The sequence below is a fragment of the Oscillibacter sp. GMB15532 genome, from assembly GCF_041020825.1.
Taxonomy (GTDB): Bacteria; Bacillota; Clostridia; order Oscillospirales; family Oscillospiraceae; genus Oscillibacter.
The window spans coordinates 115,344-173,014 of the sequence record NZ_JBEVTO010000004.1; the positions used below are offsets into that span (position 1 = coordinate 115,344).

51 protein-coding genes and 2 pseudogenes (2 of these 53 cut by a window edge) are annotated in these 57,671 nt (G+C 57.5%); 35 read left to right on the plus strand and 18 right to left on the minus strand.

Going from position 1 to position 57,671, the window contains the following annotated elements:
- Positions 1 to 1,910, minus strand: the 5' portion of a protein-coding gene (locus ABVS15_RS06260) for a stage V sporulation T C-terminal domain-containing protein (protein ID WP_369282885.1). 289 nt of this gene lie to the left of the window's left edge; only the first 1,910 of its 2,199 coding nucleotides appear in the window; the start codon lies at positions 1,908 to 1,910; its stop codon lies off the left edge, out of view.
- Between the two features lie 334 nt (positions 1,911 to 2,244).
- On the opposite strand from ABVS15_RS06260, the gene ABVS15_RS06265 reads away from it, so the two are divergent.
- From ABVS15_RS06265 to ABVS15_RS06275, 3 genes are all read left to right on the plus strand, one after another.
- Entirely contained in the window at positions 2,245 to 2,508 is a 264-nt protein-coding gene (locus ABVS15_RS06265) for a hypothetical protein (protein ID WP_369282886.1), read from the plus strand.
- Positions 2,509 to 2,755: 247 nt separating this feature from the next.
- On the plus strand, positions 2,756 to 3,502 hold the full coding sequence (locus ABVS15_RS06270; RefSeq protein WP_369282887.1) for a hypothetical protein: 747 nt from the start codon (positions 2,756 to 2,758) through the stop codon (positions 3,500 to 3,502).
- Positions 3,499 to 3,621 carry a hypothetical protein gene (locus ABVS15_RS06275; protein ID WP_369282888.1) on the plus strand — a complete coding sequence of 41 codons (123 nt, stop codon included), beginning with the start codon at positions 3,499 to 3,501 and terminating at the stop codon, positions 3,619 to 3,621. The genes ABVS15_RS06270 and ABVS15_RS06275 overlap by 4 nt, the downstream gene beginning before the upstream one ends.
- Before the next feature lie 146 nt (positions 3,622 to 3,767).
- Here ABVS15_RS06275 and ABVS15_RS06280 read toward each other — a convergent pair whose 3' ends face one another.
- The 3 genes from ABVS15_RS06280 to ABVS15_RS06290 all read right to left on the minus strand — a co-directional run bounded on the left by ABVS15_RS06280 (position 3,768) and on the right by ABVS15_RS06290 (position 8,974).
- Entirely contained in the window at positions 3,768 to 5,147 is a 1,380-nt protein-coding gene (locus ABVS15_RS06280) for an undecaprenyl-phosphate glucose phosphotransferase (protein WP_369282889.1), read from the minus strand.
- 166 nt (positions 5,148 to 5,313) lie between these two features.
- Positions 5,314 to 7,761 carry an O-antigen ligase family protein gene (locus ABVS15_RS06285; protein ID WP_369282890.1) on the minus strand — a complete coding sequence of 816 codons (2,448 nt, stop codon included), beginning with the start codon at positions 7,759 to 7,761 and terminating at the stop codon, positions 5,314 to 5,316.
- A gap of 49 nt (positions 7,762 to 7,810) precedes the next feature.
- Positions 7,811 to 8,974, minus strand: coding sequence for a glycosyltransferase (locus ABVS15_RS06290; RefSeq protein ID WP_369282891.1), 1,164 nt, complete (start codon positions 8,972 to 8,974; stop codon positions 7,811 to 7,813).
- Between the two features lie 433 nt (positions 8,975 to 9,407).
- Here ABVS15_RS06290 and ABVS15_RS06295 point away from each other — a divergent pair, with 433 nt between their 5' ends.
- A complete protein-coding gene (locus ABVS15_RS06295) occupies positions 9,408 to 12,122 on the plus strand; it encodes an S-layer homology domain-containing protein (RefSeq protein ID WP_369282892.1) in 2,715 nt (904 codons plus the stop codon).
- Between the two features lie 414 nt (positions 12,123 to 12,536).
- Positions 12,537 to 13,526, plus strand: a complete 990-nt coding sequence (galE, locus tag ABVS15_RS06300) for a UDP-glucose 4-epimerase GalE (RefSeq protein WP_369282893.1) — start codon at positions 12,537 to 12,539, stop codon at positions 13,524 to 13,526.
- A gap of 183 nt (positions 13,527 to 13,709) precedes the next feature.
- Here the strand turns inward: galE and ABVS15_RS06305 are convergent.
- Both ABVS15_RS06305 and htpG read right to left on the minus strand, forming a co-directional pair.
- Positions 13,710 to 13,817, minus strand: a pseudogene (locus tag ABVS15_RS06305) (AbrB/MazE/SpoVT family DNA-binding domain-containing protein); the annotation flags it as partial.
- 314 nt (positions 13,818 to 14,131) lie between these two features.
- On the minus strand, positions 14,132 to 16,024 hold the full coding sequence (htpG, locus tag ABVS15_RS06310) for a molecular chaperone HtpG (RefSeq protein WP_369282894.1): 1,893 nt from the start codon (positions 16,022 to 16,024) through the stop codon (positions 14,132 to 14,134).
- 258 nt (positions 16,025 to 16,282) lie between these two features.
- Between htpG and ABVS15_RS06315 the strand changes: the two genes are divergently transcribed.
- The 10 genes from ABVS15_RS06315 (at position 16,283) to ABVS15_RS06360 (ending at position 30,351) form a co-directional block, all read left to right on the plus strand.
- The gene (locus tag ABVS15_RS06315) at positions 16,283 to 16,711 is read left to right on the plus strand and encodes a hypothetical protein (RefSeq protein ID WP_369282895.1); all 429 of its coding nucleotides are present in this window, start codon (positions 16,283 to 16,285) and stop codon (positions 16,709 to 16,711) included.
- Between the two features lie 287 nt (positions 16,712 to 16,998).
- On the plus strand, positions 16,999 to 19,035 hold the full coding sequence (gene glgB / locus ABVS15_RS06320) for a 1,4-alpha-glucan branching protein GlgB (protein ID WP_369282896.1): 2,037 nt from the start codon (positions 16,999 to 17,001) through the stop codon (positions 19,033 to 19,035).
- Positions 19,032 to 20,240, plus strand: a complete 1,209-nt coding sequence (locus ABVS15_RS06325) for a glucose-1-phosphate adenylyltransferase (RefSeq protein ID WP_369282897.1) — start codon at positions 19,032 to 19,034, stop codon at positions 20,238 to 20,240. The genes glgB and ABVS15_RS06325 overlap by 4 nt, the downstream gene beginning before the upstream one ends.
- The gene (gene glgD, locus ABVS15_RS06330) at positions 20,237 to 21,352 is read left to right on the plus strand and encodes a glucose-1-phosphate adenylyltransferase subunit GlgD (protein ID WP_369282898.1); all 1,116 of its coding nucleotides are present in this window, start codon (positions 20,237 to 20,239) and stop codon (positions 21,350 to 21,352) included. The genes ABVS15_RS06325 and glgD overlap by 4 nt, the downstream gene beginning before the upstream one ends.
- 36 nt (positions 21,353 to 21,388) lie before the next feature.
- Positions 21,389 to 23,161 (plus strand): glycogen synthase GlgA, encoded by a 1,773-nt coding sequence (gene glgA / locus ABVS15_RS06335; protein WP_369282899.1) that lies wholly within the window; start codon positions 21,389 to 21,391, stop codon positions 23,159 to 23,161.
- Complete coding sequence (locus ABVS15_RS06340; protein WP_369282900.1) at positions 23,158 to 25,593, plus strand: glycogen/starch/alpha-glucan phosphorylase; 2,436 nt, start codon at positions 23,158 to 23,160, stop codon at positions 25,591 to 25,593. Before glgA ends, ABVS15_RS06340 begins: the two co-directional genes overlap by 4 nt.
- Before the next feature lie 378 nt (positions 25,594 to 25,971).
- On the plus strand, positions 25,972 to 27,276 hold the full coding sequence (locus ABVS15_RS06345; RefSeq protein WP_369282901.1) for an SPFH domain-containing protein: 1,305 nt from the start codon (positions 25,972 to 25,974) through the stop codon (positions 27,274 to 27,276).
- A 21-nt stretch (positions 27,277 to 27,297) separates the two neighbouring features.
- Positions 27,298 to 28,374 (plus strand): Trm112 family protein, encoded by a 1,077-nt coding sequence (locus ABVS15_RS06350; RefSeq protein WP_369282902.1) that lies wholly within the window; start codon positions 27,298 to 27,300, stop codon positions 28,372 to 28,374.
- Between the two features lie 13 nt (positions 28,375 to 28,387).
- Entirely contained in the window at positions 28,388 to 29,296 is a 909-nt protein-coding gene (locus tag ABVS15_RS06355; protein WP_369282903.1) for a TPM domain-containing protein, read from the plus strand.
- Between the two features lie 185 nt (positions 29,297 to 29,481).
- A complete protein-coding gene (locus tag ABVS15_RS06360; RefSeq protein WP_369282904.1) occupies positions 29,482 to 30,351 on the plus strand; it encodes a DNA/RNA non-specific endonuclease in 870 nt (289 codons plus the stop codon).
- A 52-nt stretch (positions 30,352 to 30,403) separates the two neighbouring features.
- Here the strand turns inward: ABVS15_RS06360 and ABVS15_RS06365 are convergent, their stop codons facing one another.
- On the minus strand, positions 30,404 to 31,507 hold the full coding sequence (locus ABVS15_RS06365) for a PhnD/SsuA/transferrin family substrate-binding protein (RefSeq protein ID WP_369282905.1): 1,104 nt from the start codon (positions 31,505 to 31,507) through the stop codon (positions 30,404 to 30,406).
- A gap of 53 nt (positions 31,508 to 31,560) precedes the next feature.
- On the opposite strand from ABVS15_RS06365, the gene ABVS15_RS06370 reads away from it, so the two are divergent.
- The 3 genes from ABVS15_RS06370 (at position 31,561) to ABVS15_RS06380 (ending at position 33,987) form a co-directional block, all read left to right on the plus strand.
- The gene (locus tag ABVS15_RS06370; protein ID WP_369283021.1) at positions 31,561 to 31,959 is read left to right on the plus strand and encodes a cupin domain-containing protein; all 399 of its coding nucleotides are present in this window, start codon (positions 31,561 to 31,563) and stop codon (positions 31,957 to 31,959) included.
- A gap of 11 nt (positions 31,960 to 31,970) precedes the next feature.
- Entirely contained in the window at positions 31,971 to 32,324 is a 354-nt protein-coding gene (locus ABVS15_RS06375) for an Hpt domain-containing protein (protein WP_369282906.1), read from the plus strand.
- A gap of 373 nt (positions 32,325 to 32,697) precedes the next feature.
- Entirely contained in the window at positions 32,698 to 33,987 is a 1,290-nt protein-coding gene (locus tag ABVS15_RS06380) for an ATP-binding protein (RefSeq protein ID WP_369282907.1), read from the plus strand.
- Between the two features lie 249 nt (positions 33,988 to 34,236).
- On the opposite strand, the gene ABVS15_RS06385 is transcribed toward ABVS15_RS06380, so the two are convergent.
- The 3 genes from ABVS15_RS06385 to ABVS15_RS06395 are packed head-to-tail and all read right to left on the minus strand — an operon-like array spanning position 34,237 to position 35,575.
- Positions 34,237 to 34,947, minus strand: coding sequence for an MBL fold metallo-hydrolase (locus tag ABVS15_RS06385; RefSeq protein ID WP_369282908.1), 711 nt, complete (start codon positions 34,945 to 34,947; stop codon positions 34,237 to 34,239).
- Entirely contained in the window at positions 34,947 to 35,258 is a 312-nt protein-coding gene (locus ABVS15_RS06390; protein ID WP_369282909.1) for a YbjQ family protein, read from the minus strand. The genes ABVS15_RS06385 and ABVS15_RS06390 overlap by 1 nt, the downstream gene beginning before the upstream one ends.
- A 56-nt stretch (positions 35,259 to 35,314) precedes the next feature.
- On the minus strand, positions 35,315 to 35,575 hold the full coding sequence (locus tag ABVS15_RS06395) for a hypothetical protein (protein WP_369282910.1): 261 nt from the start codon (positions 35,573 to 35,575) through the stop codon (positions 35,315 to 35,317).
- A gap of 151 nt (positions 35,576 to 35,726) precedes the next feature.
- Here ABVS15_RS06395 and mutY point away from each other — a divergent pair, with 151 nt between their 5' ends.
- The 6 genes from mutY to ABVS15_RS06425 are packed head-to-tail and all read left to right on the plus strand — an operon-like array spanning position 35,727 to position 39,948.
- Entirely contained in the window at positions 35,727 to 36,863 is a 1,137-nt protein-coding gene (gene mutY, locus ABVS15_RS06400) for an A/G-specific adenine glycosylase (protein ID WP_369282911.1), read from the plus strand.
- On the plus strand, positions 36,835 to 37,317 hold the full coding sequence (locus ABVS15_RS06405; RefSeq protein ID WP_369282912.1) for a GNAT family N-acetyltransferase: 483 nt from the start codon (positions 36,835 to 36,837) through the stop codon (positions 37,315 to 37,317). The genes mutY and ABVS15_RS06405 overlap by 29 nt, the downstream gene beginning before the upstream one ends.
- Positions 37,318 to 37,368: 51 nt before the next feature.
- Positions 37,369 to 37,851 (plus strand): GNAT family N-acetyltransferase, encoded by a 483-nt coding sequence (locus tag ABVS15_RS06410; protein WP_369282913.1) that lies wholly within the window; start codon positions 37,369 to 37,371, stop codon positions 37,849 to 37,851.
- Between the two features lie 22 nt (positions 37,852 to 37,873).
- A complete protein-coding gene (locus ABVS15_RS06415) occupies positions 37,874 to 38,458 on the plus strand; it encodes a PF20097 family protein (protein WP_369282914.1) in 585 nt (194 codons plus the stop codon).
- Between the two features lie 36 nt (positions 38,459 to 38,494).
- The gene (locus ABVS15_RS06420; RefSeq protein WP_369282915.1) at positions 38,495 to 39,082 is read left to right on the plus strand and encodes a thymidine kinase; all 588 of its coding nucleotides are present in this window, start codon (positions 38,495 to 38,497) and stop codon (positions 39,080 to 39,082) included.
- On the plus strand, positions 39,079 to 39,948 hold the full coding sequence (locus tag ABVS15_RS06425) for a 4Fe-4S cluster-binding domain-containing protein (protein WP_369282916.1): 870 nt from the start codon (positions 39,079 to 39,081) through the stop codon (positions 39,946 to 39,948). Before ABVS15_RS06420 ends, ABVS15_RS06425 begins: the two co-directional genes overlap by 4 nt.
- 214 nt (positions 39,949 to 40,162) lie before the next feature.
- Here ABVS15_RS06425 and ABVS15_RS06430 read toward each other — a convergent pair whose 3' ends face one another.
- Positions 40,163 to 40,936 (minus strand): IclR family transcriptional regulator, encoded by a 774-nt coding sequence (locus ABVS15_RS06430; protein WP_369282917.1) that lies wholly within the window; start codon positions 40,934 to 40,936, stop codon positions 40,163 to 40,165.
- A 343-nt stretch (positions 40,937 to 41,279) separates the two neighbouring features.
- Between ABVS15_RS06430 and ABVS15_RS06435 the strand changes: the two are divergent.
- Positions 41,280 to 41,438: pseudogene (locus ABVS15_RS06435) on the plus strand (hypothetical protein); the annotation flags it as partial.
- A gap of 166 nt (positions 41,439 to 41,604) precedes the next feature.
- On the plus strand, positions 41,605 to 41,865 hold the full coding sequence (locus tag ABVS15_RS06440) for a tyrosine-type recombinase/integrase (RefSeq protein WP_369283022.1): 261 nt from the start codon (positions 41,605 to 41,607) through the stop codon (positions 41,863 to 41,865).
- 218 nt (positions 41,866 to 42,083) lie between these two features.
- Here ABVS15_RS06440 and ABVS15_RS06445 read toward each other — a convergent pair whose 3' ends face one another.
- From ABVS15_RS06445 to ABVS15_RS06470, 6 genes are all read right to left on the minus strand, one after another.
- Positions 42,084 to 43,448 (minus strand): uracil-xanthine permease family protein, encoded by a 1,365-nt coding sequence (locus ABVS15_RS06445; protein ID WP_369282918.1) that lies wholly within the window; start codon positions 43,446 to 43,448, stop codon positions 42,084 to 42,086.
- Positions 43,449 to 43,744: 296 nt separating this feature from the next.
- Entirely contained in the window at positions 43,745 to 44,212 is a 468-nt protein-coding gene (locus ABVS15_RS06450; RefSeq protein ID WP_369282919.1) for an HAD family hydrolase, read from the minus strand.
- A gap of 15 nt (positions 44,213 to 44,227) precedes the next feature.
- On the minus strand, positions 44,228 to 44,977 hold the full coding sequence (locus tag ABVS15_RS06455) for a phosphate ABC transporter ATP-binding protein (protein WP_369282920.1): 750 nt from the start codon (positions 44,975 to 44,977) through the stop codon (positions 44,228 to 44,230).
- Complete coding sequence (pstA, locus tag ABVS15_RS06460) at positions 44,962 to 45,801, minus strand: phosphate ABC transporter permease PstA (RefSeq protein ID WP_369282921.1); 840 nt, start codon at positions 45,799 to 45,801, stop codon at positions 44,962 to 44,964. The genes ABVS15_RS06455 and pstA overlap by 16 nt, the downstream gene beginning before the upstream one ends.
- A 4-nt stretch (positions 45,802 to 45,805) precedes the next feature.
- Positions 45,806 to 46,684, minus strand: coding sequence for a phosphate ABC transporter permease subunit PstC (gene pstC, locus ABVS15_RS06465; RefSeq protein ID WP_369282922.1), 879 nt, complete (start codon positions 46,682 to 46,684; stop codon positions 45,806 to 45,808).
- 102 nt (positions 46,685 to 46,786) lie between these two features.
- Entirely contained in the window at positions 46,787 to 47,734 is a 948-nt protein-coding gene (locus ABVS15_RS06470) for a substrate-binding domain-containing protein (protein WP_369282923.1), read from the minus strand.
- Positions 47,735 to 48,159: 425 nt separating this feature from the next.
- Between ABVS15_RS06470 and ABVS15_RS06475 the strand changes: the two genes are divergently transcribed.
- On the plus strand, positions 48,160 to 48,480 hold the full coding sequence (locus ABVS15_RS06475) for a hypothetical protein (protein WP_369282924.1): 321 nt from the start codon (positions 48,160 to 48,162) through the stop codon (positions 48,478 to 48,480).
- Between the two features lie 118 nt (positions 48,481 to 48,598).
- Entirely contained in the window at positions 48,599 to 48,997 is a 399-nt protein-coding gene (locus ABVS15_RS06480; protein WP_369282925.1) for a bacteriohemerythrin, read from the plus strand.
- Between the two features lie 127 nt (positions 48,998 to 49,124).
- Here the strand turns inward: ABVS15_RS06480 and ABVS15_RS06485 are convergent, their stop codons facing one another.
- Positions 49,125 to 50,042, minus strand: a complete 918-nt coding sequence (locus tag ABVS15_RS06485) for a LysR family transcriptional regulator (protein WP_369282926.1) — start codon at positions 50,040 to 50,042, stop codon at positions 49,125 to 49,127.
- Positions 50,043 to 50,382: 340 nt separating this feature from the next.
- Between ABVS15_RS06485 and ABVS15_RS06490 the strand changes: the two genes are divergently transcribed.
- From ABVS15_RS06490 to ABVS15_RS06520, 7 genes are all read left to right on the plus strand, one after another.
- The gene (locus tag ABVS15_RS06490; RefSeq protein WP_369282927.1) at positions 50,383 to 51,459 is read left to right on the plus strand and encodes an NAD/NADP octopine/nopaline dehydrogenase family protein; all 1,077 of its coding nucleotides are present in this window, start codon (positions 50,383 to 50,385) and stop codon (positions 51,457 to 51,459) included.
- 125 nt (positions 51,460 to 51,584) lie between these two features.
- Positions 51,585 to 53,162: an ABC transporter substrate-binding protein gene (locus tag ABVS15_RS06495; protein WP_369282928.1), complete on the plus strand. Its 1,578-nt coding sequence runs from the start codon at positions 51,585 to 51,587 to the stop codon at positions 53,160 to 53,162.
- A gap of 169 nt (positions 53,163 to 53,331) precedes the next feature.
- The gene (locus tag ABVS15_RS06500) at positions 53,332 to 54,312 is read left to right on the plus strand and encodes an ABC transporter permease (RefSeq protein ID WP_293007919.1); all 981 of its coding nucleotides are present in this window, start codon (positions 53,332 to 53,334) and stop codon (positions 54,310 to 54,312) included.
- On the plus strand, positions 54,305 to 55,165 hold the full coding sequence (locus ABVS15_RS06505; protein WP_369282929.1) for an ABC transporter permease: 861 nt from the start codon (positions 54,305 to 54,307) through the stop codon (positions 55,163 to 55,165). Before ABVS15_RS06500 ends, ABVS15_RS06505 begins: the two co-directional genes overlap by 8 nt.
- A gap of 13 nt (positions 55,166 to 55,178) precedes the next feature.
- Positions 55,179 to 56,153: an ABC transporter ATP-binding protein gene (locus ABVS15_RS06510; RefSeq protein ID WP_369282930.1), complete on the plus strand. Its 975-nt coding sequence runs from the start codon at positions 55,179 to 55,181 to the stop codon at positions 56,151 to 56,153.
- Between the two features lies 1 nt (position 56,154).
- A complete protein-coding gene (locus ABVS15_RS06515; RefSeq protein ID WP_369282931.1) occupies positions 56,155 to 57,117 on the plus strand; it encodes an ABC transporter ATP-binding protein in 963 nt (320 codons plus the stop codon).
- A gap of 42 nt (positions 57,118 to 57,159) precedes the next feature.
- A protein-coding gene (locus tag ABVS15_RS06520) for a MalY/PatB family protein (protein WP_369282932.1) crosses the window boundary here: on the plus strand, positions 57,160 to 57,671 show its 5' portion. It continues 673 nt past the right edge of the window; 512 of the gene's 1,185 nt are visible here — the first part of the coding sequence; the start codon lies at positions 57,160 to 57,162; its stop codon lies beyond the right edge, outside the window.

The following is a 57,671-nucleotide window of genomic DNA, read 5'->3' on the forward strand; positions in this document are numbered from 1 at the left end:
ACGGCCACGATGGTGTCCCGGTCGGTGACGGCGCAGATGGCGCCGGTGGACTTGCTGACGGACTCACAAAGCTGTCCGGCAAAATCCTCTACGCCGCCCAGCAGCGAGTATTTTTTAAAAATGACCTCGCCGTCCCGGCTGGTGTAAATCTCTAACGGGTCGCCGTTACTGATAAGATTGACATCAAAGACTTTGTCCGGCCTGTTTGGGCTGGACTGGGCAATTTGCAGAGAATGTTCCCCGCGCTTCATGAAATTACCGCCCCCCTCCACCAGGGACATGGCAGGAACCGCTTCCTCCTCTGCCCCGAGGGATACGTCCGCCCCTGCGGATTGCAAAATCGCGTCCACGTCGGCTTTGAGCTGAATCTCGATGTGGTCCTCAAAAATGTTGATGCGGTGAATCATCAGCTCCAGATCGTTTCGCTCCAGCTTTGGCTTTTTGAGAATGTCCTCAAATACATCCATGGCGGTTTTCGCGACGCGGTTTACCTGAATGATGGTGTTGCGCTTGTCCTCGGTCATGGAAATTTGGTTTTGCAGGCCTTCGATACGGCCCAGAAGGTCGCTCTCCAGCTCGTCATAGGTCTGCTCCAAAGCGTCCTCCTGCTCAGGGTGGCGCATAATGTCCCGGATGCGCTGACGCTTGGTGGCTTTCAGCTCCTCCTGAAGGTCCCTGAGAATCCCGCCGAGATGCTCCGCCGAGCGCTCTGTTTCGTCCACGTCCTCCCGCTCCCTCGCAAGGTCCTCGTTCAGCCGCTCCAGCATGGCGGCGGAGTGCTCACGCACCTTGCGGAGATAGGCCTTCATCACCTCGTCCAGTCGGTCCACCCGGATGTGGTGGCTGGTGCAGGCTTTCAACCCCCGCTTGTGATACTCCCCACAGCGGTAGGCATCCTTTAAATCCGGGCGGCTCATGGCGAACATGGGGGAACCGCAGTCGCCGCAGAAAAGGAACCCCGAGTAGATGTTGTCGTTGACCTTTACGCCCCGGTAGTTGGCTGTGGTGCGCTTTTCCCGCAGAGCCTTGGTGGTGGCAAAGGTGCGGTAGTCAACGATGGGCTGATGGTGGTTTTCAAACACCAGATGCTCCGATTCATCCCGTTTCAGTTCTCTGCCGTTGATTTTTTTGCGGGCGTACTTGCCCTGCCGCAGCGTACCGATATAAAAATCGTTGTCCAGAATGCCCTGCACGGTGACGATGCTCCACGTCGGCTTCACCTGACGGCGGTATTCTGCACCCTCTGCCTCCTTGCGGTCCCGCTCCGCCATGCGGGGGGTGGGGATGCCCTGCCCGGTGAGGTAATTGGCAATCTTTTTATAGCCCCAGCCGTCGTTGTAAAGGGAAAAGATATTACGCACGATATCTGCCTCGGTGGGAACGATTTCAAACAATTGCTGCTTGTTGACGATATAGCCGTAGGGTGCGGCGCAAATCCATTTCGCATCCGCCTGCCGCCGCCTGATGACGGATTTCACCTTTTTGCTGGTGTCCGTCACGGGCATTTCGTTGATGAGAAACTGAAATTGAATTTTCAGCCAGTCATCGTCGTTGGGAAAGTCCACGCCGTCCCCGATGGAGATAATGCGCACGCCCGCGTCTCTCAAGTCCTCCAGCTCCACCAGACCCCGGCTGTTCCGGCGGGAAAAACGGGAGAAGTCCTTAACCAGGAGAATGTCCTTCCGATGGGACAACAGCTCCCGTCGCAGGGCCTGATACCCCTCCCGCTGCTCAAAGGTATAGCCTGAGCGGTCCCGGTCCTCGTAGAAGGAGAGGGTGGAGCCGGGAAAGTGCTGGCGCACAAAGTCTGAGAGGATGTCCTTTTGGTTTTCAATGGAGGTGTTGTCCCGGTCCAGCTCTTCATCCACGGAAATGCGGCAATAGCCGGCAATGTCAAATCGCTCTGTCAATATAAATCACATCCGTAAAATTATAGATAGATAACATTGTATATCGGTTTTGGGAAATACGCAAGCAAAAAAGACCGGAAGAGCGTGGGCTCTGCCGGTTTTCTTTTTTTGCTGCTTGAAAACAAAGAAACCCGCAAGCGCCGGGTACGTGGGCGCGGGGGTTATATGCCTGTCGGCATAGACATCCACAATTTGGGAATACTCAATGCACCAAAGGCAATGATTCCGCATTGGGTAAAAATTAAAAGTATTGTTGTTGTTTACGCCAAAAGGCGGAATGTCAACACGCAAAGCACAAAGCCCCATGCGATTCTACGAAAGGAGACGGCGCGGATTGGAGATATGCGTTCGGTCCAATCAAAAGTTGGTGGAGGTCTGGCTGACCCGTGAGGAGCGGCAGGACACGGCCCTGCGGGAAGATCTGAAGATTCTGTATCAAACATACAGGGCAAAGAGCTTTCTCGTGGCGGTATTTCAGTCCGGCGGCCAAGGTCTTGCTGACGTTACCAGCGATCTTCTTTGTCACAACCGCAGGCGCCTGGCCCAATTGGAGTCCCGCGGGGCAGGCTGCCTGACGTGGAAAATCGACAAGCCGTGAGGAATCTCCTCACGGCATTTCTTTGCTCAAAGACAGCGTCAAAAAATTTGACAGGCAGCGTGTACGCGAGCGTACATGAATCCTCCTGAAACGATGTGACCATAAGACCCGTTTTTCGCCTTTCTGGAATTTGACTGATTTTTCTGTGGCAGGCGGGCTTCAAAAACGCGGCGGGGCCGACCCGCAGCGGCACATATCCGGCGTAAAGAGATCAAAAACACGCGCCGAGGACAAAGGAGGAACTTTTTTGGAACGGACAGGACAATATCAGCTCAGCCACTGGCAAAAATCGGATCGCATTCTGATGGACGACTTCAACGCCGACAACACCAAAATTGACGCGGCGCTGGCGGCAAATGCCGCCGCCATTTCGGCGGAAAAGGCCACCCGCGAAGCGGCCGCCGCTGCCGAGGAGGCTGCGCGCAAAAGTGCAGACGCGGCTGAAGAAGCCGGCCGCAGAAATGCCGACGCAGCCGAAGAAGCCGCACGCAAAAACGCGGACGCGGCCCTGCAAAGCAGTATCATTACCACAAACCCCATTGCCCGCGTAATGGACGTGATCACAACCGCTTCCGCAAATCAGGTCAACCTTACCATCGGAAATATTGACTGGAATGCATATGCCCAGGTGTTCTTTTATGCAGACATAAAAGGCGCTGGCGGAATGGCAATGACTGTGAATGGATGGACTGACAAAATCTATATGTCTACGCCCGGGGGCAGCACCATGACACTGGAATATCTTCTGTACGAGAACAGCCTTGCGACTGAGGGCTCCCTGTTTACCGGCACCATTCCGTGCGCCAAAAAGGGCTTTGGAATCAACTGGTCTTACACAAGCCGTTTTGGCATAGGCGCGACATACATCGGTCAGTCTTACGTTGCAAACAACTCATGGGTGAAGCCGCGCGGGGAGTATTCCACCCTGAATTTTACCACCAACGGACAGATATACGCAGGAAGCCGTTTTGTAATGATGGGGGTGAAGCTGTGAAAATTACAATTTTAAACGTGGCTCCCGACGGCACGCAGACGCTACTGGAAAAGGAGGTCCCGGAGGACTTTTTTGAAATCTCCTCCGTCCCCCCGCAGGAGGAAGCTCCCGGAGAATAAAAGATCAGAGAAGCCCCGCTCCTTTTGGAGCGGGGCTTCTCTGCTGATCAGGAGGGGCGGTCCGTACAATACGGACCGCTCCACCGTGTGTGCAAAAATTCGTGGCACCGCCAGAATGTGGCGCAGAGACGACAGGGAAGGCCCTGTCAGGTCTTTAGCTTTTCGCCGTTTACCGCCCGAAATACAGTCATCAGCAGAATTTTCATATCGAACAGAAGACTCCAGTTCTCAATGTAATAGAGGTCGTGTTCGATGCGCCCCTCAATGGACGTGTCACCGCGAAAGCCGCAAACCTGCGCCCAGCCGGTGATGCCGGGGCGCACCTGATGCTTGACCATGTAGCGGGGAATATTCTCCCGGAACTGCTCCACAAAGTGGGGCACCTCCGGACGGGGGCCTACCAGAGACATGTCACCCTTGAGGACATTGAAAAACTGGGGCAGCTCGTCAATAGAAAGCTTGCGAATCAATGAGCCGAACCGGGTTTTCCGGGGATCGGCATTGGTGCTCCAGCCGGTGGTTTCCTTTGCGTTGACCCGCATGGAGCGGAATTTATACATTTTAAAGGACTTTTTATTGCGTCCCACCCGCTCCTGCCGGAACAAAATGGGGCCCGGGGAGCTGAGTTTCACACCGATGGCCGCAAATATCATCAGCGGCGAGGTCAGGATAATTAAGACCAACGCGCCCAGAATATCCTCCGCCCGCTTCAAAAAGGCGTTCCCCAAATTGTCCAGCGGGATGCGCCGCAGGTTGATGAGGGGCAGTCCGTCCAGATTATCCACCTGAGGATTGCTGGGCAAATGCGCGGCGTAGAAGGGAATAATGGACGTTTTTGTTCCGGTTTTTTCGCAGACGGAAATCAGCCTTGGCATCTGCCCGTTGTCCGTTCCGGGAATTGCCAGCACCACCTCGTCGGGCTTGCGCCGGTTGAGCAGGTCCTCCAGCCCATCATAGTCGCCCAAAAGAGGAAGCGTGCCCCACGGGCCACCGTCGGATACAACCCCGTCCACTAAAAAGCCGAGATTTTTCTGCGCCATTACTTTTTTAATATAATTTTCCGCCACAGGGCCGCTGCCCACCAGCACCACATGCTTGAGATTATAGCCTTTGGCCCGAAAGCGGTGCAGCAGCAGCCGCAAAAAAGCCCGCTTTGACAAAAGAAGCCCGCTTGTAAAGCAGAAAAACAGAACCAGCGTCCAGCGGGACATATTGTTCAGATGAAATATAAACAGAATCGCCACCAGCAGTGCGGTGTCCATGGCAGTGACGCTTAAAAGCCGCGCGGCCTCCCGGTGAAAGCGGATGGAGCGATAGGACTCGTACAGTCCCGCCATAGCGTAGCTCAACAGGCACAGTGCCGCAGCCGCCCCACCCAATGCAACATAATAGGAAAAGGGAATGCCCTCAATGCCGCCCAAAAGAGAAAAGCGCACCCAATAGGCCAGCAGCATGGAGACAAACACCAGCACCCCGTCAGACAGGACGTGCAATTGGTTCAGCAGCCGCTGGTTCTCCTTAATCATTCCAAAATCCTCCCAAAACCGACATTTTACGCGCATTTGATTGTACCCCGGAAGCGGACTTCTGTCAACCGGCGCGGGCTTCGCGGTTTCCCGTAGAATAGTAAAAGCGGCAGCCTCCATTTCGGATGGCTGCCGCTTTTTTATTAAATTCCAAAAAATGCGGGCGTTATTTGAGAGAGTCCAGATAGGTCTGGGCCCGACCGTACAGGGTGATGGGTTGGAGAAGATAGTCGTTGGCCTCCTGAAACTGCAACGCAATGCCCAAAGACAGCTCCCGAAATTCCGGCGTACCGTCGTCCTGCTCCGCCAGAAGTGTGAGCGCATACTGCCACGCCCCTGTCCGTGCCCGGTTGAACGCAAGGTGGCGGGAGAGGGAGGCAAACGCACTCTGGGGAATGTGGTTTTCAAAAAAGTATTCCGCGAGGTAGTCCGGGTCCGTATTTCCAACTCGGGTATAGGCAGATGCATACAGGCCTGCCTGATTCTGAATGTCCTCGTCGTCGGACTGGTCGCTGTAATAGATATAGGCCTGAATGGCGTCCTGACGGCTGAAGGGGTCGCTGCCAACGGCGCTGTCAAGCCGCTGGAAAACGGTGCCCTGTCCGAACATCATGTCGTTGTCCGCCCGCAGGTGGTTCAGGAGAAGCCCGCTCCAGACCGTTGTAATTGCAAGGGCGGAAAACAGCAGGGCCTTGCGGGCCGCCGTATTTGCCGCGGGGAGAGATTGCGCGTTCAAGGGTGCTTTTGCGGCGGCTTTCTTCTCCTTCGGCTCCGCAGCTGCGGCGGTTTCCATGGCGGGGACCTTCGCCGGTTCCGGGGCGGACTGCGTGCAGTGGACGGCGATTCCCGCCCAGATGCAGAACATCAGTGACAAGAACGAACTGAGGGAAAAGGCGGCCTGATTGACTGCCTGGAGCGCGGCAAAGCCTGTCGCCGCAAACAGAGCGGGAGCCAGAGGTGCGCCCCGCTTCCGACCTGCCAGCGCCGACCAAAAGGAGGCGGCCAGCACGCCCGCAAACAGGACAAGGCCGATCACTCCGGCATCCGCCAGCGTCTGGACATAGTGGTTGTGAACATACCGGCTCTGGTACTCAAACCGGGCCACGGAGTAAAGACCCGCTTCCACTGCGCCAAGTCCTTCGCCCAAGAGGGGGGACTTTTCCCAGATACGCAGACCGTCCTGCCAGAATTCCGTCCGCTGGACGGAGTTTTGATTGGCCCAGAGGCCCTGAAGCCGGTTTGCCATGAAGCCCGGCAGCAGCTTATAATGAAGCTTCAGGCTTCCGTTCTCCGGTCCGGCATAGGAAAGCTGCTCCACCGTCCCGCCCTCGGGCACAGAGACGGCGAACCAGACTGCCTCCGTCCCCTCCGGTACGGTAAAGGACCCGCCGTCGGCCGCACCGTCGTAAAGCACGGTGGAGGTATGGAGAATCAGATCGGTTTCGTTCTGGGAGGTGACGCGCACTGAGGCGGTTCCGCTGCCCGGGGCGGAAAGGGTGTACCCCCCAGCGGGGAGATCTGCCGCCCGGTTCAAAATCTCGCCCGGCGCCAGCGCCGCCGGACCGGTGAGCTGAAACGCCAAAACACCGTACACCGCCCCGCAGAGCACCAGCGCTCCCGCCACGCCGAGCGACAGCGCCTTGTGGCGGGAAAGGACTGTGCAGATTCGCTGGGACAAAAGCCCGTCCAGCGCCGCAAGGCCCGCGGAACCCACCAGTGCCCCCAGCAGGGGAACGAGGGAAAATTGCTTGGTTCCGTCAAACACGGAGACATACACAGCCATGACCCCAAGCATGGTGACCGCCAGTGTCTCCACCATTAAAACGGCGGCGGGAAGCTTCTCCCCCTTGGGTACCGCCAGCAGAAACAGCACGAACGCGGCCGAGATAAAGCCCATTGCACCGAGGCTGAAAGCCAGAACAAAGCCCAGTGCCGACAGGAACAGGCACACTGCGTGAAACGCCCGCTCCCTCCCGTGACTGCTCAGGGCCAGACCCAGCGCCAGCAGCACGCCCAGACCCGTTACACTGGCAAAGGTGTTGCCGTCGGCCAGAAGGGAGGTGATGCGGGTCCCTGTCTCAAGGCCGGAGTTAACGCTGTAATCCTGCGTAAACATCTCCACGATACTGCGAAACACGCCGGAAAACCAATGGGTGGATACCAGATCAATGCTTAAAAAAGAAAACAGGGCGGAGACGGCGGAAACGGCGGAAATTGCGTTCCGGCCCGCGCTTTTCCCACTTCCGGCGGTAAAGACAATCAGCAGGAACAGCAAAAATCCCGCCAGAATCTTTGTAAACTCCTTTAAAGCCAGCACGGGGTAGGGACTGCGGAAGCAGGCCGCGCCCGCCCACAGCACATACAGCGTCACCGCCAGAAAGAGAAGACCCAGACGCGGGGACATGGGTCGCTTACGCACCAGCACCGCCGTCAGCAGCGCACCCAGCCCCAACAGGATGCACAGCACCGTCACGGATTCCTGCGCGGTGAGCGTCACCAGCAGAAACAGCGCCCCGGCAAACAGGGCAAGGCTCCGCTGGTCACAAAGCTCCTCAGGCAGTGCACCGGCTGCACCCAGCGCGTAAAGCAGGGATTTCTTCTTTGTATTTTTCATCCATCAGACCTCCGGTTTTGCGTTTTTAAAATATGTATACCGCCCGACCTCAACGCCCGGCGTGTTGGGCTGTTCCTGCGAAGACAGGATTCCGCTTTGCCCCGCCGGGTACGACGGATAGGTATGCGGACATCACCTGTGGTAAAACCTCCTCCAGACCATAGGGCATGACCGCCTCACGGGCCTGTGCCCCCAGCTCCCGCCGCAGGTCCGCGTCCTCAATCAGCCGGAGAAGCTGCGCGGCGCAGGCCGCCGCGTCTCCGTAAGGATATAGAAGTCCCCCACCACGGGCGAGCAAATCCGTGTGCCCTTTCACCGCGCTGGCCGTCACCGGAAGTCCGGCGTACATGGCCTCCATCACATTAAAGGGAAGCCCCTCCGACCGGCTGGCGGAAACCGCCAGATCGGCGGCGGCATACCACCGGGGCATGTCCGGCTCCGAGCCGGGGAAAAATACCCGGTCTTCAACCCCTAGGTGCTTTGCAAGCGCTTTACATTCTTCCAGCAGCGTGCCCTGCCCCGGAAGGGCCAGCTTCACCCGCTCCGGCAGCAGTGCCATGGCTTGGAGCAGTACGGACTGGGACTTCCGGGCGGAAAATTCCGCCGCGTAAACCGCAAGAAGTTCATCCGGGGCAAGCCCCAGTTCCCGCCGCAGCAACCCGCCGTCGGCCTCCCGGCCCTCCAGCCGGGAAAAATCCACCCCCATACCGGGTAAATTCTCCACCCGCTGTCCCAGCTTTTTTTTCTGCGCCAGTTCATAGTCCCACTGGTTCATGGCCAGAAGCAGGTCAGTTTGCGGAGCGGTCAGCCGCTCTGCCGCGAGAAAAATTTCCCGCTTAAGGGGCGCTGTCCTGTCATCGAATAAATACCCGTGGGCCACGGTGACAAGGGGCGGTCTGCCCGCCGCGCCCAGTCCCGCCGCCGCGCGGCGGGTGAAAAACGCCGCCAGTGACGTGTGGGCCACCACAAGGCTATATTCCTTCTCTTTCATGGCGCGGCGAAGAAGTGCCTGCGCGCGGAAATTGGCCGGGGAGGTCATCCTCTTTTCAAAGGGAAGAGAAAGCGTCTGGTCCGCTTCCGGAATTTCCATGCCTGCTCCGCCGCAGGCAATGTGAACCTCCCACCCTAAATCGCGGAACGCCGCCAGATAGGGCCGGTGGAAATTGTAAAGGTGAGAATATGTAGACGCGGTAAACAGTACGGCTTCGGACACGGCGGCCTCCCTTCGGCGCTTCGCGGCTTTCTTACAAAACTCTATTATATTTGACTCCCCCTGTTTATTCAAGTGGGATTGGGTGAAAAGAAGAATTTACTTTCCGTCCGCAGGAAAAATCCGCCGCCTGCGGCTGTGTTACAAGATTGTTACAAATGCGCAAAGCTATTGCGCCGTCAAAAAATATCTGCTAGAATCCAACATGAACAAACGAGGGGGCTCTCCTTTCCCGGAGCAGATACGGGACCGGCTAGCCACGGTATGTGCGCCGGGCGAAGAAAGACCCATTCGGACGTTCAACATTAAATGTCGCGGAAACCGGACCTGTGCAAGGAGATAGCGCAGGTCCCGAAACCAACGGTTTAGGGGACCGGCGTGGGTCCCGGGGCGCAGGGCTTCGGCGAAAGCGGCAAATTTTTAAGGAGGAAAATCCATGAAGAAGTTCCTTTCTCTGGTAATGGCTCTGGTTATGACCATGTCTTTGGTCACCATCGGCGCCGGCGCCACCGAGTACAAGGACTTCACCGACAAGGGTGAGGTTCAGTACGAGGAAGCAGTTGCGGTTCTCAACAAGCTCGGTATCATCACCGGCTATGAGGGCGGCGACTTTAAGCCCACTGGGGCTCTGACCCGCGGTGCTGCCGCCAAGATCATCGTTTCTCTGATGATCGGTTCCGAGGCCGCCGGTTCCCTGCAGGTCTCTGCCGCTCCTTACAAGGATGTGCCCGTGACCAACACCTTTGCCGCAGTCATCTCTTACTGCAAGACTGCCGGCTACATCAACGGCTACTCTGACGGCACCTTCCGTCCCACCGGCGCCCTGACCGGCTTCGCCTTCGCGAAGATGCTGCTGGGCGCTCTGGGCTATAAGGGCGACGTTGAGGGCTTCTCCGGCTCCGGCTGGACCATGAAGGTCGCTTCTGTCGGCTCTGTTGCCGGCCTGTACAACGACTTCGTGACTCCCTTCTCCGGCAACGCCGGCGTGACCCGTGAGCAGGCCTGCCAGCTGGCGCTGAACACTCTGAAGGCCACCAAGGTGGAGTACAAGGGCGACAACATCAACGTCTCCACCGGCGACGCGAATGTGTCCATCACCAACCAGAACCACACCGATGTTGTCAACAGTAGCAAGACTGACGGCAATATCTGGAAGGATTCTGCCAACAACGGTTACAATGCGCCTAAGGACGGCAAGATGCAGTTTGCCGAGCAGCACTTCACCGACCTGAAGCAGGTTGGCTCCGGTACTGAAGATAAGTACGGCCATCCCGCCAATCAGTGGAGCTACAAGAACGTCACCATTGGCAAGTATGCCAAGACTGCCGACTTCACCTTCACCGCTGGCACTTCTGGCAACACCGACAGCGACAAGCTGAAGAATCTGGGCCTGGATGGCTACAAGGTTACCGATGATACCAACATCCGTGTGAACGGCCTGACCGACAGCTTCACCGCTGTGTTTGCCGCGTTCACCGCAGCTAACGATGATGAAGCCAAGATCAACAAGTATTCTGCCGATCTTGGCAGATTCTTGGGCCTGTTCGGCAACGGCACCAAGGTTGAGATTTATGTGGGCGATATTGCCGATGTGATTTCTGACATCGTGGTTACCAAGACCGAAATCGTTGAGATCAGCACCGTCACCAGCAAGAACATCACTGTGAAGCAGGCTGAGAATGCTCCCTTCACCGGTTACTCTGCTGTGAAGGACGACGACGACGCATTTGCGGCTCTCTCCGCTATGAAGTCCGGCGACTATGCACTGGTCACTCCTCTGAAGGACGGCAGCACTGTGGTTGACACCGCCGCCGCTCCCACCGTGGTCACTGGCGCTCTGACCGGCATCACCAACAGCAGCTCCAACAAGCTGAACGGCGTGATTGTGGGCGGAACCACCTATAAGCTGGCTGCCAACCGCGATATCGATTCTCTGCCCGATACCGGCCTGAATTCCGATACCGTGAAGAACTCCAAGAATGACGTCACCCTGCACCTGGATCAGTACGGCTATGTCATGCTGATGGAAGACGCCGGTTCTACCAGCGAGTTCTTCATCTATGCGGCCAATGGCTCCATGATGTCCGGCAACCGTGTTCTGAACACTGTTATCGGCTATGACTTCTCCGGCAACGAGATCGAGCTGAACATTGGTAATGACTCTTATCCCACTACGGGCAACACCGCACACTTTGGCGACATCCTGACCTACACTAGCACCGGTGCTTCCAGCAAGGCCGACTATGCGGTCTCTAAGGTTGCATATAATGCCACCGACAAGACCAAGGGCTTTGTGTCTCTTGGCAACTATGCCTACTCTGTGAGTTCCAGCACCACCAGCATTGCTGGCTATACTGTTGCCAGCGATGTGAAGACCATCTTTGTCAACTGGGACAACGACACCATGAACGTTGATGACCAGACCAACAACACCACCGTTGAGGTCAAGAACGTCTCCGTCGTCAACGGTGTGGCAAAGGCCACCGCCGCCGAGTTGAAGAATGCACAGGTGTACCTGAACAAGGACGGTGTTGTCAAGGCTATCGTTATCATGGATGAGTCCCAGTCCGCTGTCAGCGACAAGGTCATGTTCATTGAGAACGTGAAGGTCTATGGCTCCGGCACCAACGGCAACACCTACACCTACAATGCTTGGATTGACGGTACCCCCGATGTGGAAGTGCAGTCCACCGACAGTGTGACCACCGGCCAGTTTGCCACCTATGTGGAGAAGGCTGACGGCACCTACACTCTGCGCACTGTGAACGGCACTACCAGTGCAACTTCTTCCTTCACTGTGAAGCTGAAGTTCAACGGTACTGCTCTCACCGCCATTAACGGTAACAATGAGAACCTGATCTATAATTTGGGTAATGCTACGGAAGTTAAGGTATACAACGCTGCCGGTGCCGATGTCAGTGCTACGCTTAATACAGAGCCTGGTATGCTGAATCTGGCTGGCGCTGTGTGGGCCGATCTGACCGAGCGCGGCTTTGCCTCCGGCAAGAGCTTGGCTGACTTCCCTGCCGAAGAGTATCCCACCGGCAAGGACGTGATTGAGCTGCGGATTATCATGAACAACAATACTAACGCTGAGAGCCAGTACAAGATTTCTCAGGTCGTGGTTGTTGGTTTCACCAACGCTCTCTAATTCCTGACTGACTGAGAACTTCGGTTTTTTGTTAGAAAAAGGCCCGCCCTGAAAGGGGCGGGCCTTTTTGTGCTAAACGTTAGCGGACAACGTTTTTAGCTGTTTCGGAGAATCTGTTTCAGTCAATTAAGGGGCATAAAATTTCCCGTATGCGGGGTATTACCCACTCTTTTTTCTGCGCGGACTTTGCGCGGCAGTCAATGGGCTTCCGATTTTTTAAAAGTCTTACAGGGGCGGGGTACGGGGTGGCTCGCCCATTCCGGCGCGGCTTGCTCGCTTTTATCCGGGGCTTTCCTTGCTCTGAAAAACGTGGTACAATATTTGGAGAAAAAAGGCATGACCCGTTTGTGCCTAACCTAAAAGCCCGCCGCGCTTTTTAAGCATTGCCGCGCAGGTGAAACGGAGGAAAGAGCAATGGCAATTTTGGTTCTGGGGGGCGCGGGTTATATCGGTTCCCACACTGCACTGGCCCTTTTAAATGCGGGCCGGGACGTGGTGGTGGCTGACAGTCTGAAAACCGGATTTCGGGCGGCGGTGCCCCCGGCGGCCCGATTTTATCAGGGAGACATCCGGGATCGGTGCTTTTGCGATTCCCTCTTTGAGCGGGAGCAGATTGACGGGGTGATTCACTTTGCGGCCAGCTCCCTTGTGGGCGAGAGTATGAGCGTCCCCCTGCGGTATTACGACAACAATCTGGGGGGGACACGGGTCCTGCTGGAGAGCATGACGGCCCACGGTGTGCGGGATATCGTGTTTTCCTCCTCCGCCGCCGTGTACGGCGAGCCGGAGCGAGTTCCGATTTCCGAGACGGACAGGACGCTTCCCACCAATTGTTACGGTGATACAAAACTTGCCATAGAGCGGATGATGAAATGGACAGCGTCCGCCCACGGCCTGCGCTACGTCGCCCTGCGGTATTTCAACGCCTGCGGGGCGCAGCCCGGAGGTAGGATGGGCGAGGCTCACGACCCGGAGACGCATTTGATTCCCCTGCTGTTGCAGGTGGCAAACGGCAGGAGAGAGCAAGTTTTTATCTTCGGGGACGACTATCCCACCCCCGACGGCACTTGCATCCGGGATTATGTGCACGTCTGCGATTTGGCCCGGGCCCACATCCTGGCGCTGGACTATCTGGCGGCCGGTGGGGAGAGCGGCGCGTTCAACCTGGGAAGCGGTGCTGGGTTTTCTGTTTTGCAAGTCCTGGAGGAGGCCCGCCGCGTCACCGGGTACTCCATCCCGGCTCAGATTCGGCCCCGTAGGGCGGGGGACCCGGCGCGGTTAGTGGCCTCAGCGGACCGGGCGCGGGCAGCGCTGGGCTGGGTGCCGGAGTACGGCGATTTGCGCGTTATTCTCCAAACCGCGTGGGACTGGCACCATACCCATCCGGACGGCTATGGAGAGTAAATGCTCTGACAAGAGAAAAGTCGGTTTGGCTTTGCAGGCGGGTTTCCCGCCATACACGTAGCCTAAAATTAAAAAAACCGCGCCGGATTAAAAATCGACCGGCGCGGTTTTATGTATTTAAACTCCCATCCGCCGGGAGAGGGCCAGCAAGCCTTCACAAAACCTCTGCCACTGCGTCAATGTTATCAATAACGGGTCGCCCTCCCGAATGCGCATGGTGCGGCGAATTTCCTTTGGAATGACCACTCGGCCCAGATCGTCAATGCGGCGTACAATTCCAGTTGCTTTCATCTATAAATTCCTCCTAAGGCATCATTTGGACAGGTGGCCATAGTATCCGCAGGATTTGTTTCCCTATGCGGATGGATTTACTGGAACTGTCTGGAAATGTACTCTGATTTTGAAAAAGATGCGCAAGACCAAGTGTAGGCTGGCAATAAAAAAGCGGGGATACGGTGGCAAAATGAAAAGAAAAAGCTTCCATCCGTGTGCAGTATGGCACACGAATGGAAGCGATGTAAGCAAAGACGCGAATGAGCAAGCCCGGTCGTCTGCCTCGTGTATCGCAGCGGTTTGCGCCGCTGCGGTACACATTTTTTATTGAATTAAACCAACAGCTCGCACACAAGGTCCGTGTAGCCCGAGGGGTCCTCCAGCGGCAGCCCCGCGATGAGCAGCGCCTGATTGAACAGGAGGGCTGCGTATTTTTTTGCCTTTTCCGGGTCGTCCGTTACGGCCTTTTCCAGCGCGGCAAAAACGGGATGAGACGTGTTCAGCTCCAAAATACGGTCTGCCTTCAACTTTTGCTCCGGCTGCACGGCGGCAAAATATTTCTCCATCTCAAAGCTCAGCCCCGGCCCGGCGGTCAGGCAGACAGGATGGGATTTCAGAATCTTAGAGGACTTGACCTCTTTTATCTGCTCCCCCAGCGCTTCCTTCACAAAGTCGAACACAGCTTTGTGGTCGGGTTCCTCAGTCTCCTCGGGCGCTTCCTCGCTTTCCGGCTTGGGGGCAGCCTCCCCGGAGAGGGCGGAGAGGAACTTTTTCTCCTGATAGGTCATCAGCGCCTGGGCGGCAAATTCGTCCACATCCTCGGTAAAGAACAAAATCTCCGTCCCCGCGTCTTTGAGTGCTTCAAGCTGGGGAAGACGGTCAATGGCTTCCACCGTTTCGCCTGCGGCGTAGTAGATGCTCTCCTGTCCCTCCGCCATGCGGGAGACGTAATCCGCCAGAGACACGGGCTTTTTCTCCGTGGAGGAGTAAAACAGCAGCAGGTCCTGAAGCTCGTCTTTTTTTGCGCCGTAGTCGGAAACCACGCCGAATTTCAGCTGGCGGCCGAAGTTTTTCCAGAACTTTGCGTATTCCTCCGGTTCGTCCTTCATCATTTTCTGAAGGTCTGCCCGGATTTTCTTGTCCAGATTGGCGGCGATGACCTTTAGCTGCCGGTCGTGCTGCAAAAGCTCCCGGGAGATATTCAGACTCAGGTCAGCGGAGTCCACCACGCCCCGGACAAAGCGGAAATGCTCCGGCAGCAGATCCGAGCACTTTTCCATAATCAAAACGCCGTTGGAATAGAGCTGTAAGCCCGCCTCAAAGTCCTTGGAATAGTAGTTGAAGGGCTGCTGTGAAGGCACAAACAGCAGCGCCCGATAAGTCACCGCTCCCTCGGCAGACACGGCAATCACCCGCTGCGGCTCTGCGTAATCGTTGAACTTATCCCGGTAGAACTTGTCATATTCCTCTTTTTTTACCTTGGACTTCTGCCGCTGCCACAGGGGAACCATGGAGTTGAGCGTTTCCACCTCCGTATAGGTTTCGTACTCCGGATGATCCTCGGGAGAATCTTCCTTTTTGCGGGTTTTGCTGACCTCCATGCGGATGGGGAAGCGGATGTAATCGGAGTATTTGCGCACCAGCTCCTGAAGACGCCAGCCCTCTAAGAATTCGCTGAATTTCTCGTCGTCTGTGTCGGGGCGCAGGTGCATAATCACGTCGGTGCCGAAGCTTTCCCGCTCGCACTCCGTAACGGTGTACCCGTCCGCACCGGAGGACTGCCACAGATACGCCGTGTCGGAGCCGTATTTCTTTGTTACCACCGAAATGTGGTCGGCCACCATAAACGCGGAGTAAAAGCCCACGCCGAACTGTCCGATGACGTCTGCATTTTTGGTGTCGTCCCCCACCTCCTGGCGGAACTGGAAGGTGCCGGAGGAGGCGATGACCCCCAAATTGCTCTCAAGGTCTTCTTTGTCCATACCGATGCCGTTGTCGGACACGGTGAGAATGCGTCCGGTCTTGTCCGCCTTGATTTCAATTTTGAAATCCTTGCGCCCAAGACCCACGTCCTGATCTGTCAGCGCCCGGTAGCACAGCTTGTCGCAGGCGTCGCTGGCGTTGGAAATGATCTCCCGGAGAAAAATTTCGTGGTGGGTGTAGATGGAGTTCACCATCAAATCGAGAAGTCGCTTAGACTCCGCCTTGAATTGTCTCTTTGCCATGGATGATACACTCCTTTTTCATTTTTCAAAACGACATCATTATAGCATCGCCTCGCTGAAAAAGGAATATCAAATTTTAAATTTGCATTTAAAATGAACGCAAAAGCTTGCCAAAAAACCTGCGCAAAGCTTTAAAACGGAAAAAGAAGTAACCAAATTGTAAATTCGGAGCGGAAAGAGTTGTGAAGAGAAAAAATTGCGAGTAGAATATATGGGATCCCGGATGGGATATGTTGTTTTGAAAAGGAGCCTTCCTCTATGGGATTTGTGCAGAGGCTGCGAGGCGGTCTGGCCCGCATGATGTACGGGCGAAACGGCGCGGACCGGCTGGGTCTGGTGACGATTTGGACTTCGCTGGGCCTGAACATTGTCTCCGCCCTCTTTCGGGGGCGGGTGGACGTGGTGAGCGTGGTGCTTTATTGGGCGTCCATGGCCTTGGCGGTCTGGGCGATTTTCCGGATGTTTTCCAAGAATCTCTACAAACGCAGGGAGGAGAACAGCCGCTTTCTGCGGCTGTGGTGGAGCCTGCGCAACGGCCACAAGAATGCCAAGGAGCGCCGGGCCGACACAGAGCATAAATACTTCACCTGCAAGAAGTGCAAAACTATCTGCCGTGTTCCAGTGGGCAAGGGCAAGGTGGAGATCACCTGCCCCAAGTGCGGAGCCACAATCAGCGGAAAAACCTGAATTCAGAGGACAGCCGTCTTTGGCGGCTGCCCTCTGTCGTTTTTTGGGAAGAATGGAGCCGGAAAGAACGCTTTGTACGAAAAGACAAATTTGCCCGAAAGCTACTGTACAGTCTATCAAAAGTCGTTGAAATCCACGAAGGCACAACCTGGAATTCGACAGGGCATATTCTTGACGCTCTCAAGCCCCTAGGGTATAATTGAGGTAAGAAAAAACGGGCGCACGCAGCGCACACGAAAACGATTAACCGCCGACGGAAAATTTTCCCGGCGGGGAGGAGAGAGGACATGGGGGAGAGCGGACATGCCTTGGTGTTTCATGCGGGTAAGCTGTCAGACGGCTGGACCTGGCTTGGCGCCCATCCCGCTGCGGAGGTGGGCCGAGCGGGCTGGCGCTTTCGGGTGTGGGCGCCCCATGCGCTGGCGGTGAGCGTGGTGGGGGATTTCAACGAATGGGACAGTTCCGCCGCTCCGCTCACCCGGGAGGGGGAGACATGGACCGGTTTTGTGCCGGAGCTGCCCCGATACACCGCGTATAAATATGCCGTCACAGGCCCGGACGGGAAGGTCCGCTATAAGGCGGACCCCTATGGCTTCCACACCGAAACCCGCCCCGCCACCGCCAGCAAGCTTTATGATATCTCCGACTTCCGGTGGACCGACGGGGACTTTCGGAAGGAAAAAGCGAACCGCCCTAGCTACACCGGGCCGCTGAACGTGTACGAGGTGCACCTCGGCTCATGGCGCAGGCGGGAGAATGGGGACTTTTACGATTACCGCTCTCTGGCAAGGGAGCTTGCCGCCTATGTAAAGGACATGGGGTATACAGCGGTGGAGCTGCTGCCGGTGACGGAGCACCCGCTGGACGACTCGTGGGGCTATCAGTGCACCGGATATTTCGCACCCACCTCCCGGTACGGAACGCCGGAGGACTTCATGTGGTTTGTGGACCATATGCACGAAAACGGCATCTCCGTAATCTTGGACTGGGTTCCCGCCCATTTCTGCAAGGATGAGCAGGGACTTTACGAGTTTGACGGAACCTGTTGCTATGAGTATGCGGATCCAAAAAAGCGGGAGCATGCCGGGTGGGGCACCCGGGTGTTTGACTACGGTCGACCGGAGGTGGTGAGCTTTCTTCTCTCTTCCGCCCGCTTCTGGCTGGAGGTATATCATATCGACGGGTTGCGGGTGGACGCGGTGGCTTCCATGCTGTATCTGGACTATGACCGCCCCGCAGGCCAATGGACCCCCAACAAGGATGGCGGCAGGGAAAACCTGGAGGCTGTGGAATTTCTCCGGGCGCTGAACCGGATGGCTTTTTCGGTGAACCCCGGCGTGCTGATGGTGGCGGAGGAATCCACTGCCTGGCCCTTGGTGACCCGCCCGCCGGAGGACGGGGGGCTGGGCTTCAATCTCAAGTGGAATATGGGCTGGATGAACGACATATGTCATTACTTAAAGCTGGACCCTTATTTCCGCCAGTTCAACCACAAGGACCTCACCTTTTCCATGATGTACGCATTTTCGGAAAATTACGTGCTCCCCCTGTCCCACGACGAGGTGGTACATATGAAAGGCTCGCTGGTGGGGAAGATGCCGGGGGAGTATGAGACGCAGCTTCGTTCCCTCCGGGGATTTTATGCGTACTTTCTGGCCCATCCGGGAAAAAAGCTGCTGTTTATGGGCCCCGAGCTTGGCCAATGGCACGAGTGGGATGCGAATGGCCAGTTGGACTGGGATTTGCTGAAGCAGGAGCCGAATCGGAAAATTCAGGCCTTCTTCCGGGCGGCCAACCGATTTTATCAGGATACCCCGGCCCTTTGGGAGGAGGATTTCCGGCAGGAGGGCTTCCAGTGGCTGGTGCCGGACGACAACCACAACAATGTGGCGGTTTTTCTCCGCAGGGATTCCAAGGGACAGGCGCTTTTGTGCGCGGTGAATTTTTCGCCCAATGCCTATCCTGATTACCGGGTGGGCGTGCCGGAGCAGGGACGGTATATCGAGGTGCTCAACACCGACGGGACGGAATTTGGCGGCGAAGGTTTTGGAAACGATTGGCCGGTGGAGACGCAGGCGATTCCCGCCCATGGGCGGGAGCAATCGGTGGTATTGCGCATTCCTCCCTTTGGAGGCGTATTTCTCCGGGCGGAGAAACAAGACGCGGCAAAGCCCATGAATGCCGGAGGGCAAAAAAAATCCCCGGGGGCCGAAAAGCCTGCCCGAAAGATCGGGACGGCGGAACGGGGAAAGGAAAAGATACCGGGGGAAGCGCCGCGCCGTGCGCGGCTGAAAAACCCGGTAAATAAGGAGGCAGAGGCATGAAAAAGGAGTGCATCGCCATGCTGCTGGCCGGCGGCCAGGGCAGCCGGCTGTACGTGCTTACCGGCGATATGGCAAAGCCAGCGGTCCCCTTTGGCGGGAAATACCGCATCATCGACTTTCCCCTGTCCAACTGCGCAAACTCCGGCATTGACACCGTGGGCGTGTTGACCCAGTACCGCCCGCTGGAGCTGAACGCATACGTGGACAATGGGCAGACCTGGGATTTGGACAGCAGCACCGGCGGCGTCCACATTTTGCCGCCCTACCAGTCTGCCGCGGGTGGCACGTGGTATAAGGGCACGGCAAACGCCATTTTTCAGAACATTGCCTTTGTGAACCGGTACGACCCGGAATATGTGGTGATTCTCTCCGGCGACCATATTTATAAAATGGATTACTCCCGGATGGTGGAGCGGCACAAGGAAACCGGCGCGGCCTGCACCATCTCCGTGATGGAGGTTTCCTGGGACGATGCTTCCCGCTTCGGCATCATGAACGTGGACGAGGGCGGCATGGTGACGGAATTTGAGGAAAAGCCCAAGCAGCCCAAGAGCAATCTTGCCTCCATGGGCATCTATGTATTTAGCTGGAAGACCCTGAGGGCCTATCTTCTGGAGGACGAGAAGGACAGCGCCTCGGATAACGACTTTGGGAAGAATGTCATTCCAGCCATGCTGCGAAACGGCGAAAAGATGGCGGCCTATCGCTTCGAGGGCTATTGGAAGGACGTGGGAACGCTGGAATCCCTTTGGGATGCGAATATGGATATGCTCTCCCCGGAGTCGGGCCTTGATTTGCTGGACGAGGCGTGGCCCATTTATGCCCTGTCCCTCTCTCTGCCCCCGGCCTTTCTTGGAAAGCATGCAAAGGTAAGCCACAGCGCCTTTAACCGGGGCGGCAATCTGGAGGGAACGGTTGAAAACTCCGTGCTCTCGGCTGAAGTCACTGTGGAAGAGGGGGCAAGGGTGAGCTATTCGGTGCTGATGCCCGGCGTCACTGTGAAGGCCGGGGCCGTGGTGGAATATGCCATTGTGGGGCAGGACGCGGTGATTGGTGAAAACTGCCGCGTAGGCGCGTCGCCTGAGGAGGCGGACCCCCTTTCGTGGGGCCTTGCGGTGCTGGCCCCCGGCTGCGTGCTGGAGGCGGGGAGAAGCGTCCTGCCCAAAGCCATGCTGGATGAACGCGGCGAGGAGGTGACCAGATGAACGGACTGCACGGAATCATTTTCTGCTATGAGCGGCGAAACGATTTAAAGGAGCTGACTGCTGGACGGTCCGCGTCCTCTCTGCCCTTTGCCGGTCGGTATCGGGCCATCGACTTTGGCCTTTCCAATCTGGTAAACGCCGGAGTGACGGACGTGGGCGTGGTGCTCCACGGGCAATATCAAAGCCTGATTGATCATCTTGGCAGCGGCAAGAACTGGGACCTCAGCCGCAAGCGGGGAGGACTGAAGCTGCTGCCCCCCTTCGCCTATGAGCGGCCGGGCGGCGGGTACGGAGAATTCCGGGGGAAAATGGAGGCGCTGGCGGGGGTGCGCAGCTATCTCCAGTCCATCCGGCAGGACCATGTGGCGCTGATGGAGGGGGATCTTGTGGTGAATCTCCCTCTTGCCGAGGTGCTGGACCGGCATATCCGCTCCGGCGCGGACATTACCACCGTCTGCGGGGACGACAGCTTTGCCGTGGACAACGGAACCTATTTCCAGTCTGACGGAGAGGGCCGCGTGCGGGAGGTCTTATACCAGATGCATACGCCCCGGGGCTATCGGGGGCTGGAGGTGTACATTCTCTCCACAAAGCTGCTGGTGGAGCTGGTGGACCAGTGTATCAGCCGCGACCAGTATAGCTGGCGGCACGACATTCTTCAGGCCAAGGCGGGGGATCTGAACATTCGCTCGTTCATCTGGCCGGGCTTTGCCGCCCAGATTCGCTCCGTGCAAGAATATTACGACCGGAGCATGCAGCTTCTGGACCCCGCCATCCGGGCGGAGCTGTTCACGCCGCTGCGGCCCATCCGGGCAAAAAACGCGGACAAATCCTCCGCTTACGCCGGTCCCGGCGGCCTCTGCGTCAACTCGCTGATTGGAGACGGCTGCAAGCTGGAGGGGTGCGTTGAAAACTCCATTCTCTTCCCCGGCGTGGTGGTGGAGGAGGGTGCGCGGGTGCGCAGTTGCGTGTTGTTTAAAGACACCGTCATCCGCCGAAACGCGGATTTGGCCCATATTATCACCGACAAGCGGGTGGAGGTGCTTCCGGACCGCACGTTGATTGGGCACTCCTCCTATCCGCTGGTGGTGAGCAAGGGCGCACGGGTGTAAAGTCCGCCCGCTTGCGGGCGGTATGGAAGTGTGGGCATGAGTGAGAAAGGGGAAACCGCCATGAAAATTTTGTATGCAACCAGCGAGGCAGTGCCCTTCTGCAAAACCGGAGGGCTGGCCGACGTGTCCGGCTCTCTGCCCGCCGCCATTGCGGCGGAGGGCGCTCAGATGGCTGTGGTGCTGCCGCTGTACCGGCGCATCCGGGATCAGTTCGGCTCCCAGTTGGAGTACCTTTGCTACGACTATGTGAATCTGGCGTGGCGGCGGAGCTATTGCGGGCTGTTTCGCCTTGTGCGGGACAAAGTGACCTATTATTTCTTGGACAACGAGCAGTATTTTAACCGTGGAAATCTGTACGGCTATATGGACGACGGAGAGCGGTTTGGCTTTTTCTCCCGGGCGGTGGTGCGGATGCTGCCCCATATGGCCTTCTGGCCCGACGTGATTCACTGCAACGACTGGCAGAGCGCCCTCATCCCCATTTATCTGAAGGACGACGGCGTGCGGGAGGAGCGGTATCGCGCCGTCCGCACCGTCATGACCATCCACAACATCGAGTATCAGGGTCGGTTTGGGCCGGAGGTCACGGGGGATTTGTTCGGTCTGGACTCCGGCTGGGTGAACGACGGCACCATCATGATGGATGGGGATGTGAATCTTTTGAAGGGGGCCATCCTCTGCGCCGACGCAGTGACCGCTGTTTCCCCCTCCTATGCCGAGGAGCTGAAATACGCCTATTTTGCCCACGGAATGGAGAGCGTGATGCGCCGGTGTGCCTATAAGCTGTCCGGGGTACTCAACGGTATCGACATGAAACGCTATGACCCTGCGGCCGACCCGCTGATTGCGAAAAACTACACCGCCGCCGATTTGTCCGGCAAGGCCGCCGACAAGGCGGAGCTGCAACGGCTGATGGGCCTGCGGGAGGAGCCGGACACACCGATTCTCGCGGTGGTGAGCCGCCTTGTGGCCCACAAGGGGCTGGATCTTATCCGGGAGGTGTTCCACGACATTATGGAGCTTCCCGTGCAGCTGGTGGTGCTGGGGCAGGGAGACGAGAAGTTTGAGGAATTTTTCTCCTGGGCGCAGGGGCAGTATCCCGGGCGGATGGCGGTGCGGCTTGGCTATGACGAGGCGCTTGCCATGAATATTTACGCGGGGGCGGATTTGTTCTTGATGCCCTCCCGCAGCGAGCCCTGCGGCCTGAGCCAGATGATTGCCATGCGGTACGGAACGGTTCCCATTGTGCGGGAAACCGGCGGACTGAAGGACACTGTCCACCCCTACGAGGCATGGCGGGACGCTGGCAACGGGTTTACCTTTGCGGCGTACAACTCCGGGGATATGCTCTTTGTCATCCGGCAGGCCGTGGGCCTTTACTGGGACTATCCGGACCACTTCCACCGCCTGCGGCTGCGCTGCATGGAGGGAGATTTCAGCTGGCGGCGCAGTGCGGGGGAATACCTGCGGATTTACAGCGGGATCACCGGAAAGCCCCGGGTAAAGCCCGCCGGCGAAGACCCGGAGAGCCGCATTGGGGAGGAAGCGCTTGGAAAGCCTGCTGTGCAGGAGGAATCCGCTCAACCGGCAGAGCCTGCTTTACAGGAGGGGACTGCCCAATTGGCGGAGCCTGCCCATCCGGAAAAGCCTCTTGCCGCTGCACTTGTGGAGAGGGTGACGGAGCAGGTGAGGACCGAAAAGCCTGCCTTAAAGGCGCCGGAGGACACAAAACCAGCCGAAAAAAAGACAGCCAAGAGGAAAGGAAGCGCGGACAAGAAAGAGACGTCCGCGGATAAGGCAGACAAATGACGGCATTTACAACAAGGGAACTGGAAGACGCGCTGACCCGCAAGCTGATGATCAACTTTGGGAAAACCGCCGAGGAGGCCGGGGAGACAGAGATGCTCCGCGCATGCGCGCTCGTGCTGCGGGACGCCATGGCCCTGCGGGGCGTGGAAACCCGGCGGGAAACCCGTCAGAAGGAAAAAAAGAAGGTTCATTATCTGTCTCTGGAATTTCTGATGGGACGGAGTCTTCAAAAAAACGCGTATAATCTGGGGGTACTGCCCCAGCTGAAGGAAGCGCTGGAGCATCTGGGCTTTCAGGCGGGAGATGTGTTCGAACTGGAGCCGGACGCAGGCCTTGGCAATGGCGGTCTGGGCCGTCTGGCCGCCTGCTATCTGGACTCTATGAGCACGCTGGAAATTCCCGCCACGGGGTATTCCATCTGCTATGAGCTGGGGATTTTCAAGCAGAAGATCGTGGAGGGCCAGCAGGTGGAACTGCCCGACGCGTGGAAGGGCATCGGCTCCGCGTGGCTGCTGCCAAAGCCAGAGGAGGCCCGGCAGGTCCGCTTCGGCGGCACGCTGCGGGAGTTTTGGAACGACGGGCATCTCCATATTGTGCAGGAGGGGGGGACCACCGTGCTGGCCGTCCCCTGCGACATGGAAATTGCGGGATACAACACGTCCCACACCAACAAGCTGCGCCTGTGGGACGCAAAATCCCCCAAGCCCGTGGATATGAGCCTTTACTCCAAGGGCGAGTATCTCAAGGCCACGGAGGACGAGGCCATGGCAGAGGTGATTGCCAAGGTCCTCTACCCCGACGACAACCACGAGGAGGGCAAATCCCTGCGGCTCAAACAGCAGTATTTCTTTGTCTCCGCCACGGTGCAGAGCATCGCGGAGGAGCACATGGCGGAATTTGGCACCATGGCCAACTTCCACGAGAAAAACGTGCTTCAAATCAACGACACCCACCCGGCGCTGGTGATTCCCGAGCTGATGCGGATTCTTCTGGACGACGCGGGCATGGGCTGGGATCGGGCGTGGGAGATTACCACCCAGTCTGTGACCTACACCAACCATACGGTACTGGCAGAGGCGCTGGAAAAGTGGCCTCAGGCGCTGTTTGAGCGGCTGCTGCCCCGCGTCTGGCAGATTACGGCGGAGATTGCCCGCCGGTGGGAGGAACAGTGCCGCGCGTATTTCCGGGATGAGGAAAAGGTACGGGATACCGCCGTGGTCTGGGACGGGGTGGTTCGCATGGCGAACCTGTGCATCGCCGGGGGGATGCGGGTCAACGGCGTCAGCGCCCTCCACTCCGAGATTCTCAAAAACGAGGTATTTCAAAACGCCTGCGCCATGGAGCCAGAGAAATTCACCAATGTCACCAACGGCGTGGACCACCGGCGCTGGCTGGCGGAAATCAACCCCGGACTTCACGGTCTGGTGTGCGACCTTGCGGGGGGCGAGGCATATCTCATGGACCCTCAGGCCCTTGGACGGCTGGACGCATACGCCGACGACCGGGAAGTGCTGCGCCGCCTTAGTGACATCAAGCGGAGAAACAAGGAGGAATTTGCCGCCTATGCAAAACAGCAGCAGTGCGTGTTGCTGAACCCGGACGCGATTTTCGACGTGCAGGTGAAGCGGCTCCACGAGTATAAGCGCCAGCTTTTAAACGTGCTGCACATCATCGCTCTTTACCAGAGGTTGCAGGACGACCCGAACGCCATCGCCCGGCCCCGCACCTTCCTCTTCGGGGCGAAGGCCGCGCCGGGGTACGCCGTGGCAAAGCGGATTATCCGTCTGATTAACTCTCTGGCGGACCAGATCGACCACGACCCCATTTGCAGCGGCAAGCTTCAGGTGGTGTTTCTGGAGAATTACCGGGTGTCCCTTGCGGAGCGGCTGATGCCCGCCAGCGAGGTTTCCCAGCAGATTTCCACCGCCGGAAAGGAAGCCAGCGGCACCGGCAACATGAAATTCATGATGAACGGCGCTCTGACCGTGGGGACGCTGGACGGGGCCAACGTGGAGATGCACGACGTTTTGGGGGATGAAAACATGTTCCTCTTCGGGCTCCGGTCAAACGAGGCGGCAGCCCTGAGCCGGGAGGGGTATCTTCCCCAGCGGCTGTACGCCCGGGACCCGGTGCTGCACCGGGTGCTGGACGCGCTGAAAACCGGCTTCCGGGACGGAGTGAGCTACGAGGACCTGTACCGGCGGCTGCTATTCGGCGACCACGGCGCACCGGCGGACGAATATCTGCTGCTGGCGGATTTTTCCGCCTACTGCGACGCGGAAAAGCGCATGGCGGAGGCCTATGCAGACCCGGAGCGGTGGAATGCCATGAGTCTGCGGAACATTGCCCGCAGCGGCGTGTTCGCGGCGGACCGGGCGGTGGCGGAGTACGCCGACCGGATTTGGCACGTGCCCCATCGCAAGGTGCGGTAAGCTTCCTCTGGCAAAAGGAGCGGGCCTGTTCTCCATTTTGTCCCGGCTTTACAAATGGAGGTAAAACGGGTATAATAACAGGGCTTTGTTACGAAGGGGAAACGTGCCGGGACCGGGCCTGCATCGGCAAAACGCCGGGGCGGCGGGAAACAGCCCGAACCAAACACAAACTTGCCCGGCTGTTTCCAAAAGCAGCCGGGCATTTTTTCGTTTTATACGGCGTTGCCCGTGAAGAAGCGCTGCTGCAAAGTATCGTAGACAGCGGCCCCGCTTATCCGGGGACTGTTCCCTCCCGGTGAGGCGGGAACAGCCGCCGTCTGTATACGTAGGAAATACGAGATAGTCTGACCGTTTACAAATAAAAAGGAGGAAACCTGAATGGGACTGATCAAAGCTGCAAAGGGCGCCGTCGAGGGGGCATTGGCGGACCAGTGGAAGGAATATTTCTACTGCGAGGCGTTGCCTGCGGACGTGCTGGCGGTGAAGGGGCAGAAGCGGACCTCCCGCCGCTCGTCCAACACCAAGGGAAGCGAGAATATCATCACCAGCGGCTCCGTCGTCGCCGTGGCGGACGGGCAGTGCATGATGATCGTGGACCAGGGGAAGGTGGCCGAGGTGTGTGCCGACCCCGGCGAATTTATATATGACGCATCCACCGAGCCCACCATTTTCTCCGGCGATTTGGAGGAGAGCATCCGACGCACCTTTGAGAGCATCGGCAGGCGGTTTACCTCCGGCGGCGAGCAGCCCAAGGATCAGCGGGTTTACTATTTCAACACGAAAGAGCTGCCCGGCAACAAATACGGCACCCCCAGCCCGGTTCCCTTCCGGGTGGTGGACCGGAACATCGGGCTGGACATGGATATCGCCATCCGCTGCTTCGGCGAGTACAGCTATCGCATCTGCGATCCGCTGCTGTTCTACACCAACGTCTGCGGAAATGTGGAGAACAGCTATTCCCGGGAGAGCATTGACGGACAGCTGAAAAGCGAGCTGATGACCGCGCTCCAGCCCGCGTTCGCCAGAATCAGCGAAATGGGCATTCGCTACTCCGCCCTGCCCGGCCACACCATGGAGCTGGCGCAGGCGCTCAACGAGGTGCTCAGCGAAAAGTGGCGAAAGCTGCGGGGCCTTGAAATCGTTTCCTTCGGCGTTTCCAGCGTAAAAGCAAGCGAAGAAGACGAACAGATGATGAAGGAGCTGCAACGGAACGCGGTCTTCCGCGACCCTACCATGGCGGCGGCCCATCTGACGGGGGCGCAGGCGGCGGCGATGCAGAGTGCCGCGGCAAACACGAGTACCGGGGCTTCCATGGCGTTTATGGGAATGAATATGGCGGGGTCCACAGGCGGCTTGAACGCGCAGGAGCTTTTTCGGATGGGAAAAGAGTCCGCGCCGGGACAGGCCGCTTCCGCGGGGGGCTGGACCTGCCAATGCGGCGCGAAGGCTGCTGGGAAATTCTGCCCCGAATGCGGCAGGCCAAGGCCTGTGCAGGACGGCTGGACCTGCGCCTGCGGCGCGGTGAACAAGGGAAAATTCTGCGCCGAGTGCGGGAAAGCGAAGCCTGCGGGCGTTCCTCAGTACAAGTGCGACAAGTGCGGCTGGGAGCCTGCCGACAAGGCCCGTCCGCCCAAATTCTGCCCCGAATGCGGCGATCCCTTTGACGACGGGGACCTTCAGTAATAAAGACGGAGGTGAATGCCCATGGCCACCAAAATTACCAATTACCAGTGCCCGGCCTGTACCGGCCCTTTACACTTTGGCACCGCGTCGGGAAAGCTGGAGTGCGAATACTGCGGCTTGTCCTTTGATGTAAAGGCCATTGAGCAGCTTTACGCGGACAAGGAGCAGGCTTCTTCCGCGCAGCCGGAGCCGGAAGCCTCTATGGGCGGCGGCGAGTGGAGCGAGGAGGAGGCTGCCCACCTGCTGGCCTATTCCTGCCCCTCCTGCGGGGCGGAGCTGATCTGCGACGATACCACCGCCGCCACATCCTGCCCCTATTGCGGAAACCCGTCGGTGATTGCCGCCCAATTTTCCGGCCAGCTCAGGCCCGACTGCGTCATTCCCTTTCGGATGGATAAGGACGCCGCCGTGTCCGCGCTGAAGCAATATTACAAGGGCAAGCGCTTTTTGCCAAAGTCCTTTGCCTCCGGGAACCGCATTCAGGAAATTAAGGGCGTCTATGTCCCCTTCTGGCTGTTTGACGGCAAGTCGGACGGGAACCTGCACTTTCTGGGAACCAGAGTGCAGGTGTACAGAAGGGGAGACGAGGAGGTCACGGTCACCGACCACTTCCGGGTGGTGCGAGAGGGCACCGTGGATTTTCAGAAGGTGCCGGTGGACGGCTCCTCTAAAATGCCCAACGCCCATATGGACGCCATTGAGCCCTTCGACTATGGGGAGCTGAAGGAGTTTTCCACCGCGTATCTGCCCGGCTTTCTGGCGGATAAATACGACCAGGGCTCCGCGGAGTGTAAAGACCGGGCCTATTCCCGCATCAAGGCCAGCACGGAGGACGCACTTACCGCCACAGCCAGGGGCTACGCGACATTGCGTCAGGAGAGCGGCTCCGTCCGGCTCCAAAAATGCGATGCAAAGTACGCCCTGCTGCCGGTGTGGATGCTGGGAACCCGCTGGGAAGGGAAAGACTTCCTCTTTGCCATGAACGGCCAGACGGGAAAGCTGGTGGGTGACCTCCCCATGGACTGGGTGAAATTCTGGCTGTGGTTTTTCGGGATTTCTCTGCCGCTGATGGGTCTGCTGGGCCTGATTTTGCTGTGAGGGGGGCGGGAATATGAAAAAGACAGGATTGCGTCTGCTTTTGGTGCTTGCCCTGACATTCGCGCTGTCCTTGCCCGCCATGGCGGCGGAGCTGGACGCGGTGACGGACGCGGCAGGCCTTTTGACGGAGACGGAGCGCGAAGAACTGAACAATCGGGCAGAGGCGCTTGCCGAGCAGTATCAGTGCGGGGTGTACATCGTCACACTGGAAGACATGGAGGACATGGGCGGCGGCAGCGACGCCTACGACCTTGCCACGGCTGTTTACACGGAGTACGACTTGGGCTACGGCGAGGAAAAAAGCGGACTGCTGCTCCTTTTGAGCATGGCGGAGCGGGACTATGCCCTGATTGCCTACGGCTATGGAAATGCTGCCTTTACCGATTACGGAAAGGACGTATTGCTGGACGAGGATGTGCTCCCTCTCTTGGGGGAGGATGCATATTACGAGGGCTTTTCTGCCTATCTGGATACAGCGGGGGAATATCTGTCCTTAGCGCGGGATGGGAAGCCCTTCGATGTGGAGCCCACGCCGAACTACAATGAAACGGAGGGCCGTTCCGAGACGGGGAATCAACCTCAAACGGATTACTCTTACAAAAAAACACTCAGCCCGAAGTACGATGAAGGGGAATTTGCCATCAGGCTGGGCGCGGTGATTTTGGTACCGCTGCTGCTGGCGGGCGGCATTTGCCTGTATTGGAAAAGGCAGATGAATACCGCCGTGTCCGCCCGGACCGCGGACCGCTATATACCCTCGGACGGCTTTCACCTCACGGGACAGCAGGATACGTTCCTGTACCGGACAGAGACACGCCGCAGGATTGAAAATGATTCTGCGAAAGGGCACTCGGGAGGAGGGCACTCGGGTGGAACCAGCGTGCGCTCCGGCGGTTTTTCCGGCAGAAGCGGAAAATTCTGACGACACGGCGAGGCGCTCGTTATACGCCCGCCGGGTGAAGATGATTTATGCAGCTCACGCCCGGAAAGAAGTTGTCCACCCGCGGCAGTGCCGCTCACGGCGACGGAAGAAGAAATTTTCTTCCGCCGCCTGTTTTTCCATCTGTATCATACCGAGTTCTAATCGTACCGATTAAAGGAGCGTCCATGAAAAAAGCACAGAGTATCTTTCTTCCGATTTTTCTTGCGGTCACGGTTTTCCTGTCCGGCTGCGTTCCGGCGGCAAGGACCATTTCCTTTACACTTTCGGATGTGCCGGAGTTTTCCGACCAACCCTACGTTCTGCTGAACGACAACCTGCCGTCTTTTCCGGACACGGACTACACGGAAACCTCCTTTGAGGAATACAGCCCCTTGGATCTTCTGGGCCGGTGCGGCCCGGCCTATGCCAATGTAAGTCCGGACACCATGCCCACAGAGCCGCGGGGCGAAATCGGGCAGGTAAAGCCCTCTGGCTGGCACACGGTCAAATACGACCTTGTGGACGGCAAATACCTCTATAACCGCTGCCACCTGCTGGGCTATCAGCTTACAGGCGAAAATGCCAACGAGGAAAATCTCATCACCGGCACCCGGTACCTGAATGTGGAGGGAATGCTGCCTTTTGAAAACGAGTTGGCCGATTATGTGCGTGAGACGGGGAACCATGTGCTCTACCGGGTCACGCCCATTTTTGAGGGGACCGAGCTGGTGGCAAGGGGCGTTCAGATGGAGGCCGAATCCGTGGAGGATGGCGGCAGCGGCGTGCAATTTAACGTGTACGTATACAACGCCCAGCCCGGCGTCACCATCGACTACGCCACGGGAAACAGCTATCTCACCGGGGAGGAGCCCGACTCCTCCTCCGATGCTTCGGCAGAGGAGCACTATGTACTCAATACAAACTCCATGAAATTTCATCGCCCGGACTGTTCCGGCGTTCTCTCCATGAGCGAGAGCAACCGCCGGGACTACACCGGCAGCCGGGAGGACTTGATTGACGGGGGCTACACTCCCTGTGGGCAGTGTAAGCCCTGAAAGATAAAAAAGGCACCGCCAAGCAGGCGGTGCCTTTTTATTGCTTAGAGCCTCAGCGGCCAAGAGTGGCAAGGCGGCGCATGCCGTTCAGGTCGCCGTCGCTCACCGGAGCGGAGAATACGCCGCCCAGTGCGACGGTAACGTCACCCTGCACGCGGGACAGTTCTTCCATCGCCGCCGCCAGAGCGGAGCGGAACGCGTCCCCATTTAAAAGCGTGTCTCCCGGACGGGCGGCTAAAATCGTGTCATAGTACTTCTCAGTAACGCCGATGACCGTGGTTTCGTCAAAAATCCCGCCGGGACGCGTTAGCTCCTCCTGCCAAAAAGACGCAAGATCGGGTCGCATGTCGGCGGGAATAACCGCCACGTCGGCAGCTCCTGCGGCCAGCGCACTTAGGAGATCGTGCCCGCTCCCGATGGGCAATGCGCTGACGGAAACCCTGTTCAGATCAGAGAGGGTGTTCCCTTCGTAATGATCCGCCAGCCACAGGTCAATCATGTCTGCTTCATCCGAGGTCAGGAACCACGTAGCCCGATCGAGCTCGTCCCAAGTCAGGGACGTGTCCGATGCGGCCCGGTTTGCCAACTGGCGGCCATACTCCGACGGGCCTGCCAGAATCAGAGATTGCTGCCCTCCGGAGGTTGTTTTGCTGGGGCCTGTCTCGCCGCTTTTCCAGTCCGCCGGGTCTGCGCTGTCGGGCAGATCGCCGTGCTCCTGCGCCGCCAGCAGAGGAACAGCGGACCCGCCTGCCTCCACAAAGGCCTCTCCGGGCAGCACAGCTAAATCCACGCCGCCCTCCTCCAAGGCCTGAGCCGTGGCAGCGGGGGATGTGCCCACAGTGATTTCCACCGTACCCGCTTCCACGCCGTGGTTGGCCAACGCGGTTTTTAAAGCCTGCGGAAGTGCCTGTACTGCGTACATCAGCGCGTCCGCAGAGAGCCCCTCCCGGCGGGTCAGCTCCAGCCGCAGCGTCTCCAGCTTGAGCGGCTCGTCGGCGGGGAGGGAGCCGGAGGAGGAAGCGGGGGATGGCCCAGCTCCTGCTCCGCAGGCAGACAGACAGGGTAGAAGCAAAAACGCCGCCAGCGCGGCCGCGAGGTTTTTCATGGCAATTCCCTCCAGATGAAGCATCAGCGTGTTGGTTGCAAGGGTAGACATTTTTTGGCACCTGTGATATGATAACCGCATAATTTTTATCAGTCAATTGTATCATCGGATGCAGCCGGACGCAAGGCCGGAGGCAGAAAGAAAAGGAGGATAAGGAAATGTATCAGCGTTCTGAAGATTGTCCCCGTGAGGACAAAAAAGTACACGGAGGAAACGGCTTTGGGCATATGAAGGTTCTGGCGACACCGGACCAGATGTACGGAAATGCCCGGCTGTTTAACCACGCTACGCTGGACCCGGGCTGCTCCTTTGGCTACCATCCCCACGAGCATGAGACGGAGTTTTACTACATCCTGAGCGGAGAGGCCATCTTCAACGACAACGGCACGGAGGTCGTTCTCCATGCCGGAGATATCGCCGAAACCGGCGGCGGGGCTTCCCATAGTCTGGAAAATCGCGGTGATGTGCCGGTGGAGCTGATTGCTCTGATCGTCAACGAGTAAGGCGCGCCTTTGTGAGCAAGCTGACCGATCAGCTCCGCGCCCACGGCGCGGACATGGACGGAGCCATGAACCGTCTTTTGGGTGATGAAGAGCTGTACGCCGTGTGCTTTGGCCTGTTTTTAGAGGACGCGGCGTTTGCCGCGCTGGGCGTGGCGCTGGACACGGGGGACCGTGACGCTGCGTTTGAGGCGGCCCACTCTTTGAAGGGCGTGGCCGGAAATCTGGGCCTCACCAGGATATACCGGCTCAGCGGGGAACTGGTGGAACCGCTGCGCGGCAATGGGGCGGCGGAGGCGGACCTTCTGGGCCTGTACGCAGACCTGATGGAGGAACGGGCCACCCTGCGCCTTTTGACGGAGAAATAGTGGAACCGTCTCTTCCGGAAAAGGAACACTGGAAAAGCAAAAAAGCCGCATAAGCGGCCGTGAATTATTTGAAAATGCGCGGAGCGAAGGAACAAGAACCCTTCGCTCCGCGCTTATTGTTTTCCGAAATCGGGACAAAAAACGCCCCGGCTTTGTGAAAAGCTACCTTTTAACGACGCGTTTTTTGCGCGATTTATGTGCACAAAATCCGAAAAGTCCTTTGACTGTTTGGAGAAATATGCTATAATATAGAGATACGACAGGTTTCTACTAATTTCGACCCGCTCAGGCCGGGAAACCACCGGGGCGCGGTTTGCGGACGCGACGGACACGGAAAGCCGCGCCCGAACTATGTGAGAGGGAAGTGACCCGGATGGATCGTACGGCCTATGGACATCTAAAAAAATGGAAAGAACGAAAAACCCGCCGCCCGCTGATCTTGCGGGGACCCAGGCAGGTAGGAAAAACCTGGCTGCTGAGGGAATTCGGCGAGAGGGAATACGCACGGTGCGTCTATGTGGACTTTGAAACCAGCAGTCAGATTTCCGGCCTGTTTGACGGCAATCCTTCGGTGGACCGGATTGTCACGGAGCTGGAGCTGTATGCAGGATACAAGATCGATCCGGCGGAGACGCTGCTGGTGTTTGACGAGGTTCAGGCCATTCCCCAGGCGCTGGCCTGCCTGAAGCTGTTTGGCAAGGAGGCGCCCCAGTACCATGTCCTCTGCGGCAGCAGTGGGCTGGATGCGGCGATCCGAAGCGGCGCGCCCTTTCCTGCGGAGTGGGTGGAGGTTTTGGATTTGCATCCCCTGTCCTTTTTTGAATTTCTCCGCGCCGTGGGCCGGGAGGAGTATGTGGGGATGCTTCGGGAAAGCCGCTATGACCTGACGCCCAACTACCGTCAGGACTATATCCGGTTCTTAAAATATTATTGCTTCGTGGGCGGCATGCCCGAAGCGGTCGGCGCCTTTGCGGCGGACCGCGATTTTTTTGCCGCCCGGGAGGCCCAGATGCACATTCTGTCCGTCTACGAGCAGAGTTTTTCAAAATATGCGCCCATTGACGCGCTGGCGCGCATTCGGACGCTGTGGAGCAGCATTCCCCGGCAGCTGGACCGGGGGAACCGGAAGTTTCTCTTCGGAGCAATGAAGGAGGGCGCCCGCGCGCGGGAGTTTGACGCCGCGCTGACGTGGCTGGCGGACAACGGTCTTGTCCGGGACATTCATCGCGCCGAGGTCCCGGAATCGCCTCTGGCGGCCAGCGAGGACGCCCGGGCGTTTAAGCTGTATCTTCCGGACGTGGGCCTGCTTGGCTGCCTGCTTGGCCTGCGGCAGGACATGCTCCTGGAGGGAAACTCGGTGTTCGAGGCCTATCACGGGGCACTGACAGAGCAATATGTGCTTCAGCAGCTGGACAGCCTGAACCAGATGGTGGTGTGCTACTGGGTGGCCCCCCGGGGTACCGCAGAGGTGGAGTTTCTGGTGGACAACGGGCTGGAGGCCATCCCTGTGGAGGTGACGGTGGAGCAGAATCTCCAGTCCAAAAAGCTGAAGGTCTTCCGCGAGCGGTTTTTGCCCCGGCAGTCCATCCGCACCTCTCTTGCCGACTATCGCCGGGAGCCCGGGCTTTTGAACCTGCCCCTCTGGGCACTTGAGACGTTGTAAAACCGCCCCGGCCTGTGTTCCGGCTTAGAGCGGGCCCGCACAATTTTGGCGGCCCCGCAGATTCATGCCTGCCGTCTCTGCCCATTTGAACGGATAGGAAATTGCTTTCATAATGAAACGCGCTTTGGCAGCTAAGGCCGCCAAAGCGCGTTTTTATGCCGTAAGGTAAACGGATTTCTTTAAGATAGCCAGCCGCTGTGCAGTGACCGGGCCGCAAGCGGCCTGCGGGTGGGACTGCGGCACGGGCGCTCACAGGACCCACTGCTGTCCCATTTGCTCCACCGGCAGAAGGGTTTCCGTCCATTGAGGATGCTCCTCCAAAAAGCGCTGCGTGGGGCTGAAATCCTTCCACTGATGCATGGGAATCAGCCGATGAACCTCTGCCAGTTCCAAAAGATAGAGAAGCCCCCAGCCGGCGGCTGTTCCCTGACGGGGGTCCAGCGGGGCAAAGGCCAAGTCGATGGACCGACCACGGAGAGGTTCGATATATCGCTTGAAGTCTGCCTCCATATTCCGGTTCCAGTCTCCCGGTTCCTCTGCCCAGTGCCACCAGTTCAGGTCCCCAGCGTGGTAAAGGGTTTTCCCCTCACAGGTGATGATCAGCGCAACGCCCTCGTCGGTGGAGGGCAGGGTTTCCACCGTCACACCGTGGGGCAGCACGGTGCGTTCGTTCCCTTCCAAAATCGCGCACTTTTCCGCCGTTTCGGGAGAGAGGCCCCATTTCTTCTGATTTTCCGGGGAAAGCTTGATGCCCTTCCCAAGAAGAAAGCGGACTTCACGGCTTCCGTCGTCCAGAGAAAAAATTTTGGGAGCGAAATGGTCGCTGTGCCCATGGGTTGCAAAGCAAAACAGAGGCTTGTCCGAAAGGGGCGGCAGGTCCCCCTTCCACCAGTCAAAGAGAAAGTTTGCGCCGTCCAGCTCCACCAAAAAACCACTGTGGGCCAAAAATGTGACGCGCATCATTTAAATTTCACAGCCGTTCCGTAGGCCACCACTTCGGCGGCGCCCTGCATCACGGAGGCCGACGCGTACCGCAGGCCTACCACAGCATCCGCGCCCAGACGCGCCGCCTCATCCACCATGCGCTTAGTGGCAATGGCCCGGGCTTCGTCCAGCATTTCCGTGTAGCCTTTGATTTCGCCGCCCACCAGCGTCTTCATCCCGGCCATAAAATCGTGTCCAAAGTTTTTGCTGAATACCACGGCGCCCTTTACTGCCTCCAAAGCCTCCAGCTCCCGCCCGGGAATCGTCTCAATTGTAAACAGTTTCATTTTTGTGTCCTCCTGTCAGTTTTTTATCTGTGGACGCCGCCCGTGCGGCGCAGTGTTCAAAAGCGCTTGGCGTCGTCCTCTTCTTTCCGGCCAAGCTCCCGCAGGCGCTGGATCAGCGCCCCAATCACGCCCGCAATTACCACCGCGGGGAACCCGATCAGTAACGCCAAAAGGGGCGTGGGCGGCGCGCCCGCCGGGTCCGTTTCAAAGCCCCAGACCATCAGCCACATCATGCCCAGCATCAGCAACGACATCAAAACCGCGCAGACAATGGGTGCGACATAGCGCCCGGGACCTCCTGCTTTTTTCCAATTCATAAAACCATCCTCCCGCTCCGGCGGCGCCAAAAGGGTCTCCGAAAAATTTAAAAAAAGGATATCCCCATGCAGGGAAATATGCTATACTTGAACCACGGTTCCTCCCGACGGACGGAGCTTTGAAATTCATCGTTCAGGAGTACAGTATATCATGCCCCGTACCCAACTGACAACTCTATCGGATATTGTTTCTCCGCTTCTTTTCTGGTATCGGGCCAATGCCCGGGACCTGCCATGGCGGAAGACCCGGGACCCCTATCGCATCTGGGTATCAGAGGTGATGCTCCAGCAGACCAGGGTGGCGGCGGTGCTGGGGTATTACGCGCGGTTTCTCACTGCGTTTCCCACGGTGGAGGCCTTGGCAGACGCGCCGGAGGAGGTCCTTATGAAGCAGTGGGAGGGCCTTGGCTATTATAGCCGTGCCAGAAATTTGCAGCGCGCGGCTCGGATGGTGGCGATGACCATGGAGGGGCGCTTTCCCGATACCTATGAAGAACTTCTTGCCCTGCCGGGCGTAGGGGACTATACCGCATCCGCCGTGGCTTCGGCGGCCTTCGGACTGCGGGAACCGGCGGTGGATGGCAACGTGCTCCGTGTGGTTACCCGGCTAACGGACTGCCATGACGATATCGCTGATTCCGGGACGAAAAAAGCCGTTCGGGAACAGATTGGCGCTTTGGTGCCCCACGATTCGGAGGACATCCGCATTTTCAATCAGGCATTGATGGAGCTGGGGGCTGTGGTCTGCGTGCCGAATGGCCCGCCAAAATGCGCACAGTGCCCTCTTATGGGGCGCTGCCTTGGCCGGAGCCGAGGTACGGCGGAGCGCCTACCGGTAAAGTCCCCTAAAAAGGCGCGGCGGATTGAAGAAAAAACCGTGTTTCTTTTCCTGCGGGACGGAAAAATTGCCCTGCGGAAGCGACCCGAGGACGGTCTGCTGGCGGGGTTGTGGGAGTTCCCCAACGAAGAGGGTGCGCTGGACGAGACAGCGGCGGCCGGCCAATGCGCCCGCTGGGCGCTTTCTCCCCGGGCGTGGAAGCGCCGGTTGACAGCAAAGCATATTTTTACCCATGTGGAGTGGCATATGACGTGTTATGTGTTGGAGGTTTCTGGCAGCGGACCGGAGGATTTTTCTTGGGCGGACGGACCGGCGCTGGACCGGCTAGCCGTACCCTCTGCTTTCGCCCGGTTAAAGGAGGAGGCAGAAACTGCGCTGGGAGAATACGGCCGGGAAAAACAGCTTGAAGGAGGTCCTTTTCATGAGCTTGACGGTGGAGCCTGCATATGACTGTCAGGACGAGATTCGTCTGCTGTTTCAGGAATATACGGAGATGCTGGTACAGGAAAGTCCGTCTGTTGCGGATTATCTGAACCTCCAGCACTATGATGCCGAGTTTCACGACCTTGAGGGCAAATACGGCCTGCCGGACGGACGGTTGTATCTTGCCCGGGTGGACGGTGCTGCGGCGGGGTGCGCCGCGCTGCGAAGACTGGATGAAACCCGCTGCGAGCTGAAGCGGATGTATGTCCGCCCCCAATATCGCGGGCAAAAAATCTCCACGGCGCTGCTGGATCAGCTTTTGGCGGACGCCCGGGAAATCGGCTATCAAAAAATGCTGTTGGACACCCTGCCGTTTCTGACATCAGCCATCACCATGTACCGGAGGCGGGGATTTCAGGATATTCCCTGCTATAACGACAGTCCCCTTCCGGAAACGATTTATATGGAGCTGGAGTTGTAAGTCTCAAAAGCCCGATTTTGAAACGCAAGCGGAAAGCGAGGTACTGCTGGTATGTTATTGACATTGGAATTGGCCTATGAGCAGCCGGAGGTCATGCGCTCCATGATTCAGGAATACGTGGATACGCTGATTCTGGCGGCGCCGCCCTTTGCCTCTTATTTGCAGGTGCAGCACTGCGACGCGGAGCTTGCGAATCTGCGCCAGAAATACGGCAAACCGGATGGGCGGCTGTATCTTATCCGGGTGGACGGAACGCCTGCGGGCTGCGGGGCGCTGCGCCGGCTGGACGAAGAGAGCTGCGAGGTGAAGCGGCTGTATGTCCGCCCCCGGTTCCGTAAGAAAGGCGCGGGGACGGAATTGATGAACCGGCTGATTTCCGACGCGCGGGAAATCGGCTATCGGCAGATGAAGCTGGACACCCTGCCCATGCTGCCCGACGCGCTCCGCCTGTTCCGCGCACTGGGGTTCCAGGAGATTCCCAGGTATAACGACAGTCCGCTGCCGGGGACCATTTTCATGCAGCTTACGCTGTAACATCGTCAAAGGGGGCGTTACCATGGCTTTTTGGAACCGGGACGAGGAAAGCGATTGGGAAAAGCACCAGAGATCGAGGGAAAAGGAAACGCCGAAGAGAGAAAAGAACGCCGTCTCCGATGAGTTCAAGGCGTATTTTAAAGCCGTCCGTCAGGGCCTGCGGGCGGAGGACGGTTATGCCCGGCAGCCCGGAGAGAAGGATACGCCCATGAAGACCTTTTTGTCCCGGCTCCGCCGTGATAAACCGGAGGAGGACGAGGGACCCCCGGAGAAATGCCCGTGGTGTGGTGGTGATATGGTCAAAGGCTATCTGTGGGGCGGGCGGGGCATATACTGGCAGGAAAAAAAGCCGGGCTTTTTCTCCAGCGGTTTTTCTGCGGAGACTGTGGACGTGTCCGAGCCGGGCGACTTTGGTTGTCAGTATAAAATCATGTGGCACTGCGAAGCCTGCCGCAAAATGGTGACAGACATTCAGAACCTGAATCCGCCGCTGGGTGAGAGAAAGCCGGAGGAGCACTCCCTTTCTTACGACGAGCAAATCAGCGTGGCGGAGCACAGGGACGGCGAAGCGGAGGCTGCGGCAAACGAAACGAAGGAAGAGAACTAAACGAAACGGAAGAGACATAAGGGAGAAAACAAGGGAATGGCACAGCTTTACTTTAAATACGGGGCCATGGGCTCCAGCAAAACGGCAAACGCGCTGATGACCCGCTTCAACTATGAGGAGCGGGGCCAGCAGGTGCTTCTGGTGAAGCCCCGGCTGGACCTGCGGGACGGGGACCACATGGTGTCCTCCCGCATCGGGCTGAAATACCCCTGCATCTATTTTGACGAGATGCAGAAAATCAACCCCATGGAATTGCAGCAAAACGCCTGCATCATTGTAGATGAGGCCCAATTTCTTACCAAGGAGGAGGTGGACTACCTCGTCTCTCTGGTGGACGACGCGGGGATTCCCGTCATCTGTTACGGCCTGCGGGCGGACTTTAAGGGTGATCTTTTTCCCGGCAGCGAGGAGCTGCTGGTGATGGCGGATAAAATCGAAGAGGTGAAAACCATCTGCTGGTGTGGCAAAAAAGCCTCCTTTAATGCCCGGTTTGACAAGAATGGACGAGTGATGAAGGAGGGGGCGCAGGTGGTGCTGGGGGCCAACGACCAGTACATTGGCCTGTGCCGCAAGCACTGGCGGGAGGGGAACCTTGGCCCCGATTTCAAGGTGGAGCAGCCGTGATTTGCAGCATTTGTCCCCGGAGCTGCGGGGCGGAGCGGACGGAGACGGTTTCCGGTGGCGTGTGCGCCATGCCGCTGACCCCCGTGGCGGCAAAGGCGATGCTCCATTTGTGGGAGGAGCCGTGCCTTGTGGGGGACCGGGGCGCGGGCTGCGTCTTTTTCTCGGGATGTAATCTGCGGTGCAGCTTCTGCCAGAACGAAAGCATTTCCCGCGGAGACTGCGGAAAGCCTGTGAGCATCTCCCGCCTGCGGGAGATTTACGAAGAGCTGATTGCGGAGGGCGCGGCGTGTATCGACCTTGTAACCCCTACCCACTTTACGCCCGCCGTGGCCGCGTCACTGGACCGGCCCCTGCCGGTCCCCGTGGTGTGGAACTCCGGCGGCTATGAAAAGTCGGAGACGCTGGGGCTGCTGGAGGGAAAGGTGCAGATATATCTGCCGGATTTGAAATATGCGCTGCCCGGTCCCGCGAAGGAATACTCCGGTGCGGAGGACTATTTTCACTGGACCAAGGCCGCAATTTTGGAGATGTTCCGCCAGGTGGGGCCGTATCAGATGGAAAACGGGCGGCTGAAATCGGGGGTTTTGATCCGCCATCTGGTGCTTCCGGGGGAGCTGGAAAACACCCGCCGGGTGCTGGACTGGGTGTCGTCCGCCTTTCGACCGGGGGATGTGCTGTTTTCCCTGATGGCCCAATACACGCCTCAGCCGGGGGCGAAGGGGACACTTGCCCGCCGGGTGACTAGAGCGGAATATACCGCCGCCGCGCAGTATATGGAAAACTGCGGGATTGCCGACGGCTATGTGCAGGAGCGCACCTCCGCCAAGGAAGAATACACGCCGGACTTCGACCTTTCGGGTATCTGAGAAAAACGGCGATCAGGTTCCTTTTCTTTAAGAATGCGTCCTGCTTCGGGCCAAAAGGTGCGGTGCAGGACGTTTTGCTCAAACGTTGTTCCATCAATTATGTTTAAAAAAGATGTCATTAAAAGGCCCGACCGTCCGGTTTTTACCGGACGGTCGGCCCTTAATTTAAAAAACGGAAAGTGTATCTGCAATCGTCGCATCAAACAGCGCGGCGCTATTTTCCCTGCCGATAGCCCATGGCGCTGGAGATTTGAGCCGCAGTGGTCTGCGTGAGAAGGAGGGCGTCCTGAAATTCTCGGGACTGGGACCTGTTGAACATACCAATGATGCCCACGGCATATTTCACCTGCCCGGAGGTATCCCGAATGGGCGCGGATACCGAACCCAGTCCAATTTTATATTCCCCGTCCTCCACGGCATAGCCCTGCCGCCGGGCCGCGTCCAAATCCTTGGAGAGGTCCTTCCATGTGACGGACGTGTGGGGGGTATAGGCGGAAAGGGGCTGGAGCTTCAAAACCCGCATTGCCTCGGACTCGGGCATGGCGGCGAGAAACACCTTGCCCTGCGAGGTGCAGTGAAGCGGCAGGCGGGTTCCCACCTCGGACACCACCCGCAGCCCCGCCCGGCTCTGCACCTGATCAATGGTGATGGCCTCGTTCCGGTTCAGCACGGACAGAAAGACCGACTCGCCGGTTTTGGATGCCAGATGCTGCAAAAAGGGCCGGGCCAGCTCCGAAATGCTCCACCCGGCGCTGACGGCGCAGCCGTATTCAAACAGGCGAACGCCCAGAAAGTACCGCCCGTCGGGCTGCTGCTCCACCGCTGAGGACTCCCGCATGGAGGAGAGCAGGCCGTATACGGTGCTTTTAGGCCAGCCGGAGCGTTCGCTCAGCTCCGCGAGACTTAAAGGAGCCTTCGCCTCGGACAGAATGTCCAGCAGGCGAAACGCCTTTACGACAGACAAAACCAGCTTGCTTTCTCCCGGCATGGCAAAGCCCTCCCTCCACAGTTTCCAAAAGCTGCATTACCGGCATTATAACAAATTCACAGAATAAGCACAATTGGAATTTGATAATAACGACCGGGTATTCGATGCTGCCGAATTTGCTTTTCGGGAACACCGTAAAATTTGAGGGTACCGGCGTAATTTTTTTGTTGGGCCTGAAGATCTCGCAGAGGAGACGGACGGGGCGGATTCTTCCCTTGTCAGAGAGAGCAGCAAATGGTAAAATGGCACGGTAAAAGCAATCTATGAAATGAAAGATGAGGATGAACAGCGAATGGCGGAGGAAAACGGGAGCTGCCAGCTGGGGGACCAGTTTCATAAGGGAATGACCATCCGGGGCGTATTCGAGCTGTGGCTGGCGGCGGCCCGCAAAGAGGTAAACGCCGCTTCTTATGCAAACTACGAGCGGATTGTCCGGCGGCATATTTTGCCGCGTCTGGGGGAAGCGGTGGTGGATTACCTGACCGTGGCGGACATCCGTGATTTTTTGAATGAACGGATGCACAGCGGGCGGATGGATGGGAAAGGCGGACTTTCCCGAAAAACCGTGGCCGATATTTCCCGCGTATTGAACGCGGGGCTGAAGCTAGTCAACTGGGACCCGGATTTATCCGACGGCGTATTTTCTAACGGGAACCGACGAGCAGCCGCTGGGACCGCGCACCTATCAATATCGATTCCAGAGCATGCTTTCAAGCTGCGGTCTGCCCCAGACCGTGAATTTTCATATGCTTCGCCATACCTTTGCCCTGATGTGGATGAGCGGCGGCGGGGAGATTGAGGCGCTCAGCCGCGCACTGGGGCACGGCTCCGTGAAAACCACGCAGGCCCGCTATGAGGGACTGCTTCAAACGGCGGAGTCCATCGCGCCCGACCATGCGAAGCTGATCTGCCCAAGCGCCGTGAAATAAACGGAGATGATGCAGATTGGGCCGCACATTGGAACAATACAAGCCATTATTTTATAAAACAGGCGCCGAGAATGCTCTCGGCGCCTGTTCTTTATTCGGTATGTCGAGAAACCAACTGCCAGGTCAATGTCTGAGACGTTATTACCCGGGCGGAGGCGAAAAACACAGAACGGGCCGCATGCCGCTGTAAGGAGAAATGATCGGCTTCCCGATGGTTTTTAACCCTCGTAGCTTTCGTAGCACTTGGGGTCCTTGGGCAGGCAGAGCTCCAGAATCAGCCCCACAACGAACACGCCCGCCACCATATTGTCCGCGAAGATTTCGCCGATCATGCTTGGCATGTAAGCAAAGAAGCCGTCCACCTGCGTCACGCCCACGCCGAGACAAAGGGCGGTTGCGGTAATGAGAGTGTTGCGGTTGTTCATGCCAGCCTCATGCATCATCTTGATGCCGGACATCATGATGGAGCCGAACATAATGACGGTACAGCCGCCCAGCACGCAGTCGGGCAGCGTGGTGAAAAACGCGCCGATGGGTGGGAACAGGCCGCCGAGAATCATTGCCAGCGCGCCGAACATAATGCAGAAGCGATTCACCACATGGGTCATGGAGATCAGACCCACATTCTGGCTGAACGAGGTGATGGGAGAGCAGCCGAACACGCCGCCGGAAACTGCGGAAATAAATCCGTCCACACACAAAGAGCCGGAAATCTCCTTGGCAGTGATGTCCCGCCCAAGACCTCCAGTGCAGGTGGCGGTGGTGTCGCCAATGGTTTCCACGGCGGAGACAATGAATACAAGGCAGAAGGAGACGATGGAGCCGATTTCAAACTGTGGCTTAAACGCCACCAGCTGCGGAACGGCAATCACGCCGAGAGACTGCACGGTGGAGGACATTGTGCCGAAATCCACCATACCGAAAAAAATTGAAACGATGTAGCCCACCATCATGCCAAACAAGACGTAAAGCTGCTTGGCAATCCCCTTGAGTCTGGTGTGGAAAATGAACGCGGAGGTAAGGGTAATCACGGCCACAAGCAGGTTCTGCCAGGAGCCCAGCGGGTAAGCCGAGGAGGAGGCAAAGGAGGAAACGCCCACACTCAGGATGCTCAGACCGATGGAAACCACCACGCAGGCGGAAAGAATCGGCGTAATAACCTTGCGCCAGTATTTCGCTGTCAGGCCAAGAACGCCCTCAAAGCAGCCGCCCACGATAATGGAGCCGACCATGATGCCGTAGTCCTTGGAGGCCGCTGACAGGCAGGCGGCAAGGAAGGTAAAGCTCAGGCCCATGACAACCGGCAGGCCTGAGCCAAGAAAGCCCACGGGATAGAGCTGCAACATGGTTCCGATGCCGGCGATAATCATGCAGTTCTGAATCAGGCGCGCGGTTTCGATCGCGGTAAAGGACTGTCCATTGTACACTGCGACGGATGCGATAATGATGAGCGGTGTCACATTTGCCACAAACATGGCAAGCACATGCTGCAGGCCGAAGGGAATTGCTTTGCTGATGGGGACCCGGCCGTCCAGGCGGTAGACATTCTCTACACTGACGTCCTCCGAACGCGAAATTTTCATGATCTAACAAGCTCCTTTTATTTTTTTGCCAAACCGGAAAATCCGGCGGAATGCCGCAAATACGAAAAGGGAAACAAAAGTTATTTGTAACATTCCAATAAATTGGCCTTTGTTCAGTATAGGAGGTTGACCTTTAAAATGCAATACTTTTTGTTAGATATAAAAAATTTTTTTGTATTTTGGAGGGAACAACGCTTTGCGGAGAAAAGAACGCTGCGTGAGACAAGGCTCGAAAGTAAGGATAAAAACGAAGAGAAACAATCCTTATCAGGCGGCGGTATGCCGACACACGGATCCTAGCTGCGCAGCGTGGCGCGCAGGCGGTTGGGCTTGAGCAGCAGGTCCAGCGCGTCCAGAGGGGAGGCCACCAGTACATCGGCGTGGGACAGCAGGGCGGGGCACAGACCCTCCCGCTCCAAAACGGCGACGCGCAGCGCCGCCGCGTCGAACATCTGGATATCATTAAAGCCGTTGCCTACGCACAGGATTCCCCCGCCCATTCCCTGCACGATGGATTCCTTGCAAAGGGCGGCGCCCGCCTGCGAGAAGGTCTGCACGGTAATACCCAGCGGTTCGCACTGGGCGCGGACGGTTCCATAGGTGTCGGCCGTGAGCACCGTGACGGTGACAAACTCCCGCAGTTTTGCGATGCGCTCGGCAACGCCGGGCAAAAGCACCCCGTCCACAGCGATGGTACCGTTGTAATCCAGAACCACATGGTCGATTTCAACCGGCTCGCGGCCGGGAATTTCGATGTTCAGCATAATGCTCCTTTCAACTCAGCCGTAGACGCCGCTTAAAAAGGCCTTGGTTTCCTCATGCCGGGGCTGGAGGAACAGTGCGCCCTTTTCTCCGAACTCCACCAGCCGTCCATTGTTGAAAAAGGCTGTATAGTCGGCAATCCGGCGGGCCTGGGCGATATTGTGGGTGACGAGAATAATAGTGTAGGTTTCCTTTAGCTTCAAAAGCATGGCCTCAATGGCCTCGATACTTCTGATGTCCAGCGCCGAGCAGGGCTCGTCCAGCAGCAGCACCTCCGGCTCCGCCGTCAGTGCCCGGGCGATACACAGCCGCTGCTGCTGCCCGCCGGAAAGCTTTAAGGCGCTTTTGTCAAGGCGGTCCTTTACCTCTTCATAAAGACCGGCCAGTGTAAGCTTTTCCCGCACCAGGGCGGCCAGCCGTTCCTGATTCTGTACGCCGTAATAGCGAAGGGCAAAGGTCATGTTCTTGTAAATGGAGAAGGGAAACGGGGCGGGCGTTTGAAATACCAGTCCCACCCGGCGGCGCAGTTCTTCGGAGGGGAGCTTTCGCACATCGTCGCCATTTAGAAGAATCTGCCCCTCCACAGCCGCGCCCGGTTCCTCCTCCAGCATGCGGTTCATCGCCCGCAGCAGGGTGGTTTTCCCGCAGCCGGACGGGCCGATGACTGCGGTAATCCGGTTTTTGGGAAAGGAGAGGGAAACCTGCTCCAGAGCGGGCTTTTTGTCATAAGTAATGGTTACGTCTTTTAGTGTTAGGATTGTTTCCAAGCCCGATTCCTCCTTTTAGCATACAAGGCTGCCAGAAAATTGCTGAGCAGCACCACCATCATCAGCACGAATGCGGTGCCATAGGCCTGAGGAATGGAGGTGCCCTGCGCCAGCAGAAGATAGAGGTGCAGCGGCAGCGCCATGGCGGGCTTTGTGAGGGATACCGGCATTGCCGCGTAGGCCACCCCCCCGGTAAACATCAGTGGGGCAGTGGCCCCCATGGCGTAGCAGGCGCCCAGAATCACGCCGGATACCAGCTCGCCGCGGCAGGCGGGCAGAACGATTTTCCAAATGGTGTAGGACTTCGAGCAGCCCAGCGCGTAGGCGGACTGGGTCAGCGCGGGCGGCAGCTCTCGAAATGCCTTTTCCGCCCGGACCTCGATAAACGGCAGAATCATGATTGCCAGCGCCACGCCCGCAGATAAAACACAGCGGCCCAGGCCCAGAGCGCGTACCAACAGGCTATATGCAAACAGCCCCAGCACTATGGACGGAATGCCCGCGATATTTTGAATCACCATCTGAATTACGGTCCGCAGCAGCTTGCTTTGGCAGAAAAATACAAGATACAGCGCGGTAGCTATGGCGGGAATCCCCCCCAGCACCACCGCCGTGGCCGTGAAGCAGAGACTGCCCGCGATGGCGGGCCAGATTCCGCCCTCGGAGCCAAGCACCGACCCGCTGGGAGAAGCGGTGAAAAATTCCCAGGTGATGACAGGACCGCCCTGCACAAACACATAGCCGAACAGGAACAGGATGACGGCGGCCACCAGCGCCATGCTGAGATACGCCCAGCTTCGGACAAGAAAGGCTTTGCATTTCATCGGTTCAGCCCTCCATCCGCAGCAGGCGGCGGCGCAGCAGGGCGATGCCGGTGTTGATAATCAGCAGGATTCCCATTAAAACCAGCCCCGCCGCATACAGCGCGTGATAGTGGGTACTGCCCACTGCTGCCGTTCCCATTTCCAGCGCAATCAAAGAGGCAATCGTTTCTCCCTTGCCAAGCAGGGAGGGAAACACGCCCGCGTTTCCCATGACCATCATCACCGCCATGGTTTCCCCCATGGCCCGCCCCACCGCCAGAACCACGCTCAATAGAATGTTTCGGGCGGAGAGGGGGAGAATCACATGGGCCACCGTATGCCAATAGGCTACGCCCAGCGCGTTGGCGGCGGGCAGGTATCTTTGGCGCATGGCCAGCATGGTTTCGCAGCAGGCGGAAACCAAGAACGGAAGCAGCATCACCGCCAGCAAAATGGCTGCCGCCAGCACGGAATGACCGCTGCTGGAAAGGCGGAGCCGCTGAAACAGCGGCACCAGCACACACAGGCCGATGAACCCGTAGATGACCGACGGAATTCCCGCCAGCAGGTCAATCATGGAGCACAGCAGGCCCCGGGTGGTTTCCGGCACCGCGCAGGAGAGGAATACCGCCGTGCCCACGCCCACCACCACGGCAAGCACGATGGCGACCACGGAAACGTACAGGGTCCCTGCAATGTAGTTTCCGATTCCGTAGGATACGCCGGTGCCATAGTCCACGGGCATCCACCGTTGCCCCAGCAAAAAGTCCGTCGGGGCGATTTCCTGAAAGGCGGGAAGCGATTCCCGCACAATAAAGATCAGCACAAACGCCAGAGACAGCACGGTTAGGGCTGTCAGCAGACAAATCAGGCGGGGAAACAGGGCGTTCCCAATTTTCCGCATCACGATCCCTCCGGTTCTCATTTTATAGGAGGACAAACGCTGCCATTGTCACCACAATGGCAGCGTTTGCCGGACAGAATAAATTTCCCGGTCTTTTAAAAATCACGCCGTGAAGGCGGGGATATAGCCGTTGTCTTCTACCACCTTGTAGCCCACGTCGGAGAACACGTAGTCCACAAAAGCCTGCTGGGAGGGGGTGAGTGCCTTGCCGGTGACAAACATGATGGGACGCTGGACGGTATATTCGCCGCTGATGATGCTATCCTCGTTGGCCTCCACGCCGTCCACCTTCATGGCAAACAGCACCTGACCGTTCTGGTTTGCCTTATTATAGGCACCGAAGCCCGCATAGCCGATGCTCCACGGGTCGTTTGCAATGTTGGTGGCCAGCTCCGTCATGGAGGCGGACTGGGTGGCGGAGGCGGTTACCTCGCTGTCACCCATAATGGCCTTCTGAAACACCTCGTAAGCGCCGCCGGACAGGTCCCGGATGTACACATTAATGGTTTCGGCGGGGAGTGAGGCGTCAACCTCGTTCCACGTGGAAAGCTCGCCGCTGAAAATCTGGCGGATGGTGTCGGTGGACAAGTCGTCCGTCAGGCCGCAGAGAGGGTTCTCGGCGTTGACGGAGACGGTGAGCGCGTCCTTGGCCACCACATATTCGGTGTACCCCTCGCCCAGAGCTTCTTTTTCAGAATCCTTGATGCTGCGGGCAATCATGCCGAAATCACACGTGCCGTCAATCACGGCGCTGGCGCCCACGCCGGAGCCGCCGGGGGCGACATAGATAGAGATGTTGTCGCCGGGGAATGTGGCATCCACCTTGTCCCAGGTGACATATTCGTCCGTGAAGGAAGAAGCCAGAGAAGAGATGATGGGATAGAGAGAGGTAGACCCGCAGAAGAGAATGCTGCTCTCAAAAGCCGCATCGCCGGGGGCGGAAGAAGCGCTGCCACTGGGGGCGGAGGACACGGCGGGGGCGGAGCTTCCGCACGCGGTCAAAGACAGCAGCATGGCGGTTGCAAGAAGAGCAGTGAGAACTTTTTTCATGGTACAATGCCTCCAAAATTTTATTTCTTCCTAAAAATTGCGTACATAACCAATATCTACATTATTCATATTCAAAGATGAAGTCAAATCGATAATTTCTGTCAATACGAATATATATCGTAATTTACGATGATAATTGACTGGATTCAACAAAATCTACCTAAATTTGCGGAAAAGGCGCGGCTGTACCGGAGGGGTTAAACCGAAAATTGATTTGTGGAGAAATAAAGAGAATAAGGGCGATAAACCTTTTTTACAGGGAAAGCACATGGAAACCAAGATAAAAACACGAAATTTAAGAAAGATTGTCTGATTGCGTAATTAAAGCAAAAATTTTAGATTTTATTGTTGAATAATAACAAATTCTGCTAAAATATAAAAAGACAGTTGTGATTTTAAAGAAGATTGATTAAAGTGGATGCAATATGTCCGGCCCGCCCCACGCGGCCTATTTCATTCTTGACTGGTGCGTTTCAGAGCTGGTTTCCATGTTTCTGGGCATTGAGAGGCCCTTGCGCAAAACGGTCCCGGCAAAGCTTGCAAAGCCACTTGAGGCAACGCCGGGAATGGAGATATTGCGCCGCTTTGCGCTGTGCCAGACGGAGCGGGGGCTTGAGGCCGTTCCTGTCAGCGGGCGGGGCGGACCCGTATGCCCGGTGCTGACCGCCCCGGCCCAGCTTGTTACTAAAAGCGCCGGTTCCGGGCTGGAAGCCGGGGCAACCGTAGAGCTTACATACCTTCGGTGATGGAGCCGTGGAAGCGGGCGAAAAAAATGTTGCTTTCTGCAATTTTTGGTAAAAGAACTTGAAAAAACGTCGTCTGTTGGCTATAATGAACGCATCTGAATAAAAGGAGACGATGGGTATGCCATGGACGCCAAATTTATCTGTCGGTGTGGGTCAGATTGACGACCAGCACAAGCTCTGGTTTGAAAAAGCAGAAATGCTGTTTCAGGCCGGGCGGGAGCACCGCACAAAGGAATATATCGGCGAGCTTCTGGAATTTCTGGATGCGTACACCAAGCAGCATTTCCGGGACGAGGAAACCTATATGCTCAGTATCCGTTACCCGGAATATGAGGCGCAGAAGCAGGCGCACCAGCTGTTTATCAGCCAGCTTGCCAAGCTGCGCAGCGACTATGCCGCCTCCGGCGGAAACCTGTCGGTCATTCTGGGTGCCAATCAAATGGTATTGGACTGGCTGACCAAGCACATCTCCACCATGGATAAGAAAATCGGCGTATTCGCCCAAACCCTGAAATGAAGCACAAAAGAGCCATGCAGACACGTCTGCATGGCTCTTTTACCATATTCTTCCGCCGCAGGCTTTACAAAACCGGCATACGTTCTGATTTTTCGGGGGAAAGAACGCAGCGTGCGCTTCACGGAGCTTAAAACATGGTGGTCAATTCTGTCAAAAATTCCTGCAAAAGGGCAGAGGTAGTGTGATTCCTGCGGGTCACGTAGTAGTGGACCAGTGTGTTTCCCTCCCCCTCCAGAGGGAAGGAGGTAAAGGAATAATGCTGGGAATGCTTCCACGGGGTGCAGCTGAGAAAAAAATTGTCCGAATGTGCGGCGATATCCTGAAGTGTGGCACTTTCATTGCAGGAAATCACAAGATTCGGCGGCTTTTCAAACAGGTGTGTCACGGATTCGGAGCGCTGGTCATAAAACACATCAAAGTTTTCCGTCTCTTCCGCAATCAGATACGGATAACGGGTGATCTGCTCCAGAGAGCGGGCCTCGGCGGCGGGGTGGTCTTCGCGCATCACGGCGCTGATGACGCTCTCTCCCAGCTCCGTATAATTCAGGCTTTTGGCGCTGGCAATGCGGGGCATACGCCGCCGCTGGGACCGGGGGATGAACACAATTCCAAGGTCTGAGCGGCCGTTTTCCACATCGTCCAGAACATCTGAAAACGAACGCTTCTCCAGCCGGATATAGGTGGGCGGAAAGTCCGGCTGGGTCAGAGTATCCTGCATGTGAATCATAGGGGTGGAGAGGAAGTAGGCCCGCATGGAGGAAATGCGCAGATATTGCTTGCGGTCGCGGTGCCGGGCTGCGTAAAGATTTTCGACAAAGCTCTTCCGCCCGATAATATCCTCCGCGTAGTTCAGAAATTCCCGGCCCTCATTGGTGACAAGCACGCCCTTTTTCGTCCGCTGGAAAATTTCAATGCCCAGCTCCTCCTCCAACTGCTTGAGGGTGTTGCTCACGTTGCTCTGGTGCGTGTAAAGCTGCTCCGCCGCTTTGTTGATAGAGGCACATTTGGCGACCGAGACGGCAAAAATAAGCTGTTGAAATGTCATAAGCAGGCCTGTCCCTTTCCGCTGCGTACCAGGAAGCTGGGAAAGCTGCCCCGTTTGCTTCCGTGCAGCCGACCGAAATCTGACAAAGAATGCATCGAGCGCCAGAGAAAAATGCATTCTCCGTAGAATTCCATGCCGGAAACCGCAGACTTTTAATTTTTTATTATACCTCTGTACGGCGAAAAATGCAAGGTCAGGCAAGGCGGGCGCCGTGAGAGAACTGCCAACTATGTGGAATTCATATAATTACTGGTATATTTGTCGCATAAGCTGTTTTGCCCACGGCGTGCTATAATAAGCAATTAAATCGGTAAAGAATGATGAGATCAGGGGGAGTACAATGTTGAAGTTTGCAATCATCGGCGCGGGTGCGGGCGGGCAGAGTATGGCAGCCATCCTCACGGACAAAGGATACAGCGTCCGGCTGTATGACATTGACAAGGAGAAAATTCGCCGCCTGCGGGAGTTGAAAACCATAAAGGTAACCGGTGTGATCGAGTGCGAAGCTGCGCCCGAAGTGATTACCGACAGTATCGAAGAGGTGATGGAGGGCGCGGACGTGGTGATGATTGTCTCCACCACCGACGCCCATAGAAGCATTGCCAACGCGTGTAAGCCCTATCTCAGGGATGGCCAGATCGTGATGCTTAATCCCGGCCACTGCGGCGGTGCGCTGGAGCTTGCAAACATTCTGCGGGGCAAGGACGGCTGCGTCAAGGATTTGATCATTGCCGAGGCGGGCGATTTGATGTACGGCTGCCGCAGCTATGAGCTTGGCAATATTCTGCATACCGGGCTGAAGGTCAGCGTGTCGGTGGCTACCCTGCCCGCCGGGGACGTGGACCGTCTGATGGAAGTGCTGGGGCCTGTGTTCCCCTGCCTGAAGCCTGCCGCCAATGTTCTTGAAACCGGCTTCCGGGCGGCCGGAGCCATGCTGCACCCCATTCCAAGCCTGATGAACGTCAACAAGATGGATTTGGGGGAGAGCTACGACTATTACATGGAGGGCATCACCCCCCACATTGCGGATATCATCACAGCGTGCGACAAGGAGCGGGTGGCGGTGTGCGGTGCCCTTGGCGTGGACGCACTGGACCTTGGCGGCATGCTGACCAAGACCTACAAGCTGGAGCCTAAGGGCAGCCTGTACGAGCTGATTCAAAGTATTGAATCTTACCGCGCGCTGCGCAATCCCACCAACACAAGCCACCGGTTCATTGTGGAGGACACCATGTCCGGCCTTGTTCCTCTGGCCTCTGTGGGCCACGAGTTGGGTATTCCCACGCCGATGATGGACGCGTTCGTCAGCCTTGCGGGCGCCGTGTGCGGCAGGGACTTTTGGTCCGAGGGCCGCACGGCGGAAAAGCTGGGCTTTACCGGCAAGACGCTGGAGCAGATTCACGAAATGGTGCGCTGAGGCGCAGAGGGAAACAGTTTGAGCATGTCGGGCGCACCAAAAGCCAGGAGCACCCGGCACGGAAACCAAATCCGGCAATAACCGATTTTCGGTTTCATTGTAAAAACAAAAAGGAGAGAAGATGTATGAAAAAGTTAGCAAGAGTCTTCGCAATGCTGCTGTGCGTCTGTATGCTGGCAACAGCCTGCGGCGGCGGCAACACCCCCTCCCAGTCCGGCGGCGGCAGCGCCGGGGCCTCCCCTGTGAAGGATACGCTGGTGGTTGCGGTTCAGGCCGATATGGCGGACAAGGACCCCATCAACGGTTCCACTACCAACGACACCGTCAAGGTCAAGGCACAGGTCTACGAGACGCTGATCGAGCGCACCGTGCCGGAGCAGGAATATAAGTCCCTGCTTGCCGAAAAGTGGGAGTTCAACGAGGACGCCACCGAGCTGACCATCACCCTGCGCGAGGGCATCAAAACCCATAACGGTGAGACGCTGACCGCGGAGGACTGCCTGTTCTCCCTCAATTGCCTGCGGGAGAGCGCCAACAAGTCTGTCACGGACCACATGGATTTGGAAAAGAGCCATGTGGTGGACGAGCGTACCTTTGTCATTGTGATGGATGAGGTGTACATGCCTGTAATTGCCAACCTCTCCTATCCCACCTGCGTCATGTTCAGCAAGAAGGGCTATGAGGAGAACAACGGCGACTGGGCGACCATGGACATCGGCACGGGCCCCTATATCTGGAGTGACTGGTCCATCGGCAGCAGCATCAAGCTGACCGCTTTTGAAGACTATTATGTGGAGGGCCAGCCCGCCATCAAAAATCTTGAGTTCAAGGTGATCTCCGAGGACGGCAATCGTTACATCGAGGTGGAAACCGGCGGCGCGGACCTGTGCTATAACCTGTCCGGCGTGGATATCGAGGCCGCCAGCGCCAACTCCGACGTGAAGGTCTTCCGCGAGTACACCATGGACAACTGCTATCTGAGCTTCAACCAGCGCAGCGAGCCCTTCAACGATGTCCGCGTCCGTCAGGCCATTGCCTATGCGCTGGATATCGAGGGCGCCTGGAAGGTCTGCATGGACGGCGTGGGCCAGCCTGCCAAGGGCCTGCTGCCCGACAACATCACAGACTCCATCGCAAAGACTGACTCTCCCTATCATGTGGACTATCCCGTCTACAAGTACAATCTTGAAAAGGCTAAGGAACTGCTGGCCGAGGCTGGGTATCCCAATGGCTTCTCCGCCCGCTATCACGTGGGCCACATGGCCCTGCGTCAGGCCTACGGCGAATTCTTCGCAAACGCCCTGAAGCAGATCGGCATCAATGTGGAAATCGTCGCTCTGGACGCGGCCACCAACTCTCAGGCGCTGAAGGTGGAGCACAACTTTGATATCTACACCTGGGGCATTGCCGCCACCAACGGCGATATCGACTTTGCCAACCGCTTCTTCTATACCGACGCGGTCAACAACATCTTTGGGTACAGTGATCCCGACATGGACGCCATGATCGTGGCCGCCGCCAAGGAGGCCGATACCGCCAAGCGCAGCGAGCTGAACGCCGCCATTCAGCAAAAGGCGCTGGACGAGTGCATCATTGTCCCCATCTATCAGCAGGAGGATATCTACTGCCATTCCACCAGCCTCCAGGGCCTGCGCAACGGTGCATACCAGTCTCCTCTGCTGAAGTACTGCTACTTCGAATAAGCATTCCTGCCGGAAGGGCAATTTAGAAACAGAGAAACGGGAAAACAGGGAAAAGGCGGGGCGAATAATTCCTTCATATTATTCGCCCCGTCCTTTTTATCCCATGCTGCGGCATAAACAGCGGGCAATTGACACAGTTGGCCGCGACGGTTGAATGAGGGAAAACGAAATGCTGAAATACATATTAAAGCGCCTGCTGTGGATCATACCGGTTTTGATCGGCGTGACCATCATCGTGTTTACAATTCTCTACTTTTCTCCCGGCGACCCGGCGTATCTCGCTCTGGGCGATAACGCCACGCCGGAGTCCGTGGAGGCCTATCGCATTGAAATGGGTATCAACGGCGGCTATTGGGAGCGTCTGGGCAACACCTTGCTGGGGCTGATTCAGGGCGATCTGGGCCTGTCCTTCCGCTCCAAAACCCCGGTGATCAACGAGCTGATCGTCCGCTTCAAGGTCACCTTCGACATCTCCGCCTGGAGCATTGTTCTGGGCATAATACTGGGAATTTTCTTCGGAATCATATCGGCGCTGAAGCAGAACACCATTTGGGACTCACTGTCCACCGGCTGCGCGCTGTTCGGCATTTCCATGCCGATGTTCTGGCAGGGCCTGATGCTGATTTTGATTTTTTCCGTGACGCTGAACTGGCTTCCCCCCTCGGGGTATGGCGACAGCTGGAAGCAGATGGTGCTGCCGGTGATTGCTCTGGGCGTGAACTCCTCCGCCACCATCATGCGCACCACCCGCAGCTCCATGCTGGAGGTGATGCGGCAGGACTATATCCGTACCGCCAAGGCCAAGGGCCAGACCTACTGGGTGGTGGTGCTGCGCCACGCCCTGAAAAATGCCATGATTCCCATTGTCACGGTCATCGGCCTGCAAATGGGAACGCTTCTGGCGGGCTCCATCGTCACGGAGGCCATTTTCTCCATCGCGGGCGTGGGGAAATATCTGGTGGATTCCATGCTGGCAAGAGATTATAACGCGGTGCAGGGCTGCGTGCTGCTGATTGCCTTTGTGTCCGCGATTTTGAACCTGCTGGTGGACATTATCTACACCTTTATCGATCCCCGTATGAAAACCATGTATGAGAGCGAGTCCGGATTTAAGCTCTTTAAACGGAAAGGAGCTGGTCAAAATGGCTAAAAGCAAGGAAAGGAAGCACACCATGCTGGCGGAAATCTGGCGCCGCTTTAAAAAGAACCGGCAGGCCGTCGTGGGTCTGGTGGTGCTGGTCCTGTTCGTTCTGGTGGCCATTTTTGCAGACCAGATCGCCCCTTACGGCTATGACGAGCAGAACGCATCCCGCGCCCAGATCGCCCCCTGCGCCGAGTATATTTTCGGCACGGACAATTTGGGCCGCGACGTGTTTAGCCGCATCGTGTACGGCAGCCGGTACTCCCTGTCCATCGGCTTTCTGGCTGTTGGCATCTCCGTGCTGACCGGTGGGCTTTTGGGCGTCATCGCCGCCTATTATCCTAAGCTGGATAACATTATCATGCGGGCTATGGACCTGTTCATGGCCATTCCCCAAATGCTGCTGGCCATGTGCATCGTGTCCGCTCTGGGCGGAAGCCTGTTCAACCTGATGCTGGCGGTGGGACTTTCCTCAACGCCGAAGTTTGCCCGGGTGGTGCGGGCCTCGGTGCTGTCCACCCGGGAGCAGGAATTTGTGGAGGCCGCCCGGGCCATCGGCTCCAGTAACTTCCGCATTATCCTGCATCACATTCTGCCAAACTCCATCTCGCCCCTCATCGTGCAGGCCACGCTGAATATGGCGGGCGCGATTATCTCCGCCTCGGCCCTGAGCTTTTTGGGCTTTGGCATTCAGGCGCCCAAGCCGGAGTGGGGCGCCATGCTGTCCGCCGGACGCAAATATATCCGCACCCTGCCGTATCTCACCGTCATTCCCGGCCTTGCGATTATGGCCGTGGTGTACGCGCTGAACGTGGTGGGCGACGGCCTGCGGGATTGTTTGGATCCCAGACTGAAAAAGTGAGGAGGGACGGACAATGGCTGAAAAAATACTGGACGTTCAGAATCTGGAAATTCGCTACGTCACCGACGAAGAGACGGTTTACGCGGTAAATGATGTGAGCTTTACATTGGAGAGGGGCGAGAGCATTGGCCTTGTGGGCGAAACCGGCGCGGGCAAAACCACCACGGCGCTGGGCATTATGGGCCTTGTGCCCGACCCGCCGGGAGAAATCGTGGGCGGCTCCATCTTCTTTGACGGGCAGGACCTGCTTAAGCTGCCGGAAAAGCAGATGCGGGTCATCCGGGGCGGAAAGATCTCTATGATTTTTCAGGATCCCATGACCTCATTGAACCCGGTGATGACCGTGGGGGAGCAGATCGCAGAGGTGGTGCTGCTGCACAACAAAATTTCCAAGGCCGAGGCCAGAAAGCGGGCCATGGAAATGCTGGAGCAGGTGGGCATCCCCGCTGCCCGGTGCGACGATTATCCTCATCAGTTTTCCGGCGGCATGAAGCAGCGGGTGGTCATCGCCATCGCGCTTGCATGCAGCCCGGAGCTGCTGATTGCCGACGAGCCCACCACCGCGCTGGACGTGACCATTCAGGCGCAGGTGCTGGAGCTGATGCGCAAGCTGCAGGCGGAGTATAACACCTCGCTGATTCTCATTACCCACGATCTGGGCGTGGTGGCCAAGGTCTGCGACAAGGTGGCGGTGGTGTATGCCGGTGAAATCATCGAATACGGCACACTGGAGGATATTTACACTGACAAGCGCCATGTCTATACAGTGGGCCTGTTCGACTCCCTTCCCGACATTGAGAAGGAAACTGCCAGCCTGAAGGTGATTCCGGGTGCGGTACCTGATCCGGCCAACCTGCCCAAGGGCTGCAAGTTCCACCCCAGATGCACGGAGGCCACGGACGCGTGCCGGAACGAGCCGATTCCGTTTGTGAAGATTTCGGAAACCCACAGTGTCCGCTGCAACCGATTCGGCAGCGCGGAGGTATGATATGGCGGAAATTTTAAGAGTTGAAAACCTGAAAAAGCATTTTAACACCCGCAAGGGTGTGCTCCACGCGGTGGACGGCGTGACCTTTGGCGTGCAGGAGGGCGAGACGCTGGGCATCGTGGGCGAGTCCGGCTGCGGAAAATCCACGCTGGGCCGGGTGATTCTTCACCTCCACGAAAAAACCGCCGGGAAAATTATCTTCAATGGTGAAGACATCTCCGATGTGTCCCAGGCCAAGCTGAAAAAACTGCGGGAGGACATGCAGATTATTTTTCAGGACCCCTATGCCTCCCTGAACCCCAGAATGACCGTGGGGGACATCATCGGCGAGCCTTTGAAAATTTACAAGAAGTGCGAGAGCAAGGAAGCGCTGCAAAAAAAAGTCCGGGAAACCATGGACGTGGTGGGCCTCGCGGAGCGGACCTTTCATCTCTATCCCCACGAGCTGGACGGCGGCCGCCGCCAGCGGGTGGGCACCGCCCGGGCGCTGATTCTGGACCCCAAGCTCATCGTCTGCGACGAGCCGGTGTCCGCACTGGACGTGTCCATTCAGGCCCAGATTCTGAACCTGATGATGGATTTGCAGAAGGAACGGAACCTGACCTATCTGTTCATCACCCACAACCTGTCTGTGGTGAAGCACATTTCCGACGACATCACCGTGATGTATCTGGGGCAGATGGTGGAGAAGGCAAAGTCCTCCGAGATTTTTGCCCATCAGTACCACCCCTATACCAAGGCGCTGATTTCCGCCATCCCCCTGCCCAAGTTCAACGCGCCCGACAATCAGATTATTCTCAAGGGCGAAATCACCTCTCCCATCAATGTGACGAAATCCTGCCGGTTCGCGCCCCGGTGCATTTACGCAAAACCCGAGTGCTTCAACTCCGAGCCGGAGCTGGAGGAAATTTCCAAGGACCACTTTGTCAAGTGCCACTTTGTGCGGGAGATCAACGGCCTGTAAAACGGCGCGCCGCCGATTCCGGCGGCGCATAAAGGAGCGTTCATGGAATACTTTGAATTTGACGAGCTGGCAAGCCGTCTTCCCTGGAGTCAGGTGAAGTGGGATCCGGCTGAACTGGATGCAAAGTTCGGGACCAGCGACGTGACCCCCGCGTGGGTGGCGGACATGGACCTGAAAACGCCCCCCGCTGTCCGGGAGGCGGTAATGGAAGCGGCAAAATGCGGGATGTACGGCTATACCCGGGTGGACGAGCGTACCGTTGCGTCCTATCTGAACTGGCAGAAGCGGCGCAACGGCTGGGAGCCGCCCGCGGACTGGTTCCGCTATACGCCCGGCGTGGTGACGGCCATCAATATGCTGCTGCTCTCCCAGACCGAGGAGGGAGACGAGGTGCTGATTCAGCGGCCTGTGTACTATCCCTTCTCCATGTCCATCGAAAAGCAAAAGCGCACCGTGGTTAACAGTCCCCTGTGCCTGAAGGACGGGCGGTATGAAATTGATTTCGAGGATTTTGAAAAAAAGGCCGCGTCTCCCCAATGCCGCGCGTTTGTGAT

Bases quoted from the DNA above. Each gene is read 5' to 3' on its own strand.
- ABVS15_RS06280 (WP_369282889.1), bottom strand. From the start codon at position 5,147: ATGATTAAGGAGAACCAGCGGCTGCTGAACCAATTGCACGTCCTGTCT.
- ABVS15_RS06285 (WP_369282890.1), bottom strand. From the start codon at position 7,761: ATGAAAAATACAAAGAAGAAATCCCTGCTTTACGCGCTGGGTGCAGCC.
- ABVS15_RS06295 (WP_369282892.1), top strand. From the start codon at position 9,408: ATGAAGAAGTTCCTTTCTCTGGTAATGGCTCTGGTTATGACCATGTCT.
- galE (WP_369282893.1), top strand. From the start codon at position 12,537: ATGGCAATTTTGGTTCTGGGGGGCGCGGGTTATATCGGTTCCCACACT.
- htpG (WP_369282894.1), bottom strand. From the start codon at position 16,024: ATGGCAAAGAGACAATTCAAGGCGGAGTCTAAGCGACTTCTCGATTTG.
- ABVS15_RS06315 (WP_369282895.1), top strand. From the start codon at position 16,283: ATGGGATTTGTGCAGAGGCTGCGAGGCGGTCTGGCCCGCATGATGTAC.
- glgB (WP_369282896.1), top strand. From the start codon at position 16,999: ATGGGGGAGAGCGGACATGCCTTGGTGTTTCATGCGGGTAAGCTGTCA.
- ABVS15_RS06325 (WP_369282897.1), top strand. From the start codon at position 19,032: ATGAAAAAGGAGTGCATCGCCATGCTGCTGGCCGGCGGCCAGGGCAGC.
- glgD (WP_369282898.1), top strand. From the start codon at position 20,237: ATGAACGGACTGCACGGAATCATTTTCTGCTATGAGCGGCGAAACGAT.
- glgA (WP_369282899.1), top strand. From the start codon at position 21,389: ATGAGTGAGAAAGGGGAAACCGCCATGAAAATTTTGTATGCAACCAGC.
- ABVS15_RS06340 (WP_369282900.1), top strand. From the start codon at position 23,158: ATGACGGCATTTACAACAAGGGAACTGGAAGACGCGCTGACCCGCAAG.
- ABVS15_RS06345 (WP_369282901.1), top strand. From the start codon at position 25,972: ATGGGACTGATCAAAGCTGCAAAGGGCGCCGTCGAGGGGGCATTGGCG.
- ABVS15_RS06350 (WP_369282902.1), top strand. From the start codon at position 27,298: ATGGCCACCAAAATTACCAATTACCAGTGCCCGGCCTGTACCGGCCCT.
- ABVS15_RS06355 (WP_369282903.1), top strand. From the start codon at position 28,388: ATGAAAAAGACAGGATTGCGTCTGCTTTTGGTGCTTGCCCTGACATTC.
- ABVS15_RS06360 (WP_369282904.1), top strand. From the start codon at position 29,482: ATGAAAAAAGCACAGAGTATCTTTCTTCCGATTTTTCTTGCGGTCACG.
- ABVS15_RS06365 (WP_369282905.1), bottom strand. From the start codon at position 31,507: ATGTCTACCCTTGCAACCAACACGCTGATGCTTCATCTGGAGGGAATT.
- ABVS15_RS06380 (WP_369282907.1), top strand. From the start codon at position 32,698: ATGGATCGTACGGCCTATGGACATCTAAAAAAATGGAAAGAACGAAAA.
- ABVS15_RS06385 (WP_369282908.1), bottom strand. From the start codon at position 34,947: ATGCGCGTCACATTTTTGGCCCACAGTGGTTTTTTGGTGGAGCTGGAC.
- ABVS15_RS06390 (WP_369282909.1), bottom strand. From the start codon at position 35,258: ATGAAACTGTTTACAATTGAGACGATTCCCGGGCGGGAGCTGGAGGCT.
- ABVS15_RS06395 (WP_369282910.1), bottom strand. From the start codon at position 35,575: ATGAATTGGAAAAAAGCAGGAGGTCCCGGGCGCTATGTCGCACCCATT.
- mutY (WP_369282911.1), top strand. From the start codon at position 35,727: ATGCCCCGTACCCAACTGACAACTCTATCGGATATTGTTTCTCCGCTT.
- ABVS15_RS06405 (WP_369282912.1), top strand. From the start codon at position 36,835: ATGAGCTTGACGGTGGAGCCTGCATATGACTGTCAGGACGAGATTCGT.
- ABVS15_RS06410 (WP_369282913.1), top strand. From the start codon at position 37,369: ATGTTATTGACATTGGAATTGGCCTATGAGCAGCCGGAGGTCATGCGC.
- ABVS15_RS06415 (WP_369282914.1), top strand. From the start codon at position 37,874: ATGGCTTTTTGGAACCGGGACGAGGAAAGCGATTGGGAAAAGCACCAG.
- ABVS15_RS06420 (WP_369282915.1), top strand. From the start codon at position 38,495: ATGGCACAGCTTTACTTTAAATACGGGGCCATGGGCTCCAGCAAAACG.
- ABVS15_RS06430 (WP_369282917.1), bottom strand. From the start codon at position 40,936: ATGCCGGGAGAAAGCAAGCTGGTTTTGTCTGTCGTAAAGGCGTTTCGC.
- ABVS15_RS06445 (WP_369282918.1), bottom strand. From the start codon at position 43,448: ATGAAAATTTCGCGTTCGGAGGACGTCAGTGTAGAGAATGTCTACCGC.
- ABVS15_RS06450 (WP_369282919.1), bottom strand. From the start codon at position 44,212: ATGCTGAACATCGAAATTCCCGGCCGCGAGCCGGTTGAAATCGACCAT.
- pstA (WP_369282921.1), bottom strand. From the start codon at position 45,801: ATGAAATGCAAAGCCTTTCTTGTCCGAAGCTGGGCGTATCTCAGCATG.
- pstC (WP_369282922.1), bottom strand. From the start codon at position 46,684: ATGCGGAAAATTGGGAACGCCCTGTTTCCCCGCCTGATTTGTCTGCTG.
- ABVS15_RS06470 (WP_369282923.1), bottom strand. From the start codon at position 47,734: ATGAAAAAAGTTCTCACTGCTCTTCTTGCAACCGCCATGCTGCTGTCT.
- ABVS15_RS06475 (WP_369282924.1), top strand. From the start codon at position 48,160: ATGTCCGGCCCGCCCCACGCGGCCTATTTCATTCTTGACTGGTGCGTT.
- ABVS15_RS06480 (WP_369282925.1), top strand. From the start codon at position 48,599: ATGCCATGGACGCCAAATTTATCTGTCGGTGTGGGTCAGATTGACGAC.
- ABVS15_RS06485 (WP_369282926.1), bottom strand. From the start codon at position 50,042: ATGACATTTCAACAGCTTATTTTTGCCGTCTCGGTCGCCAAATGTGCC.
- ABVS15_RS06490 (WP_369282927.1), top strand. From the start codon at position 50,383: ATGTTGAAGTTTGCAATCATCGGCGCGGGTGCGGGCGGGCAGAGTATG.
- ABVS15_RS06495 (WP_369282928.1), top strand. From the start codon at position 51,585: ATGAAAAAGTTAGCAAGAGTCTTCGCAATGCTGCTGTGCGTCTGTATG.
- ABVS15_RS06500 (WP_293007919.1), top strand. From the start codon at position 53,332: ATGCTGAAATACATATTAAAGCGCCTGCTGTGGATCATACCGGTTTTG.
- ABVS15_RS06505 (WP_369282929.1), top strand. From the start codon at position 54,305: ATGGCTAAAAGCAAGGAAAGGAAGCACACCATGCTGGCGGAAATCTGG.
- ABVS15_RS06510 (WP_369282930.1), top strand. From the start codon at position 55,179: ATGGCTGAAAAAATACTGGACGTTCAGAATCTGGAAATTCGCTACGTC.
- ABVS15_RS06515 (WP_369282931.1), top strand. From the start codon at position 56,155: ATGGCGGAAATTTTAAGAGTTGAAAACCTGAAAAAGCATTTTAACACC.